Source organism: Labrys miyagiensis (genome assembly GCF_030160835.1).
Classification (GTDB): domain Bacteria; phylum Pseudomonadota; class Alphaproteobacteria; order Rhizobiales; family Labraceae; genus Labrys; species Labrys miyagiensis.
On the sequence record NZ_BSPC01000022.1, the window covers coordinates 113009 to 169468 of the forward strand.

At 64.0% G+C, this 56460-nt stretch carries 52 protein-coding genes (2 of these 52 only partly in view); 23 read left to right on the top strand and 29 right to left on the bottom strand.

Annotation, left to right across the window (positions count from 1 at the left end):
- Positions 1 to 17, bottom strand: partial view of a PRC-barrel domain-containing protein gene (locus QQL24_RS11885; RefSeq protein WP_284312265.1) — the 5' portion only. The gene continues 337 nt to the left of window position 1, outside the view; the window shows 17 of its 354 coding nt (coding positions 1-17); its start codon is at positions 15 to 17; its stop codon lies beyond the left edge, outside the window.
- A gap of 201 nt (positions 18 to 218) precedes the next feature.
- A complete protein-coding gene (locus QQL24_RS11890) occupies positions 219 to 506 on the bottom strand; it encodes a hypothetical protein (RefSeq protein WP_284312267.1) in 288 nt (95 codons plus the stop codon).
- A gap of 493 nt (positions 507 to 999) precedes the next feature.
- On the opposite strand from QQL24_RS11890, the gene QQL24_RS11895 reads away from it, so the two are divergent.
- The 3 genes from QQL24_RS11895 to QQL24_RS11905 are packed head-to-tail and all read left to right on the top strand — an operon-like array spanning position 1000 to position 4130.
- Positions 1000 to 2091: a Gfo/Idh/MocA family protein gene (locus QQL24_RS11895; RefSeq protein WP_284312269.1), complete on the top strand. Its 1092-nt coding sequence runs from the start codon at positions 1000 to 1002 to the stop codon at positions 2089 to 2091.
- A gap of 12 nt (positions 2092 to 2103) precedes the next feature.
- Positions 2104 to 2994 carry a glucosamine kinase nucleotide-binding domain-containing protein gene (locus tag QQL24_RS11900; RefSeq protein ID WP_284312270.1) on the top strand — a complete coding sequence of 297 codons (891 nt, stop codon included), beginning with the start codon at positions 2104 to 2106 and terminating at the stop codon, positions 2992 to 2994.
- Between the two features lie 17 nt (positions 2995 to 3011).
- Positions 3012 to 4130, top strand: a complete 1119-nt coding sequence (locus tag QQL24_RS11905; protein ID WP_284312271.1) for an N-acetylglucosamine-6-phosphate deacetylase — start codon at positions 3012 to 3014, stop codon at positions 4128 to 4130.
- A gap of 121 nt (positions 4131 to 4251) precedes the next feature.
- Here the strand turns inward: QQL24_RS11905 and QQL24_RS11910 are convergent, their stop codons facing one another.
- The 4 genes from QQL24_RS11910 to QQL24_RS11925 form a co-directional block, all read right to left on the bottom strand.
- Positions 4252 to 5328, bottom strand: a complete 1077-nt coding sequence (locus QQL24_RS11910; protein WP_284312272.1) for a Gfo/Idh/MocA family protein — start codon at positions 5326 to 5328, stop codon at positions 4252 to 4254.
- Positions 5329 to 5393: 65 nt separating this feature from the next.
- Positions 5394 to 6329, bottom strand: a complete 936-nt coding sequence (locus tag QQL24_RS11915; RefSeq protein WP_284312274.1) for a MurR/RpiR family transcriptional regulator — start codon at positions 6327 to 6329, stop codon at positions 5394 to 5396.
- Positions 6330 to 6340: 11 nt separating this feature from the next.
- Complete coding sequence (locus tag QQL24_RS11920) at positions 6341 to 7831, bottom strand: mannitol dehydrogenase family protein (RefSeq protein ID WP_284312275.1); 1491 nt, start codon at positions 7829 to 7831, stop codon at positions 6341 to 6343.
- A gap of 9 nt (positions 7832 to 7840) precedes the next feature.
- Positions 7841 to 8626, bottom strand: coding sequence for an SDR family oxidoreductase (locus QQL24_RS11925; RefSeq protein WP_284312276.1), 786 nt, complete (start codon positions 8624 to 8626; stop codon positions 7841 to 7843).
- 487 nt (positions 8627 to 9113) lie between these two features.
- On the opposite strand from QQL24_RS11925, the gene QQL24_RS11930 reads away from it, so the two are divergent.
- From QQL24_RS11930 to QQL24_RS11965, 8 genes are all read left to right on the top strand, one after another.
- Complete coding sequence (locus QQL24_RS11930; protein WP_284312277.1) at positions 9114 to 10172, top strand: sugar phosphate isomerase/epimerase family protein; 1059 nt, start codon at positions 9114 to 9116, stop codon at positions 10170 to 10172.
- Between the two features lie 4 nt (positions 10173 to 10176).
- Positions 10177 to 11361, top strand: a complete 1185-nt coding sequence (locus QQL24_RS11935) for a Gfo/Idh/MocA family protein (protein ID WP_284312278.1) — start codon at positions 10177 to 10179, stop codon at positions 11359 to 11361.
- Between the two features lie 56 nt (positions 11362 to 11417).
- Complete coding sequence (locus QQL24_RS11940; RefSeq protein ID WP_284312279.1) at positions 11418 to 12446, top strand: ABC transporter substrate-binding protein; 1029 nt, start codon at positions 11418 to 11420, stop codon at positions 12444 to 12446.
- 293 nt (positions 12447 to 12739) lie between these two features.
- On the top strand, positions 12740 to 14242 hold the full coding sequence (locus QQL24_RS11945) for a sugar ABC transporter ATP-binding protein (RefSeq protein WP_284312280.1): 1503 nt from the start codon (positions 12740 to 12742) through the stop codon (positions 14240 to 14242).
- Entirely contained in the window at positions 14239 to 15222 is a 984-nt protein-coding gene (locus tag QQL24_RS11950) for an ABC transporter permease (RefSeq protein ID WP_284312281.1), read from the top strand. Before QQL24_RS11945 ends, QQL24_RS11950 begins: the two co-directional genes overlap by 4 nt.
- A complete protein-coding gene (locus QQL24_RS11955) occupies positions 15219 to 16160 on the top strand; it encodes an ABC transporter permease (RefSeq protein WP_284312282.1) in 942 nt (313 codons plus the stop codon). The genes QQL24_RS11950 and QQL24_RS11955 overlap by 4 nt, the downstream gene beginning before the upstream one ends.
- Positions 16161 to 16183: 23 nt before the next feature.
- The gene (locus QQL24_RS11960) at positions 16184 to 16699 is read left to right on the top strand and encodes an SAM-dependent methyltransferase (RefSeq protein WP_284312283.1); all 516 of its coding nucleotides are present in this window, start codon (positions 16184 to 16186) and stop codon (positions 16697 to 16699) included.
- Complete coding sequence (locus QQL24_RS11965) at positions 16696 to 17109, top strand: NUDIX hydrolase (RefSeq protein ID WP_284312284.1); 414 nt, start codon at positions 16696 to 16698, stop codon at positions 17107 to 17109. Before QQL24_RS11960 ends, QQL24_RS11965 begins: the two co-directional genes overlap by 4 nt.
- Before the next feature lie 103 nt (positions 17110 to 17212).
- Here QQL24_RS11965 and QQL24_RS11970 read toward each other — a convergent pair whose 3' ends face one another.
- A complete protein-coding gene (locus tag QQL24_RS11970) occupies positions 17213 to 17953 on the bottom strand; it encodes a carbonic anhydrase (RefSeq protein ID WP_284312285.1) in 741 nt (246 codons plus the stop codon).
- Between the two features lie 522 nt (positions 17954 to 18475).
- Positions 18476 to 19387, bottom strand: a complete 912-nt coding sequence (locus QQL24_RS11975) for a LysR family transcriptional regulator (protein ID WP_284312286.1) — start codon at positions 19385 to 19387, stop codon at positions 18476 to 18478.
- Positions 19388 to 19563: 176 nt separating this feature from the next.
- Here QQL24_RS11975 and QQL24_RS11980 point away from each other — a divergent pair, with 176 nt between their 5' ends.
- Positions 19564 to 20343, top strand: coding sequence for a class I SAM-dependent methyltransferase (locus QQL24_RS11980; RefSeq protein WP_284312288.1), 780 nt, complete (start codon positions 19564 to 19566; stop codon positions 20341 to 20343).
- Between the two features lie 42 nt (positions 20344 to 20385).
- Here the strand turns inward: QQL24_RS11980 and QQL24_RS11985 are convergent, their stop codons facing one another.
- Positions 20386 to 20823, bottom strand: a complete 438-nt coding sequence (locus tag QQL24_RS11985; protein WP_284312289.1) for a hypothetical protein — start codon at positions 20821 to 20823, stop codon at positions 20386 to 20388.
- Positions 20824 to 20934: 111 nt separating this feature from the next.
- On the opposite strand from QQL24_RS11985, the gene QQL24_RS11990 reads away from it, so the two are divergent.
- From QQL24_RS11990 to gmd, 4 genes are all read left to right on the top strand, one after another.
- A complete protein-coding gene (locus QQL24_RS11990) occupies positions 20935 to 21771 on the top strand; it encodes an aldo/keto reductase (protein WP_284312291.1) in 837 nt (278 codons plus the stop codon).
- Positions 21772 to 21915: 144 nt separating this feature from the next.
- Complete coding sequence (locus QQL24_RS11995) at positions 21916 to 22665, top strand: bestrophin-like domain (protein WP_488803360.1); 750 nt, start codon at positions 21916 to 21918, stop codon at positions 22663 to 22665.
- Positions 22666 to 23016: 351 nt separating this feature from the next.
- The gene (locus QQL24_RS12000) at positions 23017 to 24228 is read left to right on the top strand and encodes a glycosyltransferase family 4 protein (protein WP_284312294.1); all 1212 of its coding nucleotides are present in this window, start codon (positions 23017 to 23019) and stop codon (positions 24226 to 24228) included.
- Complete coding sequence (gmd, locus tag QQL24_RS12005) at positions 24158 to 25198, top strand: GDP-mannose 4,6-dehydratase (protein ID WP_284312296.1); 1041 nt, start codon at positions 24158 to 24160, stop codon at positions 25196 to 25198. The genes QQL24_RS12000 and gmd overlap by 71 nt, the downstream gene beginning before the upstream one ends.
- Before the next feature lie 97 nt (positions 25199 to 25295).
- Here the strand turns inward: gmd and QQL24_RS12010 are convergent, their stop codons facing one another.
- The 3 genes from QQL24_RS12010 to QQL24_RS12020 form a co-directional block, all read right to left on the bottom strand.
- On the bottom strand, positions 25296 to 26276 hold the full coding sequence (locus QQL24_RS12010; RefSeq protein WP_284312298.1) for a LysR family transcriptional regulator: 981 nt from the start codon (positions 26274 to 26276) through the stop codon (positions 25296 to 25298).
- Between the two features lie 184 nt (positions 26277 to 26460).
- The gene (locus QQL24_RS12015; protein ID WP_284312299.1) at positions 26461 to 26739 is read right to left on the bottom strand and encodes a GNAT family N-acetyltransferase; all 279 of its coding nucleotides are present in this window, start codon (positions 26737 to 26739) and stop codon (positions 26461 to 26463) included.
- Positions 26740 to 26960: 221 nt separating this feature from the next.
- A complete protein-coding gene (locus tag QQL24_RS12020) occupies positions 26961 to 28298 on the bottom strand; it encodes an autotransporter outer membrane beta-barrel domain-containing protein (protein ID WP_284312301.1) in 1338 nt (445 codons plus the stop codon).
- A gap of 635 nt (positions 28299 to 28933) precedes the next feature.
- Here QQL24_RS12020 and QQL24_RS12030 point away from each other — a divergent pair.
- Complete coding sequence (locus QQL24_RS12030) at positions 28934 to 29128, top strand: hypothetical protein (RefSeq protein ID WP_284312369.1); 195 nt, start codon at positions 28934 to 28936, stop codon at positions 29126 to 29128.
- On the opposite strand, the gene QQL24_RS12035 is transcribed toward QQL24_RS12030, so the two are convergent.
- The 7 genes from QQL24_RS12035 to QQL24_RS12065 all read right to left on the bottom strand — a co-directional run bounded on the left by QQL24_RS12035 (position 29115) and on the right by QQL24_RS12065 (position 37232).
- The gene (locus QQL24_RS12035) at positions 29115 to 30098 is read right to left on the bottom strand and encodes an isoaspartyl peptidase/L-asparaginase family protein (protein ID WP_284312303.1); all 984 of its coding nucleotides are present in this window, start codon (positions 30096 to 30098) and stop codon (positions 29115 to 29117) included. The two genes, QQL24_RS12030 and QQL24_RS12035, sit on opposite strands and share 14 nt — an antisense overlap.
- 23 nt (positions 30099 to 30121) lie before the next feature.
- Positions 30122 to 31651 (bottom strand): carboxypeptidase M32, encoded by a 1530-nt coding sequence (locus QQL24_RS12040; protein WP_284312304.1) that lies wholly within the window; start codon positions 31649 to 31651, stop codon positions 30122 to 30124.
- A 46-nt stretch (positions 31652 to 31697) separates the two neighbouring features.
- A complete protein-coding gene (locus QQL24_RS12045; RefSeq protein ID WP_284312305.1) occupies positions 31698 to 32711 on the bottom strand; it encodes an ABC transporter ATP-binding protein in 1014 nt (337 codons plus the stop codon).
- On the bottom strand, positions 32704 to 33726 hold the full coding sequence (locus tag QQL24_RS12050) for an ABC transporter ATP-binding protein (RefSeq protein ID WP_284312306.1): 1023 nt from the start codon (positions 33724 to 33726) through the stop codon (positions 32704 to 32706). Before QQL24_RS12050 ends, QQL24_RS12045 begins: the two co-directional genes overlap by 8 nt.
- Positions 33723 to 34568 carry an ABC transporter permease gene (locus QQL24_RS12055; protein ID WP_284312307.1) on the bottom strand — a complete coding sequence of 282 codons (846 nt, stop codon included), beginning with the start codon at positions 34566 to 34568 and terminating at the stop codon, positions 33723 to 33725. Before QQL24_RS12055 ends, QQL24_RS12050 begins: the two co-directional genes overlap by 4 nt.
- Complete coding sequence (locus tag QQL24_RS12060; RefSeq protein ID WP_284312308.1) at positions 34565 to 35500, bottom strand: ABC transporter permease; 936 nt, start codon at positions 35498 to 35500, stop codon at positions 34565 to 34567. Before QQL24_RS12060 ends, QQL24_RS12055 begins: the two co-directional genes overlap by 4 nt.
- Positions 35501 to 35624: 124 nt before the next feature.
- Positions 35625 to 37232: an ABC transporter substrate-binding protein gene (locus tag QQL24_RS12065; RefSeq protein WP_284312310.1), complete on the bottom strand. Its 1608-nt coding sequence runs from the start codon at positions 37230 to 37232 to the stop codon at positions 35625 to 35627.
- A gap of 146 nt (positions 37233 to 37378) precedes the next feature.
- Here QQL24_RS12065 and QQL24_RS12070 point away from each other — a divergent pair, with 146 nt between their 5' ends.
- From QQL24_RS12070 to QQL24_RS12085, 4 genes are read left to right on the top strand one after another with little or no spacing between them, the layout of a single operon-like run.
- Positions 37379 to 38374, top strand: coding sequence for a GntR family transcriptional regulator (locus QQL24_RS12070; RefSeq protein WP_284312312.1), 996 nt, complete (start codon positions 37379 to 37381; stop codon positions 38372 to 38374).
- Positions 38361 to 39062 carry a creatininase family protein gene (locus QQL24_RS12075; RefSeq protein ID WP_284312313.1) on the top strand — a complete coding sequence of 234 codons (702 nt, stop codon included), beginning with the start codon at positions 38361 to 38363 and terminating at the stop codon, positions 39060 to 39062. The genes QQL24_RS12070 and QQL24_RS12075 overlap by 14 nt, the downstream gene beginning before the upstream one ends.
- Positions 39059 to 40090, top strand: coding sequence for a ketopantoate reductase family protein (locus tag QQL24_RS12080; protein ID WP_284312314.1), 1032 nt, complete (start codon positions 39059 to 39061; stop codon positions 40088 to 40090). Before QQL24_RS12075 ends, QQL24_RS12080 begins: the two co-directional genes overlap by 4 nt.
- Entirely contained in the window at positions 40087 to 40845 is a 759-nt protein-coding gene (locus QQL24_RS12085) for an SDR family NAD(P)-dependent oxidoreductase (RefSeq protein ID WP_284312315.1), read from the top strand. Before QQL24_RS12080 ends, QQL24_RS12085 begins: the two co-directional genes overlap by 4 nt.
- Before the next feature lie 194 nt (positions 40846 to 41039).
- Here QQL24_RS12085 and QQL24_RS12090 read toward each other — a convergent pair whose 3' ends face one another.
- Positions 41040 to 41714, bottom strand: coding sequence for an HD domain-containing protein (locus tag QQL24_RS12090; RefSeq protein WP_284312316.1), 675 nt, complete (start codon positions 41712 to 41714; stop codon positions 41040 to 41042).
- Positions 41715 to 41731: 17 nt separating this feature from the next.
- Entirely contained in the window at positions 41732 to 42451 is a 720-nt protein-coding gene (locus QQL24_RS12095; RefSeq protein WP_284312317.1) for a DJ-1/PfpI family protein, read from the bottom strand.
- Positions 42452 to 42525: 74 nt separating this feature from the next.
- Here QQL24_RS12095 and QQL24_RS12100 point away from each other — a divergent pair, with 74 nt between their 5' ends.
- Positions 42526 to 43458 (top strand): GlxA family transcriptional regulator, encoded by a 933-nt coding sequence (locus QQL24_RS12100; RefSeq protein WP_284312318.1) that lies wholly within the window; start codon positions 42526 to 42528, stop codon positions 43456 to 43458.
- A gap of 135 nt (positions 43459 to 43593) precedes the next feature.
- Here QQL24_RS12100 and QQL24_RS12105 read toward each other — a convergent pair whose 3' ends face one another.
- Positions 43594 to 43992: an acyl-CoA thioesterase gene (locus tag QQL24_RS12105; RefSeq protein WP_284312321.1), complete on the bottom strand. Its 399-nt coding sequence runs from the start codon at positions 43990 to 43992 to the stop codon at positions 43594 to 43596.
- 153 nt (positions 43993 to 44145) lie between these two features.
- Between QQL24_RS12105 and QQL24_RS12110 the strand changes: the two genes are divergently transcribed.
- The gene (locus QQL24_RS12110) at positions 44146 to 44943 is read left to right on the top strand and encodes an enoyl-CoA hydratase (protein WP_284312322.1); all 798 of its coding nucleotides are present in this window, start codon (positions 44146 to 44148) and stop codon (positions 44941 to 44943) included.
- Positions 44944 to 44983: 40 nt separating this feature from the next.
- On the opposite strand, the gene QQL24_RS12115 is transcribed toward QQL24_RS12110, so the two are convergent.
- The 7 genes from QQL24_RS12115 to QQL24_RS12145 all read right to left on the bottom strand — a co-directional run.
- A complete protein-coding gene (locus tag QQL24_RS12115; RefSeq protein WP_284312323.1) occupies positions 44984 to 45367 on the bottom strand; it encodes an AraC family ligand binding domain-containing protein in 384 nt (127 codons plus the stop codon).
- Positions 45368 to 45390: 23 nt separating this feature from the next.
- Positions 45391 to 45600 (bottom strand): cold-shock protein, encoded by a 210-nt coding sequence (locus QQL24_RS12120; protein WP_284312324.1) that lies wholly within the window; start codon positions 45598 to 45600, stop codon positions 45391 to 45393.
- Positions 45601 to 46115: 515 nt separating this feature from the next.
- Entirely contained in the window at positions 46116 to 48185 is a 2070-nt protein-coding gene (locus tag QQL24_RS12125) for an SWIM zinc finger family protein (protein WP_284312325.1), read from the bottom strand.
- A gap of 5 nt (positions 48186 to 48190) precedes the next feature.
- Positions 48191 to 49357 carry a VWA domain-containing protein gene (locus tag QQL24_RS12130; protein WP_284312326.1) on the bottom strand — a complete coding sequence of 389 codons (1167 nt, stop codon included), beginning with the start codon at positions 49355 to 49357 and terminating at the stop codon, positions 48191 to 48193.
- Positions 49354 to 51780 carry a DUF5682 family protein gene (locus tag QQL24_RS12135; protein WP_284312327.1) on the bottom strand — a complete coding sequence of 809 codons (2427 nt, stop codon included), beginning with the start codon at positions 51778 to 51780 and terminating at the stop codon, positions 49354 to 49356. Before QQL24_RS12135 ends, QQL24_RS12130 begins: the two co-directional genes overlap by 4 nt.
- 10 nt (positions 51781 to 51790) lie before the next feature.
- Positions 51791 to 52876, bottom strand: a complete 1086-nt coding sequence (locus QQL24_RS12140; RefSeq protein WP_284312328.1) for an ATP-binding protein — start codon at positions 52874 to 52876, stop codon at positions 51791 to 51793.
- A 17-nt stretch (positions 52877 to 52893) separates the two neighbouring features.
- Positions 52894 to 56460 carry the 3' portion of a DUF4132 domain-containing protein gene (locus tag QQL24_RS12145; RefSeq protein ID WP_284312329.1) on the bottom strand. 285 nt of this gene lie beyond the right edge of the window, so only the last 3567 of its 3852 coding nucleotides appear in the window; its start codon lies off the right edge, out of view; its stop codon occupies positions 52894 to 52896.

A 56460-nucleotide genomic window follows, 5' to 3' on the forward strand; every position in this document is an offset into this window, starting at 1 on the left:
CCGGATGTCGTCGGCATTTGAAAGCTCCCTGGGCATGTTGCGAATGCAATCCCAACGTGCCGGAAGGAGCGAATGTTCCGATTTCTATGGGGAAGAAGTGGAATTCCAGCATCCTCGAGGCGCTGTCATCACCAGCGGAGAAGGGATGCGGCATTATCCAGGGCGGCCTGGAGGCCGGCCTGCCGCAAAAGGGCAGTTGCGGTCAGGAGGAACCGGTTTCAGTGCTTGGTCTGAGTCTTGGCAAACCGGCACTCATTGCGAAGGGCGGCTTCGTCGAGGCGCATCATCGCATCTGTAATGACGCGGCGTGCGGAAAATGGAATGCGGCCGCGCATGGCCAGGAAATCGCCGGCGCGCCGGTGGTCGGTGTCCGGCAGAGCTTCGAGCTGCATCAGGGCATCCGCCCAGCGCAGACAGGCTCTCACCTTGCCGGCCGATTGCCGGTTGCTTAGATTCAGGATCGCTTCGTGCGTAGCAAATTCATATTCCAGGGCCGCCTCGATCACCGGATCCTGTCGATCTTTCATTGTTGCCTACTCACCGTGACATTCCGTGAAAGGTAAAATGCTCTCACATAATTTAGTCAAACGTTTTAAGAAAAACACACCGGCAAATTTGCCAGGTGTCGTCAACATGGGTGCAAGCCGTCATCAATTGGATATAAACGATATCATCGCCAAGTCATAGCGTTACGTTTTAGGGACAAACGCGAGTTGTCCGGATGGTAAAACAGTATCCTGCAGTATGACTAACCAAGGGTAATGCCTCTCTCGGAGGATGAGTAGGAAGAAATAGAGGCGGGTAGGCCTCCCACCATTGGTCCGGGGGTAGCACAAAGGAGGATGGTGGTGTCTGGGTACCCTATTTCGACGACCCCTACTATCGCTTGACGGCTGACGGTTTGGGCTTACGCTCCTTCCCAATAGGCACAAATTAATATTGCGCGGCGAGCCAAAAAGTTTCGAAAGGCCTGCGCCGTCGGATTTCCTGGGGGATTGCATGGCGCCTTTGCGGGTTCTTCTGGTCGGGCTTGGTCACATGGGAATGGCGCATGGGCGCGCCTATGACAGCCTGGGGGGCTATGAGATCGCAGGGCTCTGCGCCCGCGGCATCCACAGCCGTACGGACCTTCCGGACCATTGGGGCGCGATCCCCCGCTTCGCCGATTATTATGAGGCGCTTGACGCGGTGAAGCCTGACGTCGTTTCCATCAACACCTGGCCCGACACCCATGCCGCCTTCGCCGTAGCGGCCTTTGAGGCTGGTGCCCACGTTTTTATCGAAAAGCCCCTGGCCGAGACGGCAGAGGACGCCGAGCGCGTCCTGGCCGCGGCGCGCAAGTACGGCAGGAAGCTGGTGGTCGGCTATTCGATGCGCCACAATCCGATCTGGAAGCGCGTGGTGGAACTGGCGCAAGGCCTCGGCAAGCCGCTGGTGATGCGCATGAACCTCAACCAACAGTCGATCGGCCCGTCCTGGACCTGGCATAAGAACCTGCTCTCGGCCCTGTCGCCGATCGTCGATTGCGGCGTGCACTACGTCGACGCCATGTGCCAGATGACCCTGGCCAAGCCGGTGCGCGTCAGCGGCATGGGCGCGCGGCTCTCCGACGAGATCGCGCCCGACCAGTATAATTACGGCCAGCTTCAGGTCTTCTTCGACGATGGCTCGATCGGCTGGTACGAGGCGGCCTGGGGCCCTTCGATCAGCGAGACCGCCTTCATGGTCAAGGATATCATGGGGCCGAAGGGCAGCATCAGCGTCATTCCGCCCTCCCACGAGCTCGGGACACCGAAGGGCGCGACCTGGACCTTTTCCTCCGACATCCACACCCATGGCCGCATGGAATCGGTGCTGCTGCATCATTCGGCGCTCAATCCCGACCAGTCGACGGTGGCGGGCGACGAGATCATCCCGGTGGTCGACAAGCCCGACCATGACCAGATCTGCCGGCTGGAGCAGATCTATCTGCTCGACGCGATCAACGGCAAGGTCGACCTCGACGAACATATGGAGGCGGCGGTCAACAGCCTGAAGATCGTGCTGGCGGCGGATCTCAGCATCAAGGAAAAGCGCGTGGTCGAACTGTAAGGCCGCTGGGATATGGCCATCGAGCGCTATTTCTGTGTCGATGCCGGCGCCACCCGCAGCCGCGGTCGTCTTTGCGATGCCGGTGGCCGCGAGCTTGCCTATGCCGAGGCCGGCCCCGCCAATGCCAGCTATGACCGCGAGCAGGCTGTCGCCAGCATCCTCGACCTCTGGCATCAGCTGAATGCCGGAACGGGGCTGGACGCCGAAGATCGGGCGGACACGGCCTTCGCCATCGGTGGTGCAGGGCTCTATGTCGAGAAACCGCGCGAGGCCTTCCTCGCCCGCTGTCCGGCCTTCGGCGCCACCATCGCCATGAGCGACGGCTATGCCGCTCTGATCGGCGCGGGCGGAGGCCGACCCTGCGCGCTGCTCACCATCGGTACCGGCGTTGCCGGCCATCGCCTGTTCGAGGACGGCACCTCGATCCAGCGCGACGCCTGGGGCTGGATCGTCGGGGATCGTGGCAGCGGCTCCTGGCTGGGGAGAGAGGCCGTGCGCCACGCCCTGGAAGTCCGCGATGGCATCGCCCCGTCCTCGGCGCTCTCCTGCGCAGTGATGGAGCATGTCGGCGGCGCGCGGGGTATCCTCGATGGCGCCTTTGCTGGCCTGAATGCCCATCGCCTTGCGAGCTTTGCTCCGCTGGTGTTGGAGGGAGCCGGTACGGGCTGCCCGGTTGCCGCGGAGATCCTGTCGCGCGGGCTTGTCTATCTCGCGGCCCTCGTCGGCACCCTGCGTTGCGGAGATGTGCCGCTCTATCTCAATGGCGGTCTGGCCGGCGTGCTCCAGGCAGGACTGGTGGCGCACATCGGCCGGCCGGTGCAGGCAGCGGAGGGTGATCCCCTTCAGGGCTGCCTGCTCGTGGCGCAGGGTAGGGCGCCGGTCGAACGCATGATCCTCGAATAGCCTGGAAGGAGCCCGATATGGCCGTGTCGTCCGAGGCCGTGCTGGCTGGCAGCATCCTGACGCCCTCCGGCTGGGTGAAGGGCCGCCTCCTCTTCGAGGGCCGGCGCATCCTGCGCGCCGAGGGGGAGGCGCTGGCGCCAACCGAGGCGCCGAAGCCGCCTCATGTGATTCCCGGTTTCATCGATCTCCACGTGCATGGCGGCGATGGCCATGACTATAGCGGCGGCGAGGAGGCCATCCGTCACTTCATCCGCTTCCACGCCGCCAGCGGTACGGTGGCAATTGCCCCGACCACGGCGACGGCGCCGGTCGAGGTGCTGGATCGGGCGCTGGCCGATATCGAGAGGGTGCGCAACAGCCGGCAGGCCGGCGAGCCGACCGTGCTCGGCGCCCATCTGGAGGGCCCCTTCATCAATCCGGACAAGCTCGGGGCGCAGATGAATGTGCCGCTTGCCGGCAATGTCGCCCTGGCGCTGCGCTGGGCCGATCGCTCCAGGCTGGTGGTGGCGACGGTGGCGCCGGAAATTCCCGGTGGCGTCGAGGTGGTGGAGGCGCTGACGGCGCGCGGCTGCCGGGTGCAGATCGGTCACAGCCTCGCCAGCGCCAGCGAGACGGCGACCGCCTTCGGGCGCGGCATGGCGGGCTTCACCCATCTCTTCAACGCCATGTCGGGCGTCGATCATCGCGAGCCGGGCGTTGCCGCCTACGCGCTGGCTCGGGGGCGCTATGCCGAGATGATCTGCGACCTTCATCACGTGCATCCGACCGTCCTGCTCGCCGCCTGGCGCGCCATCCCGCGCCTCTACGCCATCACCGACGCCACCACCTTCGCCGGCCGGCCGGATGGCGAGTACCGCACCGACAGCCGCACGGTGATCAAGAAAGGCCTGCGCATCACGCTGGCCAATGGCACGACCCTGGCCGGCAGCGCCATCACCATGCTGGATGCCTTCCGCAACCTGGTATCGCTGGGCCTCTCTCTGGCCGAAGCCTCGGAACTCTGCGCCACAAGGCAGGCGGAGTATCTCGCCCTTGCCGATCTCGGTCGCATCGTGCCGGGCGCGCTGGCGAGCGTGGTGGTTCTGGAAGAGGGGCTGGCGCTCGGGTCGGTGTGGGTAGAGGGGGAAGAGATCTAGCGGGGGATGCGGAGTGGCTGGGACCGCGGACGTCCTCGTCCGCCTCTTGGAAATAATGCGTTCTACGATAAAGGAAGAGCGGACGGGGACGTCCGCGGTCCCAGCCACGGCGCCTTCCGGGCTATGGTAACAGCACCAGCGTCCGCTTCTCCCGGGCCGAATGCACGGCGGTGTCGATGATGCGCTGGGCGGTGCGGCAGAGCGCTGGATCCAGCGGTCCTTCGATGGGCAGCTTCTCCGCCTTGCAGTGGAGCACATATTGCACCGGCGAGCGGTAGGGCGCCTTGAGCTCATCGACGGGAAGCGTGTGGATCTCTGGATGCCCGCGCGTCTGCAGGCTGACATGGCTGTCATAGTCGTAGCAGGACATCGTGCCGTCCGTGCCGACGATGACGAAGCCGCATTTGGGCTGGGGCTGCGTGGTCCAGGGATCGGTGAAGGTGCCCCAGCGCGTCTCGAGCTTGGAGAGGCCTCGCCGGTAGCGGCAGATGGTGATGGAGTGCTCGTCGACCTCCAGGCCCGCCGGCTGGTCGACCACGGCCGTGACCTCGATCGGCGCCTCGCCATTCATGAACCAGGTGCCGAGCGTGGCGCCATAGCCGATATAATCGAGCAGGCTGCCCCCGCCCGAGGCCTGCTTGTACCACCAGGACTGCGGCTTGAGGCGGTTCACCTCCTCTTCGGAGACCTCGACCTTGTCGGCCAGGTGATAAAGGGGCCCGCGATTGCCGCCATAGTGATGCACCTCGATCGGAGCACCGATCACGCCCTCGTCGAGCAGCCGCTTGGCAGTGACGAGCGCCGGTGACCAGCGCAGCGGCCAGTTGATCGCCAGCTTCGTACCCGCCTTGGCGACGGCGGCGAGGATGCGATCGGCATCGGCGAGCGAGGCGGCGAAGGGCTTTTCGATCATCATGTCGACGCCGAGCCTGGCCACGATCTCGGCGACGTTGGCATGGCGGGCCGTGGCGGCGCAGATGATAGCGAGATCCGGCTTCGTCGCCTCGAGGCAGGCGCGGATGTCCGTGAAGACCCGCTCAGGCGGAATGGCGAAAGTCTCGATGGCGGAGGCCATGCGGGCCGGATCGGCATCGCAGATACCGGCGATCTCGGCATGGGGATGTTCATGCACCTCCCGCAGGAGGTCGCCCATATGCATATGCTCGAAACTGAGGCCGACGACGCGCCAGGTCTGCATTTCCGTTCCTCCCATTGTCTGTTGCCGCGCGTCTTCGATGAACCTGCGGTCGATTGGGCCGGGGTTCAGACGTTCTTGCGGCCTTGTTTGCGGGGTGCTGCCGTCGATGACTTGCCGCTGCTGGATTCGTCTTCTTCCCCGGCGCCGCGCAATTGTGCCACGCGCAGCACCAGCGCCATGGCGACCGAGAGCGTGGCGGCAAGCGATTTGAAGCCGGAGAAATCCTCCTCCACCACCTCGACATAGGCCTTCGACAGGGGAACGAGTGGGCTGAAGGCGCTGTCGGTGATCGAGAGGATGGGTACGCCGCGCTGTCCGGCCGAGGCGGCAAGTTCGGGCGTGATCGAATTATAGGGCGTGAAGCTGATTGCCAGCACGGCGTCCGCGCGTGTCGCAAGCCGCATATGCTCGAAGGCGGCCGAGCCGACATTGTCGACCATGATGTTGCGGATATCGAGCTTGGACAGCGCCAGCGAAACATAGCTCGACACCGAGAAGGCGCGCTTGGAGCCGACGATATAGACGAGCTTCGCGGCCGCCAGCGAAGCCGCCATGGCCTCGAAGGCCTGGAGGTCGAGGCGCTCCGTCACTCTGGAGAGTGACACGGTGGAAGACTTGACGAAGCCGTCCACCAGCGTCGCCGCTTCGGCGCTCGCCTGGCCATCGGACGGTGAGGCGCCCTTCGCGTCCCGCTGGCCGCTGCGGATATAGGCCTTGAAGATGTCCTGCAGGTCGGAAAAGCCGGAATAGCCGAAGGTCTGGGCGAAACGCACCAGGGTCGAGGGCTGCACGCCGACCTGTTCGGCGAGGCTGGTGACGGTGCCGAGGGCCACCACGGTCGGGTGTTGCCAGAGATAGATCGCCACCTGCCGGAGCTTGTTGGGCAGGCGCACCGTTCCGGAAGAGAGGACGGCGCGCAGCTCCTCATAGCTCTCCGGCCGGGAATAGCCGAAGGCCGCGCGATCCTCGTCCTTGTTCACCACCGGAATGATTTCAGCCATCGACACTCCAGTCACACATATTCGACTAGGCATTCACGCAAATATCCCTGAGGATCGCCCGTCAGCAGGCCGCGCAGATGCATGGCGATGGCGGGCACTGCCGTCGAATCCCTGAGATCGCGGCCGAACACCGCCTCGATACCGATCAGCGCCCGCGCCAGTCCATCGAAATCATCGCCGGTCTGCTCGCCGATGGCGATGACCTCTGCCGCCATCGGATCGTCGGGCTGCCAACGGTTGCCGAAGCGCCGGGCGCCGCAGAGCACATAGGCGAGCCAGCTTGTGACTGCCAGCGCCAGCAGGCCGGGGGCGTGGCGGGCGGCGAGGCGCTCGCGCAGGGGATTGACCAGGCGCTGCACGATCTTCTGCGAGCCATCCGTGCCGATCTGGTGGCAGCGGTGCCGGATCGCGCTGTTGGCGATGCGCGAGAGCGAAGTGTCGATATAGGGGGCGATCCGCATGCCAGGTGCATGGGGCAGGGTGCCCGCGGTTTCCCTCTCCAGCATGCGGCGAACGAGCGGAGCCAGCACCGGATCATCCGCAGCCTGGAAACTGAAGGCATGGCCCAGAAGGGCGCCGAGATGGGAGAGTGTCGATTGTGCGGCGTTGAGCACGCGCATCTTGATCAGCTCATAGGGCGTGACGTCGGCTACGAATTGCGCACCGGCGAGATCCCAGGGTGGGCGGTCGGCGGCGAAGTGGTCATCTATCACCCATTGGCGGAACGGTTCGCCGACAACGGCCGCCTCGTCCCGGGCCCCGATGGTCTCGCTGGCGGAAACAAGATCCTCGGCCGTGGGGGCAGGAGCGATGCGGTCAACCATCGTAGAGGGAAAGGCGACATTCGTCTCGATCCAGGCTGCCAATGGCGACGACTGGGCGGCAATGAAGGCAGTGAGGACGGAACGCAGCAAGGCACCGTTACCGGGAACATTATCGCAGCTGATCAGGGTCAGGCCGCCAGCGCCGGTGCGGCGCCGCCGTTCCAGCGCCAAGGCGAGCAGCCCGAGGGCACTGGCCGGCGGCGAGGCGCCGTCGCGGTCGCAGATGACGTCAGGACGGGACCAGTCGAGCGCGCCGGAGGAGGGGATGTGGCAATAGCCCTTTTCCGTCAGCGTCATGGTCACGACCTTGATCTGCGGCGCCGCGAGGGCAGAGATCGCGGCCTCGCCATCGGTGGGATCCCTGATGTCGATGACCTTTCTGATTGCACCGATCACCCGCGTCTGTGCGCTCGCGCCCTCGCGCAAGGTGCGGCTGTAGAGTCCATCCTGCGGTGCCAGGATATCCGTCAGCAACGGCGGCCTCAGATTGATGCCGACGACACCCCAGGAGCCGAAGCGGGCCTCCAGCATGTCGTCGGTGAACTCGCCCTGGTGGCAGCGATGGAAGGCGCCGACGCCGATATGGGCCATGCCAATGGCAAGCTTCGTGCGGTCATAATGCGGGCGGCGCGATCCCGGCGAGAGCTTGGCGAGAGTGTCTTGCGACAGTCGCTGCATGTCCCAGTCCTACTCCCGGACACCGATCACGAAGCCCTGCTCCTGGTCGATCAGCGAGCCCGTCATCGGCGCGGAGGCATCGCTCAGCAGGAAGAGCGCCAGGCGCGCGACATCCTCGGGCAGGAGGAGGCTGCCGGAGGGCTGTGCCGCATTGGCCCTGGCGAGCCAGTCTTCGCCGAGGCCGAGGGTCACGGCCTGCATCTGCCGCTCGGCTGGGGTATCCGCCCAGCCGACGTTGATGCCGTTGATGCGGATGCGATCGAAGCGGTGGGAGAAGGCGGCATTCTTGGTCAGTAAAGCGAGCGCCGCCTTGGTGGAAGCGTAGATGGCGAGGTCCGGCGTGCCGCCATGGGCGTTCATGCTGAGGATGTTGACGATGGAGCCCGGCGCCCGACGCTTGGCGAGGTGGTTGATCACGCCCTGCATGAGGAAGAGCGGCGTGCGGACATTCACGGCGTAGAGCCGGTCGAAGAAATCCGGCGAGGCGGCCGCCACCGTGCCGCGATTGGTATCGGCGGCGGCATTGACCAGCAGGTCGATACGCTCAAACCGCGCGAAGGCGGCCTTCAGCACATCGGACGGCGCTTCCGCGCCGCCGAGTTCGGCCGGGATGAAATGAGCGGGGACGCCGAGAGAGCTGATCTCGCGCGCAGCGTCGGCGCCGCGATCGGGGTTGCGGCCGACCAGCGCAATACCGGCCGCTCCGGACTTCGCCACCGCCACGGCAATGGCGCGCCCGATACCCTGCGTACCCCCGGTGATCAGGGCCACCTTGTCCTTGAGCTGCGTTTCCATCTTAAGCCCGCCTGGCTTGTTGTTGCGAATGATTTTGAGCCAGATATTCCAAATGTCAAATAAGGGAAATTTTGTTCTAAATTGACTGTGATCGGCTTTTACGGCTGCCAAGTAGCGCAATGCCATTCCACCGCAGCGAATGGTCCGAAGTGTCGTGGATCGCGTTGTGGTACCGGCCATACGGAGGGCCGAATTCAAGCTGACAAAGGCGCGAACTGATGTGCGTCATTCCGGCTGCAGCGAAGCGGAAGGCCGGAATCGATGAACACAGCCCTCACAAGACTGTGGTCATGGATTCCGGGTCTTCCTTTGGTCGCCCGGAATGACGCGATCCGTCCCAGATAACTCGAATTTGCGGTTTCGGCTGGCCATGTTGCTAAATTGACAAATAGAAATTTATTGCGATTATCAAATCAATCGCCGAAATTTTCCCGGCACAGAAGAAGGGTGTGGGACGTCAACCCGCGCTGTCCATCGGGAGGAAACTATGCGGACCATCAAGGGGCCGGGGCTGTTTCTCGCCCAGTTTGCCCAGGATACGGCGCCTCACAACACGCTCGAAGGCATTGCCCGCTGGGCCAAGGGCTATGGCTACAAGGCCATCCAGATCCCGAGCTGGGATCAGCGCTTCTTCGATCTCGACAAGGCCTATGACAGCCAGACCTATTGCGACGAGATCAAGGGCAAGCTCGCCGATATCGGTATCGCGATCAGCGAGCTCTCCACACATTTCCAGGGCCAGATGGTCTCCGTCCACCCGGCCTATGACGCGATGTTTGACGGGCAGTGCCCGGCCCATCTGCGCGGCAATCCCGAAAAGCGTCGCCATTGGGCGGCCGACCAGGTGAAGAAGGCGGCGAAGGTTTCGCGCCGCTTCGGGCTGACCGAGCACGTGACCTTCACCGGATCGCTGGCCTGGCCCTATTTCTATCCCTATCCGCAGCGCCCGGCCGGCCTGATCGAGGAATGCTTCGCCGAGCAGGCAAGGCGCTGGAAGCCGATCCTCGACCTTTATGACGAGAATGGCGTTGACCTCTGCTACGAGATCCATCCCACCGAGGATGTCTTCGATGGCGACACCTTCGACATGTTTCTCGATGCGGTGGGCGGACATCCCCGCTGCCACATCAATTACGATGCCAGCCATTTCATCAAGCAGCAGCTCGACTATCTCGGCTTCATCGATGCTTACAGCGACCGCATCAAGATGTTCCATGTTAAGGATGCCGAGTTCAATCCCACACCCAAGCAGGGTGTCTATGGCGGCTACAAGGGCTGGCTGGACCGGGCCGGGCGCGACCGCTCGCTCGGCGACGGTCAGGTGAACTTCAAGGCGATCTTCTCCAAGCTCGCCGCCTATGATTTCGCCGGCTGGGCCGTCTATGAGTGGGAATGCTGCCTTCAGCACCCCGAGGTGGCGGCGCGCAAGGGGGCCCAGTTCATCGCTGACCACATCATCGAGGTGACGGATCGCGTCTTCGACGATTTCGCCGCCACGGGCGGCGACCGCGCTACCAATCTCAAGCTTCTCGGCGTGGGAGGCTGATGCGATGGTCTATGCCACGCAGGACGGCGGCGGGGGCAGGAAACTGCGCGTGGGCATGGTCGGCGGTGGCCGCAATGCCTTCATCGGCGCCGTGCACCGCATGGCGCTGCGCCTCGACGACCTCATCGTGCTGACAGCGGGGGCTCTTTCCGCCGACCCCGAGAACGCTCGCCTGTCCGGCGCCGATCTCGGCTTTGCGCCCGATCGCGCCTATTCGGACTATCGCGAGATGGCGGTGCGCGAGGCGGCCCGGCCTGATGGCATCCAGGCGGTGATCATCGTCACGCCCAATCATCTCCACTATCCGGTGGCCAGGGCCTTTCTGGAAGCTGGCATCGACGTGATCTGCGACAAGCCGCTCTCGACGACGCTGGAGCAGGCGAGGGAGTTGGTGGCACTTACGCAGGAGAAGAAGCTCGTCTTCGCGGTCACGCTGAACAACACCGGCTATCCCATGGTCCGCCAGGCGCGCGAGATGATCCAGGCTGGCGAGCTTGGCGATCTCCGCGTCGTGCATGCCACCTATATCCAGGACTGGCTGACCAATCCCATCGATGCCGACGGCCAGAAGCAGGCCGAATGGCGCACCGATCCCACCCGTGCCGGTTCCTCCGCCTGCCTCGCCGATATCGGCGTGCATGCCCATAACCTGGCGCTCTTCGTCACCTCGCTGGAACTCGACAAGGTTTCAGCCGATCTCACCACCTTCGTGCCGGGGCGGCGGCTCGACGACAACGCCCATGTGCTGCTGCGTTTCGCCGGCGGTGCACGCGGCGTATTGGCAGCAAGCCAGGTGGCAGTGGGCAATCTCAACGGCCTCAGCCTCAAGGTCTTCGGCACCAGGGCCGGCATCGAATGGGTGGGCGAGACGCCGGAATTCCTGCGTTTCACGCCATATGGCGAGCCCACACGCGTGCTGCAGCGCGGCGGCCCGGGCAGTTCCGGGGAGGCGCGGCGTGGCTCGCGCATGCCGGCGGGCCATCCCGAGGGTTATGTCGAGGGGTTTGCCAATCTCTATCGCGACGCAGCCGAATTGATTGTCGCGAGGCGCTCCGGGCGCACGCCGAGTGCGGCTGCTCTCGCGGCCACGCCCGGCGTCGTCGACGGTGCGCGTGGTGTCGCTTTCATCGAGGCGGCGGTGGAATCGAGCCGTAATGATGGTGCCTGGACTTCCGCGCGGCTGATTTGAGTGCAACTATGTGATGTCGGAGCGGTCGAGAAACCGCCAGTGACTGGGAGGGAACCATGAAACGCAACTATGGTCTGGCCGGCGCAAGCCTGATTGCGGCCTTGCTGGCCGTCAGCGGTGCACATGCCGCCGACAAGAAATTCGTCGTCGGCGTCTCCAACACGCTGATCGGCAATGGCTGGCGCGAAGAGATGATCTGCTCGATCAAGGCGCAGGCCGAGGCCTCGGGCGTGGTGTCGAAGGTCGTCGTCGCCAACCGCAATGGCGGCCCCTCCGAACAGATCGCCGATATCCGCAACCTGATCTCCGCCGGCGCCAACGCCATCATCATCAACCCGTCGGACCGCGATGCGCTGAACCCGATCATCAAGCAGGCTGCGGCCAAGGGCATCGTGGTGGTGGCCGTCGACCAGTCCGTCTCCGCGCCGGAAGCCTATACGCTTAGCAACGACCAGGTCGCCTATGGCAAGGTCGGCGCCAAATGGCTGTTCGACAAGCTTGGCGGCAAAGGCAATGTGCTCGAGATGCGCGGCATCGACGGCGTACCGGCCGATGCCGACCGGCATCAGGGCTTCACCGAGGCCCTGAAGGACTATCCGGATATCAAGGTGACCTCGGTATTCACCGGCTGGGCTCTCAACAAGACGGCGCAGACCACCAAGGAATTGCTGGCCTCGGGCAAGCAGATCGACGGCATCTGGACATCGGGCCTCGATAAGCCCGTCGTCGATGCCTATCAGACGGCTGGCAAGCCTTTCGTGCCGGTGGTCGGCGCCGACAATAACGGCTTCCTCGGCCAGTTGATCGCTCTCAAGGACAAGGGCCTGTCGGGCGTGGCCGTCAGCAATCCCCCGGCCGTGGGCGGCGCGGGCCTCGCCTTGGCTCTCGATATCCTGCAGAAGACGAAAGATCATCCGCATGTGGTGAAGGTCACGCCGACGGTATGGGACAATACCGACGCCGGCCTCGATACGCTGAAGAAGAACTACAATCCCAAGCTCGACCCCTTCTACAGCGTCGCCGTTTCGGTGCCCGGCTACACGACCTATACGATGGACCAGATCATCGGCTGCAAGGGGCCGTAGGGCTGGCTAGGAATGTCCGTCAATAAGGCGCGGGAAGCCTCCCCCACGAAGCTGGGGGAGGTGGCATTGCGAAGCAATGACGGAGGGGGTGTGGTCAGGATTGAGTGCGAGAAGCAGGTTGTTCGCTTGCGGTTCCCACGTCATTTCCTGACCACACCCCCTCCGACCTCGCTGACGCTCGGCCACCTCCCCCAGCTTCGTGGGGGAGGCTTCCCGCGCCTCGAATTCCAGGCCTTCACGCTACACTCAACCACATCCACCGGCACTTTCGCCGGCTTTCCTGAGCGGGATTGATGGCGGGCGACGATAATCTCCTCCTGCGTATCCATGGCGTGGCCAAGCGGTTCAATTCGGTGGTCGCCTTGCGCTCGGCCGATCTGGAGGTGCAGGCGGGAGAAGTCCACGCCCTGATGGGCGCCAATGGCGCCGGCAAGAGCACGCTGGTGAAGATCATCACCGGCGTCTACCCCGCCGATGGGGGCGAGATCACTCTCGCCGGCAAGCCCAGTGTCTTCCGCTCGCCCGCCGAGGCGCGCAGGGCCGGCATCGTCTCCGTCTACCAGGATCCGGCTATCGTGCCGGATCTCACGGTGGCGCAGAACATGCGCCTGGCCCGCGTGCCGCTCGAGGCGGTGAAGGCTGCGATGCGCACCCTCGGCATCGATCACATCGACCTCTCGCGCACGGCGCGCGATATCGACTTCGCGCTGCTGCGCCTGATCGACCTTTCCCGCGCACTTGCCTCCAACCCCTCGATCCTGCTGCTCGACGAGATCACCGCTGCTCTGCCGGCGGACCTGTCGGAGCGGGTGTTCCAGGTGGTGCGCGATTGGCGGCGCGGTGGCAAGAGCGTCATCTTCATCTCTCATCGCATGGCCGAGGTCGCCGCGCTCTGCGATCGCGCCACCGTGCTGCGCGACGGCGTGACGGTGGGCGTGACGCCGACAGCCGGGGCCGAGGCCAAGATCGTCAACATGATGCTGGGCACGGATGTCGCCAAGGCCGCTGCGGCTGTCGAGCGGCGCGCGGCCAACATCGCGACAGGCGGGCCGCCGGCCCTGGAGGTTCGCAACCTTAACTACGGCCATGCCGTGCGCGATGTCTCCTTCAGCGTCGCGCCGGGCGAGGTGCTGGGTGTCGCCGCCCTGGAGGGGCAGGGGCAGGAGGAGCTGTTCGACTGTATCGCCGGAGTGCGGCGGGCCGATGCCGGCGAGGTGCGGGCGCATGGCGAGCTGCTGCGCCTGCGCCATCCGGCCGATGCCATCCGGGCCGGACTGGTGCTGGTTCCGGCCAACCGACTGCAGGCCCTGCTGCACCAGCGTTCCGTTCGCGAAAATATCGCCCTTTCGGCCTTCGGCGCCCTGAGGAGTTGGGGCGCCATCGCCATGGGGGCGGAGCGTCACCGGGTCGACGATGCGATACAACGCCTGCAGATCGATACCCGCGCCGCACCCGAAGTGCGCCGTCTCAGCGGCGGCAACCAGCAGAAAGTGGTGATCGCCCGCTGGATCGCCTCGGGCTTCCGCACTCTGCTCTGCTTCGATCCGACGCGCGGCATCGATGTCGGCACCAAGCAGCAGATCTATGCGCTGCTGCGCGAGGTGGCGGGGCAGGGGGCTTCGGTGCTGCTGTTCACCTCCGAGCTTCCGGAGATCCGGCTCGCCTGTGATCGGGCCATCGTGTTGTTCGGTGGCCGTATCTCCGGCGAGATGCCGGCGGAAAAGGCCGACGAGGCCCGGCTGCTCCATGCCGCGCATGGGCTCCCGCCGGCCGAGACGGCGGAGGTGCGGGCGTGAGCGAGACAACGGCGATACCGCGCAAATCCGGGGAGGGCTTGTTTCGCAAGCTCCGCGCCTTCGGCATGCCGCTCGTCTTCACTGCTGCCATCGTCGCGACGGCCGCCATCCACCCCGATTTCGGCTCCTTCGATATCCAATCGCTCGCCCTCGGCGCCTTGCCGCTGGCGTTGGCCGCGGCGGCGCAGGCGATCGTGGTGATCAGCGGTGGCATCGACCTTTCCGTCGGCTCGCTGATCGCGGTCTCCAATGTGCTCTCGGCCAGCCTGATGCAGACGGCCTCCTTCCGCCAGGCCCTGCTCCTCTCCATATTCATCCTGATCGTCGGCGCCGTGCAGGGCGCGCTCAACGGCATCGTCACCGCCATCTCCCGTATTCCCGATGTGGTGGTAACCCTGACGACCGGCTTCATCTGGGGCGGCGTGGCCCTGCTGATCCTGGAACGTCCCGGCGGTGGCGCACCGCTCGAATTCCTCAACATCGCGGCCGGCGCCGATCTCTCCGAATGGGTGCCGAACGCCCTGATCGTCATGGTGCTGGTCACCGCGGCGATCTGGCTGCCCATCCGCTACAGCCGCATCGGCCTGCTTATCTATGCGGCCGGCAGCGATCCTGTCGCCGCTTTCCGCAGCGGCGTCAATGTCAAGGTTGCGCGCACCCTGGCCTATACCTTTGGCGGCATCGCCTGCGCCGCCGGCGGCATCACGCTCACCATGACCACCGGCATCGGCGCGCCGCTCTCCGGCACCTATTACACGCTGAGCAGCGTCGCCGCCGCGGTGATCGGGGGCGTCAGCCTCACCGGCGGGCGCGGCGGCATGGTGGGGCCTGTGATCGCCGCGCTGCTGCTGACGCTGATCCCGATGGACCTGATCTTCCTCTCGATCGATCCCAATTACGGCCAGGTCATCCAGGGTACGCTGATCGTGCTGGTGGTGATGATCGGCGGCTTCATCACCTTCATGCAGGCGCGCAAATGACGGCTGTCCTGCAGTTCCTGCGCAACCAGACCATCTTCGCGCTGATCTTCATCCTGGCGCTGTTCGTCGCCGGCATCGAGATCGCGCGTCCCGGCACGGTGACACCACTGTGGATCTCCAACATCCTGCTCTTCGCCGCGCCGCTCGCCATCCTCGGCGCCGGGCAGACGCTGGTGATGCTGACGGGGGGTATCGACCTCTCGGTGGCAGCGGTGGCGACGGGGGCGGCCTATCTGCTCGCCACCAATGCCAGCTCGGGCGATGCGACGGCGCTTGTCGTCGCCCTCAGCCTCGGCATCGTGGTGGGCGTGGTCAACGGCATCGGCGTCGCTGTCCTGCGCGTGCAGCCTTTGATCATGACGCTCGGCACCGGGTTGATGACCGGTGGCGTGATGATCGTCTACAGCCAGCAGATGATGGCGAGCCAGCCGCATGTGCCGGAGTTCATCCAGACGCTCGGGGCCGGCAAGCTGTTCGGCCTCGTGCCCGTCAATCTCTTCCTCTGGCTCATCGTCGCCGGGCTGATGCTGTTCGGCCTGCACCGCACCGGTTTCGGGCGTCTGCTCTATGCCATCGGCGACAACCGCGAGGCGTGCCATCTCGCCGGCATCCGCGTCTGGCGGGTGCTCTTCGTCGATTATCTGCTCTGCTCGATCCTTGCCGCCATTGCCGGCCTGGTGCTGGTGGGCGGCACCAATGCCTCCGATCTCAGCCTCGCCGATTCCTATCTGCTGCCGTCGGTCGCCTGCGTGATCATCGGCGGCACCTCGATCTTCGGCGGCAGGGGCGGCTATGCCGGCACCATCGTCGGGGCGCTGATCCTCACCGTGCTCACCAGCATCCTCACCCTGATGGACGTGCATGAACCGATCAAGCAGGTGCTCTATGGCGCCATCATCCTGCTGCTCGCCGCCGCCTATGCCCGGTTGACGGAATAGAGCGCGGTAGGGTTAGCTGCATCATGGTCAGGGAAAACGAAATCCGCGACGGCGAGGTTGCCGTCGAGCCGCCGGCCGCGCGAGATGCGGGACTGCAGTTCATCGGGCGCATCTCGACGCCCTGGACGCACCGCCGGCTCTGCCCGCGACAGGGACGGCAGGACGGCCCGATCTGCCGCATCGAGCTGTTCGAGCCCTGGGTCGCCGCACTCGAAGGCATCGAGCGCTATCCGCAGCTGGAAATCCTCTATTGGCTCGACATGTCGCGCCGCGACCTCGTGCTGCAGAGCCCGGCCAATGACGGCTCGGTGCGTGGCACCTTCGCGCTGCGTTCGCCGGCACGCCCCAACCCGATCGGTACCTCGATCGTGCTGCAGGTGGCACGGAAAGGGGCCATGCTGCTGGTGCGCGGGCTCGACTGCCTTGACGGCACGCCTCTGCTCGACATCAAGCCGGACCGGCGCGATTTCGTGCCCATCGCGCCGCCCCAATCGGGCGATTTCGAGGTCGGCGACGCCGGGACGGGCGAGGCCGGATGAAGACGATCCTGATTGCCGCGGCGCTGGTCCTGCGCGGCAGCGATGAAACGCTGCTGGTACGCAAGCGCGGAAGCACCGCCTTCATGCAACCGGGCGGCAAGATCGAGGATGGCGAGAGCCCAGCCGCGGCGCTGGTGCGCGAGCTGAAGGAAGAGATTGGCCTGACGGTCGAGGCGGACGAGCTTGCCTTCTTCGGCCGCTTCGAGGCCATGGCGGCCAACGAGGCCGGGCAGAGGGTCAGGGCGGAGGTCTTCCTCGCGCAGGCTGGCGCCACCGACACCAGGCCCACTGCGGAGATCGAGGAAGTGCGCTGGATATCGATCTCGGCGCCGGGGACCATAGCCATGGCACCACTCACCGAACACCAGATCCTGCCCGCCTATCGCCGCCTGCGGGCGGAGGCCTCGTAGGGCCTGACCGAAAAATCGCGAGAGGCCAGACGTGCGCTCGCAATGACGGCGTTTCTGCCGTCTTTTTAGCTTCGTCACACTTTTTGAGTCAGGCTTGAAGACTTCACTCCACCATCTCCACCTTCCCGTCGGCGAGATGGTAGATGCCTCCGACGACTTTCAGCTTTCCGTCCGAGACCGCGCCCTGGAGGATCGGCGTCGCCGATTTTAGCGCCGCGACAGTGTCGATGACGTTCTGGCGGATGGCATTGGCGAGCGGATCGCCGCTCTGCTGGGCGCTTTCCTTGACGGCCGGGGCGAGGGCGTTGACCAGGGATGGGAGATGGCCGGGCAGGGTCGAATTGTCCTTGAGCGATTTGATGGTGGCCTCGATCGCCCCGCAGCTCTCGTGGCCCAGCACCAGGATCAGCGGCGCGCCGAGAATGGCCACGGCATATTCGAAGCTCGCGATCGATTCGGCGTTCGCGAAGTTGCCGGCCACGCGGCAGACGAAGAGATCGCCCCTGCCGCTGTCGAAAGCATATTCAGGTGCGATGCGGGAATCGGCGCAGCTCAGGATACCTGCATAGGGGTTCTGGCCAGCCGTCAGGGCCTCGCGCTCATGCTTGAAATCATGCCTCCTCGACACGCCCGCGACATAGCGTTGGTTTCCTTTGTGGAGGAACTCCAGCGCCTGATCCGGTGAGACGACGTTCTGCGGCTTGGGCGGAGCCTTCGCTTCCTTGGCGGACAGGGCTCCAGAAAAGCCGGCGCTGGCGGTGGCCGCCGCCAGAAGATGAAGGACATGGCGCCTGGATAAGCCGTGTGAAAGCCCGGATCCGGTAGTTCTGCAGATGTCGCACATTCTGAAACCTCTGTGTTCTCAGGACAATGAACGCTCTGGAATATTGGAGATCTCTAGTTTGACGTTGCGCAACACATCGGCAAAGATCAAGGCCACCGCTCGCTTCGCAGCATCAATAAAAGGCGGGATTGGAGGTTCTGGATTTTGAGTCTCTATTTTCGATATCTATAACAGAAAGAATAGACAGGCATCCACTGCTTTGTTTCTTAGCCGTCATCAAAGTTGTGGCAGGGATGAGGAGGGCGCTGGTGGCCAAAAGCACATCATGCGGGACAACGCTCGCATTGCTTCCAAAAAGCACCGGCGCGCGAGTCGCCTCGCGCGCCGGCTTGTGGGCAACCGGACCGGTGAGCGAAACCTCTCACCGATGGTCCGGCGGATGATCCAGGCCTTTCATCAAGGCTGGCACGTTCAGGCGGTCAACACCGCCTTCTCTGAACCAGCGCGAATTCCCTGGATCATGGTGTAGTCAGACACTGGATCACCTCCTTTCGTTGGTTTCGGACATCACAAGATTGGCGGCTAAGGTTGTGTTTGTAAAGCCACCCCCGGCGGCGGACTGGATCTGACCGTGAAATCAATGGCTTCCTGGCGCAGCCAGGCGCAGAACAGCGAGGATTTGCGGTGACGGCGCGCCCGGCGAAGCGCCACGTAATGCTGTCCGCTGTCGAGGAATCCAAGGGGTGCCGCGAGTCGGCCGAGACGGATATCGTCGCAGACATAGGGCCAAGGCGCGACGCACACGCCGAGCGCGGCCCCGGCCGCCTCCAGCATGAAATAGAAATGCTCGTAATCGACGCGCGTGCCGGTTTTGATCGCGACACCCGAACGCGCGACCCAATCCTCCCACGCGCGCGGGCGCGTGCGCGTGTGCAACACGGGCAGGCTCGCCAGATCCGCTGCCTTCTCCGCAGCGAAGACTGGGGCCAGGACGGGGCCAGTCTGCTCGGCAAAAAGCGGCACCACCTGCGCTCCTTCCGGCCAGGGCGGACTGCCGACGCGGAGGGCGACGTCGAAAGCGTCGCGTGCAAAGTCGACCGGGCGATGCGAGGCGGTCAGCCGGACTTCGATATCGGGATAGGCAGCCTGGAAGCGGTAGAGCCGAGGGATCAGCCAGCGCATGGTGAAGGTGCCAGGGCAGGAAACATCGAGCACCCCCTCCTGCGAGTCGGCCACGGCACGCACGGAAAGGTCCAACTGGTCGAAGCCGGTGCTGAGGCCGGACAGCAGCATGGTCCCGGCCTCCGTCAGCCGCAGCGCGTTCCGCGGTCCGTCGAACAGCGGCACGCCGAGCATCTCTTCCAGATGCCGGATCTGCCGGCTGATGGCGCTATGGGTGACATTCAATTCCTCGGCGGCCAGCGTCATGCGCCCGAGCCGCCCGGCGGCTTCGAAGGCTCGGAGGGCATTGAGGGAGGGCAGGCGTCGGTTCATGTGAGTTTTTCGCACAAGGATTGTTAGATCATATCGATTTTCACGGAGCGCACCATGGCTCTATCTGAACCATATGGTGAACGCATCGGTAGCCGGAGACAGGAGATCGGCATTTCGATGTCGAATTTGCATTTTCACTGGGCTGCGGCCGTCGTCAGATATAGCAGGAGCACATTGTGCAGAAAAGACACAAGGACGGCAGTGCTGGCGATGCCAATTACGGCATCATCGGCATGGATTATCGTAGATATCGCCAGCCCGATCCTCATATCGCCCGCTTCATCCACGCCGCGCTCGGCGATGCCGCCAGCGTGCTGAATGTCGGGGCGGGGGCCGGCTCCTACGAACCGCCAGATCGGCAGGTGACGGCCGTGGAGCCCTCCGCCTCGATGCGAGCGCAGCGTCCTGCTCATCTGCCGGCCGCGATCGACGCCGTGGCGGAACGCCTGCCTTTCGCCGATGGCAGCTTCGAGGCCAGCATGGCCACCTTCACCGTGCATCAATGGGCCGATCTCGCCGCCGGCCTTGCCGAGATGCGGCGGGTGACGCGCGGGCCGGTAGTGATCCTGAGCTGCGATCCCAATGCACTCGAACGGTTCTGGCTGCACGCCTACGCACCGGAAGCCATCGCCGTGGAGGCGCGGCGTTATCCCTCGATGCAGGCCATCATCGAAGGGCTCGGCGGCAGCAGGGCCGACATCCTGCCGGTGCCCATCCCGCTCGATTGTGTCGATGGCTTCGGCGAAGCCTATTACGGGCGCCCGGAACGGCTGCTCGACCCCGGCGCCCGACTCGCCAATTCAGCCTGGAGCTTTGTCGAACCGTCGGTCGGCGAGCGCTTCGTGGCCGATCTCAGCCACGACCTCGCCGACGGAAGCTGGGATGCCAGCTACGGCCATCTGCGGGCGCAGCCCTTCTTCGAAGGCTCCCTGCGCCTGATCGTGGGTCGGCCCTGAGAAGCGCGGCGGACCAGATGCTTCAAGTCCGCTCGGCGTCGTCTAACGCACGCTGCCGTCCCGGCCCGTCCACATGCTTTCGGCTTCGGGATCGGGTGAGTGCTCGTTGCCGTGCTGGGTGAAGTCGTCCCAGCCTTCGGCCTCGCTGAGCTCGTCGGCGTCGTCGTTGATATCAGCCTTGTCGATCAGGATGGCGCCGTCGCGCTCCAGCACGGCGTTGATCTCAGCCTCGTTCTGTACGGTCGGATCGAGGCGCAGCCAGAGGAACGCGCTGCCCTGGCTGAGTGCATGCATATAGGTGGAGGCCGTCTCGCTCGACAGGCCATGCTGGTCGAGGATATGGCTAACCTCTTGCGCGGCCCTGTCCCCACCTTCCACAATGGAGATCTGGTTCTGCGCGACGCCGGCCGCCTCCAGGTCGGCCTTGGCTTTCGTAGCGGTGTCGGGGCGATCGAAGAGGGCGTGGATGAGTGCTGACATGATCGTCTCCAGAACGGTGCGTTTCCGGATAGGGAGCGGGCAGGCGCTGCCCGCCGCTACGGACAACGCGCAGGGCGGCGAATGGTTCAATGGGTGCGGGCGGAGGAAGGCATGACGTCTATTCCAACCACGAAGCTGCCGGATGGTTCCTTCATGCCGGTCTTCGGGCTCGGCACCTGGGGCATGGGAGAAAGCCGCGCCAGCTTCGAGGAGGAAGCGAGGGCGCTGCGTGCGGGCCTGGACCTCGGTATCACCCTCATCGACACGGCCGAGATGTATGGCAGCGGCGGGGCCGAGCGAGTGGTGGCCAGCGCGATCGCCGGGCGGCGGGACGAGGCCTATCTCGTCAGCAAGGTGCTGCCCTCCAATGCCGGGCATCGCCAAGCCTTGCGCGCCTGCGAGGAGAGCCTCAAGCGCCTCGGGACCGACCGCCTCGACCTTTACCTTCTGCATTGGCGTGGCGGCGTGCCGCTCGCCGAGACGGTGCGTGCCTTCGAGGATTTGCGCAAGGCCGGCAAGATCCTGCGCTGGGGCGTGTCGAATTTCGATGTCGAGGATATCCTCGAACTCGAGACCATCAGCAAGGCCTGCGCCACCAACCAGGTGCTCTACAATCTGGTGCGCCGAGGCATCGAATATGATCTCATGCCCCTGAGCCGCGAGCGGTCCATGCCGATCATGGCCTATTCACCGATCGAGCAGGGGCGTCTCGCCGCTGACAGGACGCTGGCCGACATCGCTGCGGCCCATAGTGCGACACCGGCGCAGATCGCGCTCGCCTGGGTGCTGGACAGGCCCGGGGTCGTCGTCATTCCCAAGTCCAGCCGGCCGTCGCACGTCTCGGAGAACCTGATGTCGCTTTACATCCGCCTGACCAGCGCCGATCGTGCCGCGCTCGATGCCGCCTTCCCGCCGCCGCGCCGGAAACGCTCTCTCGAGATGATCTGACGGCACGCACTTAGTGGCCAGCCTCGTATTCTGAATTGTCGGATCTTTGTCGAATGATATGATTTCGTCCTGGGCCATGGGGCCGGCGGGGAGCGCATCATTCAACAGCCTCTTTCTGGACTGCTCGTTTTCGCGCTGCTCTGCCTGAGTGCAGTCGCCGGCTTTGCCCTGCGCAAGCGCCTGTCCGAGGCGCATCTGTCGAACGAGAGCCTGGAATCGCTGCGCCTCGTCACAGGCCTGCTGGTGACCTTCCTGGCTCTGGTGATGAGCCTGCAGCTTACTTCGGTGAAGACGTCGTTCGACAACGCCTATCACGACCGTGGCCTCGACGCGGCTCAGCTTGCCTATCTCGATCAGTGCCTGCGCAATTATGGTCCCGAGACGGCGCAGGCCCGCAGCCAGCTCCATTCCTACACCGCCGGCGTGATTGCCAGTACCTGGCCGGATGAGCCACCGCCGGCCGGCGTCGACTATCCCGATCCCAAGACCATGAATATGGTCGGAGAAAATCCCACCCTTGCCGGGCTGCTGAACCAGGTGGGACTGGAGATCGCCAGGCTCGCCCCTGCCGACGCCCTGCACCAGAACCTCGCTGCAAGCTGCCGGCAGGCCTATGAGAACGCGCAGAGCCGGCGCTGGACCGTGATCGAGGACGCCCATAACTCGGTGTCGCCGCTGTTCTCGCAGATCCTGACCTTCTGGCTGATGCTGGTCTTTCTCAGCTTCGGGCTGCAGGCGCCGCGCAAATTGCTCCCTGTGATCGTCATGGGCATCGGCGTCGTCGCGGTTGCGAGCGCCATGTTCGTGATTGCCGATCTCGATCTGCCCTATGGCGGCCTTTTCGGTATTCCAAGTACTGCCATGCGAAATGCGCTTGCCGATATGCTGCGTTAGGTGAAAATGACCATATTCATCATATAGATGAGTCAACTTCGAGTTGATATTGCTCGACGAAATATATAAGAAGGACTGAACCGGACCTCTATTTCTGGGAAAGCTATATCTCGCCCTCCCGTACCGTGCAGCCAATTCGGCCTTTCGAACTTCCTTGTTTCGGATATTTGTTTCCTAGAGGAAGGTTATTATTTTAATTGATGAAAGGCTTCATTCGAAAGTATTAATAACTACGGCTAATTTATTACGGCACAGAACTTTTAAAATAGCCGTTGAAGTGCGACAGTAGCACTGTACCGCGTGGCGCCATGCGTTACTTTGCAGATTTGTCTCAGCGCCATTGGAGTTCCAATGCGGATAGCTTTTGTGCATGAGTGGCTGGTGACCTATGCAGGCTCCGAGAAGGTTCTGTCAGAGATGCTGAAGGATTTTCCGCAGGCGGATCTGTTCTGCCTGGTGGATTTCAGCGAAGGGCGCTACAAGCAACATTTCATGGGGAAGAGCTTCAAGACGAGCTTCCTCCAGAGATTCAAGGCGTTCGCGAAGGTCTACAGATATTTCTTTCCGCTGATGACGATCGCGGTCGAGCAATTCGATCTGTCCGGCTATGACATGGTTATCTCCAACAGCCACGCTGTTGCAAAGGGCGTGATCACCGGGCCCGACCAGCTTCACATCTGCTACTGCTACACGCCGATGCGCTACGCCTGGGATCTCCAGCACCAATATCTCAGGGAACAGGGCTTCGACGGGCGGCCGAGCGGCGTGGTGGCCCGCGCCTTGCTGCACAGGGCCAGGATCTGGGACACGCGCACGGCCAATGGCGTCGATCATTTCATCGCCTGCTCGCAATATATCGGGCGGCGGATCTGGAAGGCCTATCGGCGCAATTCCGAGGTCGTCTATCCAGGTGTCGACACCGACTATTTCCAGATTGGCGGCACCAAGGGCGATTACTATTTCACCTCGTCCCGCATGGTGCCCTACAAGAAGATCCCGCTGATCGTCGAAGCCTTCAAGCAGATGCCCGACAAGAAGCTCGTCGTGATCGGCGACGGTCCGCAATACAAGGATGCCCTGCGCAAGGCCGGCCCCAATGTGTCGGTGCTTGGGTATCAGCCCAATGACGTGCTGCTCAAGCATATGCAGGAGGCCAAGGCCTTCATCTTCGCGGCGGAAGAGGACTTCGGCATCACGCCGCTGGAGGCGCAGGCTTGTGGTACGCCGGTGCTCGCCTTCGGCCGTGGCGGCGCTTCTGAAACCGTGGTCGACGGCGTGACGGGCTTCCATTTCTGGGAGCAGACCACGGATGCCATCTGCGCGGCTGTCCGCAAGTTCGAGAACACCACTGTCGAATTCGATCCAGCGACGATCCGCCGACATGCGGAGCGTTTCTCGATTCCCCGCTTCCGTCAGGAATTCAAGGCATTCGTGATGGCGAAGTGGCAGGCGCACAACCGTTCCAGCGAAAGCGTGCAAGAAAGGACGACGAATGAAGCAGGCCTTCGTGACGGGGATAACGGGGCAGGACGGAGCATACCTGACCGCGCACCTGCTGAGTAAAGGGTATCGCGTCTTTGGCGGCCACCGCAGGACGAGTTCGCAGAATTTCTGGCGCCTGGCGCAACTCAAGGTGGCCGATCACCAGAACTTCTCGCTGATCGAGCATGATCTTACCGATCTGGGTTCGAACATCCGCGCGATCACCACGATCGAGCCGGACGAGATCTACAATCTCGCCGGGCAGAGCTTCGTGGCCGTCTCCTTCAAGGAGCCGACGCTGACGGCGCAGATCTCGGCGGTCGGCGCGTTGCAACTCCTGGAGGCGGTGCGCATCGTCAACCCGAAGATCCGCGTCTACCAGGCCTCCTCTGCCGAGATGTACGGCAAGGTGCAGGCGATTCCGCAAACCGAGGACACCCCGTTCTATCCCAGGAGCCCCTATGCGGTGGCCAAGCTGTTCGGGCATTGGTCGGCGGTGAATTATCGGGAGTCCTACGGTATCTTCGCGAGCTCGGGCATCCTGTTCAACCATGAATCGCCTCTGCGCGGGCCGGAATTCGTGACGCGCAAGATCAGCATCGGCGCAGCCCGCATCCGTCTCGGCCTGCAGCCAAGCATCACGCTGGGCAATCTCGACGCCAGGCGCGATTGGGGCTTCGCCGGCGAGTTCGTCGACGGCATGTGGCGCATGCTGCAGGCGGAGGAGCCCAACACCTTTGTGCTCGCCACCGGCGTGACCACCAAGGTGCGCGACTTCGCCACCCAGGCCTTCGCGGCCGCCGACATCCATCTCGATTGGGTGGGCAGCGGCGACGATGAAGTGGGCCGTTGCCGGGAAACGGGGCGCACGATCGTCCAGATCGATCCAGCCTTGCGTCGTCCCTCCGAGGTGGACATGCTGCTCGGCAGTCCCGCCAAGGCAGGACGCATCCTCGACTGGACGCCGCGGACGACAGTGGGCGAACTCGCGAGCATGATGGTGCAGGCCGATCTCGTGCGCGAAAAGGCGCTGGCCAGCATCGCGCATTGAGGGCCTCTCATGACAGCGGCTCTCGTTGGCGGGTAGATCACAGTGCTGCTCCGTGCCGATGAGCCAAAGGCCGGAGCCGTTGATAGCGGCAGGCTCTTCAGGCGGCCGGTTTAGGGAGAAATTCGTTCGCCCTCAGCGGGTTCCTGACCTCGTCGAGCGGCGCCAGCAGGTGCAGGACCGTGTTGCGCAGCCAGATATGCTCGCGATTGGCGCTTTCGCGCTTGTGCCAGTAAAGGAAGAGCTGGGTCATCGGCACGTCGAAGGGCAGGCGATGGATCTGCAAGCCAAGGCGGCCCGCGACCGACAGGGCGAAGCGCACCGGCAGCACGCCCAGGAGATCGGACTGTGCCACGATGCGGCCGACGCCGTAGAAGCCGGGAATGGAGACGGCGACATGCCGTCGGCGGCCGAGACCGGCGAGAACGGTATCCTCGGGACGTTCATAGTCGTCCGTCACCGAAAAGATCGCATGGGCGAGGGTGCAGAACAGGCCAAGCGGCATGACATCGCCCCAGCCGATGCCGGCTTCCTTGATGTCCGGATGATTGTCGCGCGCCACCGCCACGAAGGAAGCCTGGAAGGCCGCGGCCCTCTCGATCCAGTCGGGCTGGGGCAGGGACACCGACAGGGCCAGGTCGAAGCGGCCGGCGGAGACGGGGTCGAAGAGGTTATCGGCATCGGCCGGCAACAGCTTGAGGCGGACATTGGGCGCCACCCGCCGCACCGTGTCGGTGAGCTTGGGCATCAGCATCTCATTGAAGAAATCGGAACCCGCGATCGTGAAGGAGCGCGCGCAGGTGACAGGATCGAAAGGCGTGCCTCCGGAGAGGGCGTATTCGAGACTCACCAGAGCGGAACGTACCGGGTTCTCGAGCGAGCGGGCAAAGGGCGTGGGCACCAGCACGTTGCCCTCGCGGACAAAGAGGGGATCGCCGAGCGCCTCGCGCAGGCGGCGCAGAGCGGCGCTCACGGCGGGCTGGCTCAAACCGACAATCTCGGCCACCCGTGTGGTGTTGCGCTCGGCTAGCATGCCGTCCAGCACGCGGAGCAGATTGAGATCGAAAGTCCGCAAATTCATGCGGCTTATACCTTATACGCGGGCAATCAATCTCATTTATGCCGGATGAGCGTTCCTTGTCACGCAGCTTTTCGGGCCAAAACGTTTAAAATCGAAAAACATTAGCGAAGGACGGCGTGACCGTTCGCAGCGGTGATGCCTCGCGGCTTCAAGAGGGCTTCTTTCCTGTGCTGGCGAGATCGGCTCAACCAACCACCAGGTCATCGACATCCGGATGACGGCTCGCCCATTTGGCCAGGAACGGACATCTGACGATGGCCTTGCGGCCGCTGGCGCGGATCAGGTCGAAGACGCCCTGCGCCAGCCTGGAACCGATACCCTGGCCCGAAAGGGCTTGTGGCACCTCGGTGTGCACGAGCACCAGAGCCTCGCCCTCCTGGCGGTAGTAGACAACCGCCAACTCGTCATCCACAGCCATTTCGAAGCGGTTCTGCGCCGGGTTGTCGACGACGGTTTCGCTCATGGAGGCTGTCTCCGTGATGAAGAAGGAGTTCGGGCGAGGCTACAATACCGGGCCCATTTTCCAGATCGGGCCGGGCCATGAGGCCGGTGGTCAATGGGCTCGGTGACACCTTGATGCCGGTCACCCTACTATAACTCCCGTCCGAGCCGGGACTCCAGGGCCACGCTTCCACTATCTCAGTGGAAGCGTGGATTGTCGATCTTGGGTAGGCGCGGCCTAGACTACCAATTCATCCTTAGCCCGACCGTGCCGCTGACCTTGTAGTTATTGCCGAAGTCCTTGAAGCTGGTATCGTACTCCCCCTGGCCGTAGACGGAGTAGCGGCTGCCCCAATTATAGGTTGCCCCGACGCCGACTCCGCCCCAAACTGCGTTGTCCCGCTTCCTGTCCAATTCCTCGATAAATGTCAGACCGGGGTAGTGCTCGGCCATCGTGAGCTTGCGCTCGTCCTCGGCGACATAATAGAGGTTGGCAATGCCGTTCAAGCTCAGTCTTGAGATAGAGCCGTCGGCATTTTTCCAGCTCAACTGCTTTTCGACACCCAATCCCACGCGCGACGTCAGGCTTGCATTGCCGCTGCCGGAGAAACTGTCGGGAAGCCGGCTGTAAGATTCCAGGAGGCCAAAATCGTCATAGTCGGCCCTGGAATAGACCACCTGCGCCTGCGGAATGAGGAAGAGCCCGTCTCCGATTTCGAAGCGCTTCCCGGCTTCCAGGCCGAGGCTATAGCCAAACCCCTTAAGGCCGTGCAGGGAGTAGCCGGGGTCGTAGTTCCGAAATCCCTGGTAGAGTTTATAGCTGCTGACATCCATGTCGGAGTCATACCAGGTCACCTGCCCCTGGGCGTCGGCATAAAAGCCGTCCTGGCCATACCAGGTCAACGTTCCGCCAGCGCCGTAACCTTGCGTTTCGACTCTCGTATGGGCGAGAGTAGAGGGAAAACCAACATAGCTTGAAACAGAGGTTGAATCGGAAGATGTCCAGGCCCTGCCATAGGTCAGGTTGACGCCGCCAATCAGCTTTCCAGCGTCGTTCTCGATGAGAACGTGATCGAACCCCATCTGGAACTGCCACGTGCGGGCATCCGTGCTGGACGTTGTGGGGTCGGTCCTCCGCGGCGGACTTCCGGGAACATGATCGAAGTGGCTGTACGTCGAATCGAAGGCGCCGAATGAGGCTGTCGTCCGTGCCCAGAGGCCGCCGCCATCGATGAAAGGCTGGCTCGTGGAGTCCAGATAGACCTGTCCTTGCGTCCGTGTCACCGCGCATCTGAAGTTCTGCGCCGGATCCTTGCAAAACACCGTCTCAGGATCGCTCGGATCGTTGCTCCAGTAACGCGTGCCCACCCGTTGCTCAAGCGTCGGCAAAGTGTTGAGGGCATTCATGCCGTCCGGAAAGGGGGCGAAGCTATAGGGGCCGTTCGAGCCCCGCACTGCGGCAAGCGCAGGCCCTGTCGGTACTGAGATCGTTGCCAGCACCGTCGCACAGCCCAACGCGGCAGCCAGGAAACTGGCGGCGCGCCCACCCAACAGACTTTCCGTAATTGTGGCCTTTTTCATTCTATATGCCCCCTTACCATCGGTGCCCATGAAGCGCAGCGATTGCCTTGATTGAATTTGTTGAGGCTTAAAACATGAATGTGCTTAAGGCGCAATTTCACCTACGTAATGTCTCTCCATTACGTGGTGATGCACTGTATCAAAGGCGTATACTTTGGAGGTATGAGAGAATGACGCTAGGGTAACAAAAATGGCAGAATGTCTCATTTCAGCTATCTAATGTTCAATTTTTGTCGCAAATCTCCGCAGGATGTGACAAATCGCACGCGCCGTGCAGATATCGGAAGATTTCCGCGAATGACGTGATAACGCGCGTGGCGACGCCGGCCGATGGCACTCGATCACGGTGCACGCTTGGCTGAAGCGGGCGAATTGCCATGGTCTGCACCGAGAAGGTCACTCTGATAATCAGGTAGAACGCGCTGCGAGAAAGTCTAGAATTCCAGCCCGAAAGGTTGGATTTGCGGCAAGTTATGCCCGATTGAGGCGCCGTTACGTAGCCCTAGTCGGCGATGGCGGCGTGTGGCGTGACCTCGGGTCCGATGGCGAGCAATGTGGTGATGTGCGGGGGCATCCGCTTTCTCGCCGCCGGTCAAGTCGAAGGCGATCAGGGCTCCTGAGGCGTCTGGCTTGGCATGGATTTTCGTGTTGAACCCGCCGCGCGAGCGGCCGAGCGCCTGATCTTCCCGCCCCCTTTTGCGCAGGCTGCCGAGACAGGGGCGCGGACAATGGCGGAATCGAACATCTGGATGAGATGGGCCGGCGAACTCATGCCGGCCAACACCTCGAAGAAGCCTTCGAACACGCCTGCCTCGCTCAGGCGGTCGTAGCGCTTCCAGACGCTGTTCCAAGCCGCTCGATGAAATAGACCTCGTGGTGGCTGGCGACGAAGAGATCGCCGGAGATGGTCACCCAGCCGCGGAACATGCCGTCGGTGTTGTAGGGGGCGGTGACGGTGCCATGGGCGTCGACGCCCACCAAGCCGGTGCCGATGCCATAGGGCTTCAGGTCCCGCAGGATCACCCTGGCGGCGGCATTTTCCAGTGTCTCGCCGAGATAGGCGACGCGGCTGGCAATCTCGTGGCCGACGACGTGACGGATGAAGAACTCGCCCTGGCCAGTTCCGGAGACGGCACAGACGCCATCGCGCGCATAGGTGCCGGCGCCGATGATCGGGCTGTCGCCGACGCGGCCCACGGGCTTGTTGGTATAGCCGCCGGTCGAGGTCGCGGCGGCTAGGTGGCCGGCGGCGTCGAGGGCGACGGCGCCCACGGTGCCGTGCTTCTCGGCTTCGCTCGCCGCCTTGATCGTGCCGGCCCTCTCATGCGCCTGCATGGCCGCGAGGGCCTTCTGCCGGCGCGGCGTGGTGAAATAGGACGGCTCCACCATGGCGAGGCCGCGTGCTTGCGCATAGTCATCCGCCGCCGGCCCGACCAGCATCACCAGATTGCCGGAGTCCAACACGGCGCGCGCCGCCTGTACGGGATTGCGGATGCGGCGCGTCGCGGCGATGGCGCCGGCTGCGAGCGTCTGCCCGTCCATGATGGAGGCATCGAGTTCGTGCCCGCCGGCCGCGTTGAGGGCGGCCCCGTGCCCGGCATTGAAATGCGGCGAGTCCTCCATCACCTCGACCGCCGCCTGTACCGCATCGAGCGCGCGTCCGCCCTTTTTCAGCACCGCCCAGCCGCTGCGCAGCGCCTTGGCCAGATCGGCGCGTGCGTCGATCCATTCCGCCTCGCTGAGGTCGACTTTCGCCATGACACCGCAGCCGCCATGGATGGCGATCGCAAAGTTGGACATCTCATTCTCCGTGAATTTCCGCATCAGGCCAGCAGACGCACCTTTTCGGCCAGGGCGTCGATATAGGCGGTGGGATCGAGGCTCGAGCCGGTGGCATCCCGCAGGATCTCGTCGGGTGTGCGGCTGCGGCCATGGCGATGCACATGCTCGCCGAGCCAGAGACGCAACGGGGCGTAATTGCCACCTTCCAGGCCCTTGGCGATGGTGGGCAGCCGGCTCGCGGCTTCGAAGAGTTGCGCCGCCATGACATTGCCCAGCGTATAGGTCGGGAAGGAGCCGATCATGCCGGAGGACCAGTGCACGTCCTGCAGCAGGCCCTGGCTGTCGTCGGGCACGATCAGGCCGAGGAAGTCGCGGATCTTCTGGTTCCAGAGCGAGGGAAGCTCGCCCACCTCGATCTCGCCGGCGATCAGCGCCGCCTCGATCTCGGTGCGCAGGATGATGTGCAGGTCATAGGTCAGTTCATCCGCCTCGACCCGGATGAAGCTCGGCCGCACCGCATTCACGGCGCGCCAGAATTCCATGGCATCGACATCGACGAGCTGTTCGGGAAAAGCTTCCTGGAGTGAGTGGAAATGCAACTCCCAGAAGCGCTGCGACCGGCCGACCCGGTTTTCCCACAGCCGCGACTGCGATTCATGCATGCCGAAACTGGCGCCGCCGACGGCATAGAGGTTGACGATGTCGGTGGTGAAGGCCGAACGCGTGAATTTCGCCAGCACTCCCTGCTCATACATGCCGTGCCCGGCCTCGTGCCAGATGGCGAACAGGCCGCCCGGCAACCAGTCCTCGCGGAAGCGGCCGGTGATGCGCACATCCTCGCGGGTGAAGGAGACTTCGAAGGGATGCACGGTATCGTCGAGCCGCCCGCGCGCGAAATCGAAGCCCATCCTGGCGGCAATGTCCCGCGCATAGGCCTTCTGCGTTTCGACGGGAAAGGAGCGTTCCAGGATGTCGAGCCGAGGCTGGTCGCTCCGGCCGAACACCGTATCGATCAGCGGCAGCAGGGCATCCTTGAGGCGGGCGTAGAGCGGCTCCAAGGTCGCCAGCGTCATGCCCGGTTCGTATTGGCCGATCAGGGCGTCATAGGGATGGCGCTCGAAGCCGATCGCTTGGGCGATGGCCCGCTGGAGTCCGACAGTTTCGGCCAACAGGGGCGCGAAGGAAGCAAAGTCATTGTTGGCGCGAGCCCGGATCCAGCTTTCGTGCGCCCTTGTCCTGAGGGCGGCCGCCTCGGTGATCAGGGCCTCGGGAATGCGGCGCAGCGTCTCGATCGTGTCCTTGGTCAGGAGCAGTGCCCGGCGTTGTTCGTCCGTGCCACCAGCCTCCACCTCGTCCAGCCCGGCCTCGATGGCGCCGCGCATAGCCTCGCCGGTGGCCATCTCGCGCGCCAGGCCCGAGAGCGTGGCGATTTGCTGGCCACGGGTCGTGGCACCGGAAGCGGGCATCTTGGTCCGCGCATCCCAGTTGAGAATGTTGATGGCGCAAAGAATATCGTTGAGGCGCCCGATTTCCTGTTCGAAACGGGCCAGTCCCGTTGTCCCTGCGTTCATTTGGTTCCACCCACAGATTGAGACGGTTTGTCCAGTCGATGGCCGGTCACACGCCGGCCTTGCTGAAATCCTCCAGATGACAGGCCGCCAATTGCCTGGCGCCATGTGCCTTCAGGATCGGATGTTCCTCCCTGCAGCGGTCGAAGACATAGGGGCAGCGTGGATGGAAGCGGCACCCCGAAGGCAGCGAGAGCGGGCTGGGCAACTCACCCTTGGCGCTGGCCACGCGCGTGCGCCTGGTGGGATCGAGATCGGGCGCCGCGTCGAGAAGCGTGCGGGTATAGGGGTGACGCGGGGCGGTGAACAGTGCCTCCGTCTCGCCGATCTCGACGATTTCGCCCAGATACATCACGGCGACGCGGTCGGAGATATGGCGCACGAGGCGCAGATCATGGGCGACGAAGATCACGGTCAGCTTGAAACGTTGCTGCAGGTCGAGAAGCAGGTTCACGACCTGCGCCTGGACTGAAACGTCCAGGGCGGAGACGAGTTCGTCCGCGACCAGGATCTCAGGCTCGACGGCCAGCGCCCGGGCAATGCCGATGCGCTGACGCTGGCCGCCCGAGAATTCGTGCGGGCGCTTGTCGGCGGCGTCCTGGGGCAGGCGTACGAGGTCGAGCAGTTCGGCGATGCGGCCGGGAATCTCCGCCTTGGAGCGCATCTTGTGGACGCTGAGCGCCTCGGTCAGTACCTGGCGCACGCTCATCTGCGGATTGAGCGAGCCATAGGGATCCTGGAAGATCATCTGGACGCGGCGGTTGTAAGCCCGCCGCGCCCCGCCCTTGAGCCCGGCGACATCGCGGCCCTCGAACATCACGCGCCCATCATTGGCCTCGATCAAGCCCACGATAGTGCGGGCGAGGGTGGACTTGCCGCAGCCGGATTCGCCGACCACGCCGAGAGTCTCGCCGCGCGGGATCTCCAGCCGCACGCCGTTGAGCGCATGGATCGCGCGCGCGGGCTGGCCGGTGAGGCGGTCGAGCAACGTCCGCTTGATGTCGAAGCGTACCACGACATCTTCGATCGACAGGAAGGGGGTCGGGACGGATCCGTCACTCATGCAGGCCTCCCCCCGCGGCCGCCACGGCCTCGTGACGGAAGCATGCGACGAGACGTTCTGCCCCGATGGTCGTCAGCGGCGGTTTGTCGAGCGAACAGCGCTCGACCCGGAAGCTGCAGCGCGGATGGAAGGCGCAGCCTTGCGGCATGGCGGCGAGGGAGGGCGGCGTGCCCTCGATCGACATCAGCGGCTTGCGCTCGTCGCCGCCCTGCGGCACCGAGCCGAGCAGGCCGCGCGTATAGGGATGGTGCGGCTGGCGGAAGACGTCGAGCACCGCGCCGCTCTCGACGATGTTGCCGGCATACATCACCGCCACCCGGTCGCAGGTCTGGGCGACGACACCGAGATCGTGGGTGACGAAGATCACGCTCATGCCGAGCCGCTCGCGCAGGCCGAGGATCAATTTCAGGATCTGGTCCTGGATGGTGACGTCGAGCGCGGTCGTCGGTTCGTCCGCGAAGAGAAGGCGCGGCTCGGCGGCCAGCGCGATGGCGATCATGACGCGCTGGCGCATGCCGCCCGAGAACTGGTGCGGATAATCGTCGAGACGGCTGGAGGCCGCGGGAATGCCGACAAGATCCAGGAGTTCGATGGCCCGCTCGCGGCGCTGGCGCTTGTCGAGCGTGCCATGGGCGACAAGGGATTCATCGATCTGGCGATGCACGGTGAGTACCGGATTGAGAGCCGTCATCGGTTCCTGGAAGATCATGGCGATCTCCCGACCGCGCATGGCTCGCAGCGTCGCGGGCGAGGCGCCGATCAGTTCCTGCTCGCCCCAGCTCACGGAGCCGGTGGTGCGGGCGTTCGAAGGCAGGAGATGCAGCATCGAGCGCAGGGTCACGCTCTTGCCGGACCCGGATTCGCCGACGAGGCCGAGCACCTCGCCCGGCCTGACCTCGAAGCTGATGTCGTTGAGCGCCGACAGAGTTCCCTGCGAGGTGGCGAAGGTGGTGGTGAGGTTGCGCACCGTGAGCGTCTTCGCCGGATGCGCACCGAGGCTGACAGGCGCGTTCATCGGTTCGGCCTCAACAATTCCGCCAGGCCGTCGCCCAGCAGGCTGAAGCCGAAGCCGGTGGTGACGATGGCGATGCCGGGGAAGATCGAGATCCACCAGGCCGTCGCCATGTAGTTCTTGCCGCCGGCGATCAGCACGCCCCATTCGGAGGTGGGCGGCTGGGCGCCGAGGCCGAGATAGCCCAGGCTCGAACCCAAGAGGATGGCGAGCGCCATATCCGTCATCCAATAGACGATGGCGGTGGCGATCACATTGGGCATGATGTGGCGGATGATGATGCGGGCATTGCTGTAGCCCATCACCCGGCCGGCAGCGGCATAGTCGAGGCGCTTCTGCAACTTGACCTCGGCGGCAACGAGGCGGGCATAGAACACCCAATAGACGATGCCGACGGCGATATACATGTTGCCGAGACCCGGCCCGAGCACGGCGACGATTGCGATCACCAATACGAGCAGAGGGAAGGTGACCACGGCGTCGACGATGCGCCCGAACACCGCCTCCGCCCAACCGCCATAATAGCCGACCAGCGCGCCGACCGTCGTACCGAACACGAAGGGGAACAGCGTTGTGAATAGCGCGATCTGCATGTCGATCGTGTAGGCGTGGATGGTGCGCGAGAGCATGTCGCGGCCGAAATTGTCGGTACCGAAGGGATGTGCCCAGGAGGGCGGCTTGAGGATCGCCTTGTAGTCGATCTTGTTGGGATCGTAAGGCGCAAACAGATGGGGTGCGAGTGCCAGAAGCAAGCTGATCAGCAGAATGATGCAGCCGAAAAGCAGCGCGGGGGGGAGGCGCAGCGAGCGGCGCCTGACGCGCGGTGAATCGTAGGGGATGGTCATCGCGCCACCCGGGGATCGAGGGCGGCCTGGACCAGATCCGTCGCCAGGAAGATCAGCGAGACGAGCACGGCCAGCACGATGGTAAGACCCTGCACCACCGGATAGTCGCGCGCATAGATGCTGTCGATCATCAGCCGCCCGATGCCGGGGATGGCAAAGACCGTCTCGGTGATCACGGCGCTGCCGACCACCGTGCCGATGTGAAGGCCAAGCAGCGTCACGGTGGAGATGAGGGCGTTTCGCAGTACATGCCGGGACAGGATGATACGGGTCGCCAGACCCTTGGATCGGGCAAAGTTCACATAGTCGGCGCCGAGCACGCCGATGATGGCGGCCCTGAGATTGCGCATCAGGATGGCCGAGAGGCTGAAAGCGATGGTGAGCGCTGGCAGGAAGAGGTGGTAGAGTCGTTGCCCGAAATCATCGCCATACCCGCCCACGGGAAACCAGCGCAGGTTGGCGGCAAAGATCGTGAGCAGGACGAGGCCGATGTAGAAAACCGGCATGGACAGGCCGATCTGGAAGGCCTCGCGGATCGCAAGGTCTGCGGCCCGGTCCTGCGAGAGCGCGGCGATGAAGGCGAGCGGCACGGCGAGGATCACCGCAAAGAGGGCCGATAGTCCCGTCAGCATCAGCGTGATGGGCAGGCGCTCGGCGATCACCTGCGCCACCGGCAGATGCAGGGCGAACGAGGTGCCCAGGTCGCCGGTAACGATGCGCTTGACGAAATAGAGGAACTGGATGGGCAGGGGCTGGTCGAGACCTAGCTCCGCATTGATGCGGGCGACGTCGGCATCGGTGGCGCGGTCGCCGATCATGGCGCTGGCGGGGTCGCCCGGAAGGAGGCGCACGATCACGAAGGTGACCAGCAGGATCACGATCAGCGTCGGAATGATCAGCAGGAGGCGGCGCAGGATATAGAAGAACCCCACTCGTCATTCCCTTCCTTCAGGCCACCCTGGAATCCAAAAGGCGGCTCGCCTGCCGGCGCGCCGCTTCTCGGATCCTTCGGCGGGAAACCCGAACCAACATGCCCCAAACTTGCTTCTTCTGGACTTACTTCTCGATATGGGCGCCGACGAAGATGTTGTTGCCGAGCGGGATCTGAACGAAGCCTTTGACGGTGGGCTTGAGCGTCACCGGGTAGGGGGTCTCATAGAGCGGAACGATGGGCCCGCTGGTGTTGTAGATCTCCTGGATCTTGGCATAGTCGTCGCCACGCTTCTTGGGGTCGAGCTCCTGCTGGGACTGCTCGAACAGCGTATCGGCCTCGTCATTCTTCCAGCCCGAGTGCAGGGCATCGATAGTCTTGGAATAGACGAAGTAGGAGGCGATCTCGTTGGGATCGGCGATGTCGTCCGTCCAGGCGGCAAGGCGCATCGAGAAGTCGCCGGCGCGGTATTTCGCGGTACGGGTGGCGTTGTCGACCTGCTGGATGTCGAGGGTGACGCCGATCTGCCCCCACATCTGCTGCAGCGCCGTGGCGATGCCGATCTCGTCCTCATTGCCGGCCAGCACATAGATGCTGGTCTTGAAGCCATTCTCGAAGCCGGCGTCCTTCATCAGCTGCTTGGCCTTGTCGAGATCGACGGGGAAGAGCGGCGTGGTGCCGGCATGATAGGGCGTCGCCGAGGACATGAAGGAGGTCATCGGCGTGCCGACGCCGTGGGTGACGATGCCGATGATGCCATCCTTGTCGGTGGCATAGTTGAGCGCCTGGCGGACCTTCTCATTGGAGAGCGGATTGTCGCTGCCGTCCTTCAGCTTAGGACGCACCATGAGGGTGACATATTCGACGCGGGTGGAGGGGAACAGCACCATGTTGACGCTGCTGTCCGCCTTCAGTTCGTCCACGCGGGCGTAGGGGATGAACTCGGCGCCGTCGAGTTCGCCGGACTTGAGCTTGAGAATGCGGGTGGCGTCATCGGGAATGACCTCGAAATGCACGCCGTCGAGATAGGGCAGGGCTTTGCCGTCGGCGCCCTGGCGCCAGTAATAGGGATTGCGTACCAGCTGCATGTCGGCGTTGCGCTGCCAGGATTTCAGGATGAAGGCGCCGGACCCAATCGGATGCTCGGCGAAGGCCTTGGCCTTGTCGGCATCGGTGGCGCCGGGCGAAGCCTCGAACGCCTTCATCGGCAGGATCGAGGTGTTGAACACCGTCAGGGCCGAGAGGATGGCCGGATCCGTATTCTTCAGCTTGAGCACGACGGTCTTGGGATCCTGGATCACGACATCGTCGATCGAACCGACCATGAAGTTCCAGATGCCGTTCTTCGGATTGGCGGCGCGCTTGAGCGACCATTGCACGTCCTCTGCGGTGATGGGCGAGCCATCCGAGAACTTGGTGCCCTCGCGCAAAGTGAGCGTGACGCTCTTGCCATCCGGCGCGACCTGCCAGGCGGTGGCGAGGCCGGGCTGTACGCCCTTACCGTCGTCGGTGGGCAACAGCAGGGTGTCGTAGAGGTTCGAGAGAATCCAGATGTCGACATTGGCGTCGTTGAGCACCGGATCGAGGAAAAGGCTGTCGGCATAGCGCCCGTATGTGAGCGTGCCGCCGCGCGTGATGGTGTCGGCGGCGCGGGCTCCCGACGTGGCGATGACGCCTGTCAGGCACGCGGTTAACAACAGGCTCGTTGCAATGTGCTTGAAGGACATTCTCATCACGGTACCCCAGGGTGGCGATAGAGTGTTCTAGTTAACTAGTACGGTAAAGGGGTGCCTTGCCTCTTGTCAAGCAAGATCGTTAAGGATTTGGTTGCGATATGGCACAAAGCGTTCTAACAAGATAGTACAGTATGGTGACGCAGATGGACTATCGCTTGGATCGGGATTTGCCCATACCGCTGGGAACCCAGTTGCGGGGGCTGATCGAATTCGGGATTGCAACGGCGGGCCTGTTGCCGGGAGAGCGCCTGCCTTCCGTGCGCGAAATGGCGGACCTGGCCGGCGTGGCGCCGATGACGGTGGCGCAGGTCTATCGGGACCTGAAGAGCAAGGGTCTGATCCAGTCCTTTGCCGGCTCGGGCACCTTCATCGCCGATACCGGCACACGCACCTCCTCCTATGACCAGCAGGTCGTCGACCTGCATAGGCGCATCGATGCGCTGATCGACGAGGGCCTCGCCATGGGCCTGCGCTCCAGCGATCTCGCCGGCATGATCAGCGCGCGCTTTAACGAGCGTCAGGCGCGGGGGCGGCGCAAGCACATCGTCATGGCCGGCAACTTCCAGGCCGCCACCGCCGCCTATGCGCGCACCATCGCGGAGGTGCTGGGTGCGGGTGTGACTGTCGAGGCCGTCACCATCGATGCCATCGCTCGCCAGCCCGTGGTGCAGCAGAAGGCGGCGGCCGCCGACATCGTGGTGACCTTCCTCCACCGCCAGCGCGAGGTAGCGGCGCTGCTGCCCGGCAGCACGGTCACGGCGATCAGCTTCCTGCCGTCCGAGGAGACACGCCGGTCCCTCGCTTCGCTCGACCCGCTGACTCGGGTGGGCGTCGTCTCGATCTTTCCCGAATTCACGCCCCTGATGAAGGCCGGCGTGCAGCGCTTCGCCCCGCATGTGCCTTCGATCGCCATCACGCTGCGCGACGCGCCCGATCTCGATCAGTTGCTGAGCAATAGCGACGTGCTCGTCTATGCCACCGGCGCCGAGGAACTGGTGACGCGCCTTCGCCCCGGCATACCCGCCTTCGAATACCGCCATTCACCCCATCCCGGTGACATCAAGCGCGTGCTCGGCCCGTTGATCGAGGGGACCGACATCACGGCGCAAACGAAAAAGAGGGAACATGAAGATCAGTGAGATGAATTGGGCCCAGGTCGAGGCGTATCTCAAGACCGACGACCGCGCCATCTTGCCGCTGGGCTGCACCGAGCAGCACTCGAAACTCAGCCTCTCGGTCGACTCCATCCTGGCAGAGAAGGTCTCGGTGGATGCGGCCGAACCCCTCGGAATCCCGGTATTTCCGGTACTTCCCTATGGTATTACACCCTATTTTCTCGCCTATCCCGGGACGATCAGCCTCAAGGTCGAGACCTATGCGCTGATCCTGCGCGACATCCTGACCTGCATGAAGCGCCATGGATTTCGCAAAGTTTTGATCGTCAACGGTCATGGCGGCAACCAGCCGGCGCAGAGCGTGGCAGCCGAATGGCAGGCCGACAACCAGGAGGTCGCGGTCAAATTCCACAATTGGTGGAACGCGCCGAAGACGTTTGCCAAAGTGCAGGAGATCGATCCGGTCGCCTCGCACGCCTCCTGGATGGAGAACTTCCCCTGGACTCGCCTCAAGGGCGAGGTGCAGCCGACCCAGCAAAAGCCGATGATCGATCTCTCGCGCCTGCGCTGGCTGGGGCCGGACGGCGCGCGCGCTTATCTCGGCGACGGCAATTTCGGCGGCTATTACGAAAGGCCCGACGAAGAGATGCTGGCGCTGTGGGACGTCGGCGTCGCCGAAACCCGCGCTCTGCTGGAAGGCCCCTGGGCATGAGCGGGCCCATCCTGGTCTGGGGCGCGGGCGCGATCGGCGGCACCATCGGCGCGGCCCTGATCCGCGCCGGCGAGGAGGTGCTCTTCGTCGACCGTGACGCCGCCCATGTCGATGCCATCAACCGCAACGGCCTCGCCATCACCGGCGCGATCGATCCCCATGGCGTCGAGGCCCACGCCTTCCTCCCCGAAGAGGTTACGGGCGTCCATGACGAGATCCTGCTCGCGGTGAAGGCGCATCACACCGAGGAAGCAACTAAAGCGCTGTTGCCGCATCTCGCCATCGACGGCTATGTCGCCTCGATCCAGAACGGACTGAACGAGCGCATCATCGCCGCCATCGTCGGGCCTGAGCGCACCATCGGCTCCTTCGTCAATTTCGGCGCCGACTATATCGAGCCTGGCGTCATCCATTTCGGCGGGCGAGGGGCCGTGGTGGTGGGCGAGATCGACGGCGCCCTGACGCCGCGTATCGAAAGTTTGCACCGCCAGTTCCTCACCTTCGACCGCAACGCCATCCTCACCCGCAACATCTGGGGCTATCTGTGGTCGAAGCTCGTGGTCGGCGCGCTGCTCTTTGCCACCGCCGTCACCAATGACAGCATCGCCGACGTGCTCGCCATGCAGCGCTACCGGCCGACGCTGACGGCGCTCGCCCATGAGGTTCTGGCTGTCGCGGCGGCGGAAGGCGTGAAGCTCGAGCCGTTCGATGGCTTCGATCCCAGGGCCTTCATGCCCGGCGTCGATCCGGCGGCCACCGAACGCTCCTATGACGAGATGGTGGCGCATAATCGCCGCTCGGCCAAATCCCATTCGGGAATCTGGCGCGACCTCGCCGTGCGCAAGCGCAAGACCGAGGTCGACCAGCAGATCGGACCGGTGGTCGAGATCGGCCGCAAGCACGGCATCGCCACGCCGGTGACGCAGGCCCTCATCGGCCTGATCCATGCCACCGAGGAAGGGCGGCGTTCGCTCGAACTGGCCGGTCTCGACGATCTCGCAAGGGCCGCGGGGAAGGTGCCGGCATGATCGCGAATTTCTCAGGCCGCACAGCCCTCGTCACCGGTGCGGCGCATGGGTTCGGCCGGGCGATCGCTCTCGCTTTCGCCGCCCGTGGCGCCCATGTCGTCGCTGCCGATATCTTCGTCGAAGGTCTTCAGGAAACTGCTGGACTGCTTGGTGACAAGGGGCAGGTTGTCACGCTCGACGTCAGCGATCCCGCGGGCGTGACGGCGACGATGACCCTGCTGGAGAGACAGGGCAGGGCGATCGATATCCTCGTCAACAATGCCGGCGGCGTCCGGGGGCAGGTCGGCCGCCCCATCGAGGAGATCGAGCCGGCGGACTGGCACGCCATCGTGGACGTCAATCTCACCGGCGCCTTCCTGATGGCGCAGGCTGTGGCGCCGGGCATGAAGGCGCGCCGGTATGGGCGTATCGTCAACATCTCCAGCGGCGCCGGGCTCGGCATCAGCCTCACCGGCATCCAGGCCTATGCCAGCGCCAAGGCGGGCCAGATCGGCCTGACGCGCCAGCTCGCGCACGAGCTGGGGGCGTGGAACATCACCGTCAACAATGTGGCGCCCGGTTTCGTCCGCTCCAATCCCTCGACCGAGCGGCAATGGGACGCCATGGGCGAGGCGGCGCAGGAGCGGCTGGTGCAGTCCATCGCGCTGAAGAGGCTCGGCAGCCCGGACGATATCGCCAACGCCGTGCTGTTCTTTGCCTCCGACGCGGCAGGGTGGATTTCCGGGCAGGTGTTGAGTGTGGATGGAGGGAAGTAGGTCCTGGGAGCGCGGGCCCCCGGCCTTCCGGGTGCACGAGCATCCTGCCCGTTCTTGGAAACGAACGCGGTCTTTATCAACCAAAGACAGCCACCGTTGATTTGATGGTAAGGTTGCGTTGTTTAGCGTACTGCTGATGCGATGCCCTCAACTTTGTTTGCGGCAACAATCTTTTGTAGTCGTTTTCTGCAGTTCTATTCTGAGAAAGAAGATTTTTCCAGGAAATCAACCGCTGACATGCGCGTATATCCAGGGACGTACTTCAGGCCAAAATCCGACAGAAAATTATCTTTCGTTGTGTTCGGGTGATTCCTGACGATATTGCATAGACATGTCGTAAGTTGCTTCTTCATGTCGAGACGAGGATAGGTGGACAAAACCGCTTTCTTTTCGCCATCGGTGAATTGTTGATAGCCAGCACCACCGTAGTCGCACGCGATACCATGTTGGCTACAGGTCACGTCGGCGCTTTTGAAATGTCCAATTGACGGGCTGGTGTGAAGCGCGATCGCATCCCAAACAGTCTCAGCGCGACGCTCCCCCATATTGTGGGCGAGCGCAAAAGCGCGGCCTGCATCCGCACCCACCACCTCAAAGCGACGATCGGGAGCGCCGCCGCGCGCAAGGCCAAGATCATGCAGCAGCACCGAGACGCCAACGACCTCGGCGTCGGGCTTGAGAGCACAGCGCTCTGTCAGCCTCGCGCCGTAGAGCCACGAGCGCACAACGTGATTAAAGAGCCAGTCCGGTGATTCAGCCTGGGCCTCCGCGTAGGCGTCCTGGACAGGGCGGCTATCGGCCAAAGTCACACCCAACGTGCGGCCAACTGCCAGCGCGTCCTTGAAATCGGGCTGTTCGCTTCCGCTCATTTTTCGCTCCTTGGGCGTCACAGACTGAGATGGTTGGTCAGCTTTGAGGGCTCAGACATGCGGGAGGCCACCCATGTCTCGAGACGTGCGCGCCGTTGAGCACGAGCCGGCGCTGTGCGTGCGTTTACCGTCTCCAGGATTTCAGCCGGAGCTGTGTCTGGGCGCCCCGAGTTGAACGGCGGCTGCGGCGCGTACTCCAGCCCAAGCTGAACCATCTGTGCTACGTGCTGGCCGCGCAACTCTGCGATAAGAGCCAATACAAGATCGATGCCTGCCGTGACACCGCCTCCAGACAGGATATTGCCGTCGCGCACGATGCGGCCTTCATCGACGATGGCGCCAAACACCGGAAGCAATTCACGCCATGCCCAATGGCAGGCCGCGCGGCGACCGGTGAGGAACCCTGCAGCGCCCAGGATCAGCGACCCGGAGCAAACTGAAGTGAGATAGCGAGCGGTCCCACCAAGCCGGACGATTTCCTTCATATAGAGTTCGTTCTCGATAGCAGGGATACAGCCGCTACCGCCGGGCACCAGAAGCACATCGCAGGAGGTGATGGTAGCCAAGTCTTCCAGTTCCGAGAACACGAGCCGGTCCGCGGTGATGGGTCGGCCGCCTGGCGACGTCACCCGAACGTCGAGATCCGGCGTCCGCGAGAGAAACTGATGTGGGCCCGTGAAGTCGAGCTGGGTCACTCCGTCATAGGCGGCAATTACAACGCTGATTGGTTCGGACATCGCTTTTTCTCCTCACGGGCAAGCTAACGTCGCCATCATTTGTCCTAAAGGCCAAACTTCCCTATGATACGGCCATGATCACGGTTGGCTTCTTCGTATCTCCGGGCTTTCAGATGCTCGACCTGGCCGGTCCGGCGGGCGCCTTCGAAGCGGCGAGTGGCAATGGAGGTCCTTCCTATCGGATCCACGTCCTGTCAGCCGATGCTGGCGGTGTGTCGAACAGCCTCGACATGGAGACTGTTACTGCCTCACTCGACGATGCCGTGCTCGATACGCTGGTCGTGATCGGTGGACGAATTGGTCCGTCGATATCAGCTACCACGCTGAGCCGGCTTGTGGAGGCCTCTGCCAGGTGCCGGCGCGTGGCGAGCGTTTGCACGGGTGCTTTTACCCTCGCGGCGGCTGGGCTGTTGGATGGGCGGCGGGCCACGACGCATTGGCGATACGCGGCTCGCCTTCAGCGTGAATACCCTTCCATCAAAGTTGAAGCAGATCGCATTTTTTGCCGAGACGGCAACGTCTGGACGTCGGCAGGCATTACGGCCGGTATCGACCTTGCGTTGGCTTTGATCGAGGAGGACCACGGTTTTGATCTCGCCAAGGGTGTGGCGCAGCATCTCGTCGTCTATCACCGTCGCCACGGAGGGCAGTCGCAGTTCGCTGCTTCGCTCGACTTGGCCCCCAAAAATGATCGGATAGCCGCCGCCCTGGGCTACGCACGCGACCACATCGCCGAGTCTCTCAGCGTCGAACGGTTGGCAGACGCGGCTGGCATGAGCCTTCGGCAGTTCAGCCGCGCATTCAGGGCGCAGACCGGCACCACACCCGCGCGCGTAATCGAACGGATCCGCGCCGACCTGGGCAGAGGCCGCTTGGAGGCTACCGCCGAATCCGTTGAACGCATCGCGGAGGCTGTCGGCTTCGGTGATGCTGAAAACATGAGAAAGGCGTTCATCCGAATTTACGGACAGCCGCCTCAATCGATCCGACGTGCAATTCGCAGCTAGAGCCGCCTACCCGCGTGTCGTAATAGCGACCAGATCATCGTGAGGGCATTGCGGGTCTTTGGTTGATAAAGGCCACGATCGCCCTACGACGAAGGAAGAACGGGCAAGATGCCCGTGCACCCGGAACGGAGTTCCTCAATCCGGAAGCGGCCGCGGCCGCCGGTTCTCGTCGATCGCCACGAAGGTGAAGGTCGCTTCCGTCACCAGGCCGGACTCATCCGATTCCCGCGCCCGGCGGAAAGCCCGCACATGGATGACCATCGACGTCCGCCCGAGTTTGAGGATGTCGGCGAAGAAGCTCACCTCGTCGCCGACCAGCACCGGGCGGTGGAAGCTCATACGGTCGACCGCGACCGTGGCGCAGCGCCCCCGCGCGCGCCGGGCGGCGGCGTTTCCGGCGGCAAGATCCATATTGGCCATCAGCCAGCCGCCGAAGATGTCGCCGGATGGGTTGGTATCGGCGGGCATGGCAATGACGCGGACGTCCGGGGCCTGGTCCGAGGTCAGCATCTGTTCGGGCGTCTGTGCGGTCATGCCTTTTCCATTGCGGCAGGTGTGGGGAGGACAGTAAGCGGCATCCGGCCGACGAGCTCAATCCTCCGCGTGCACTTACCCGCAGGAACTGCTTTAATGCGGGCCTGATCGCGGCTGCCGGAGCGGCTGCCCCGCCTCGTGGGAGGTCCGGACATGAATGTCAGCTTCTCCGCCCTCGATGCGCCGCTGCTGCGCGAAGATCGCGATGGCGTGGTCACGCTCCGCCTCAACCGGCCGCATCAATACAATGCTCTCTCGCAGGCCGTTCTGGACGCCCTGCAGCATGAGTTCGACAGCCTCGCGAAGGACGAAACCTTGCGCTGCGTGGTGCTGGCCGCGGCCGGCAAGGCCTTCTGCGCCGGACATGATCTGCGCGAGATGCACGGCAACCGCCGGCTCGACTATTATCAGGCACTGTTCGCCCAGTGCAGCCGGGTGATGCAATCGATCCAGGCGCTGCCGGTGCCTGTCGTCGCGCGCGTCCACGGTATCGCCACGGCCGCCGGTTGCCAGCTGGTGGCGAGCTGCGATCTCGCCATCGCCTCCGATGCCGCGCGCTTCGCCGTCTCCGGCATCAATGTCGGGCTGTTCTGCTCGACGCCCTCCGTCGCCCTGTCGCGCAACGTCTCGACCAAGCGGGCCTTCGACATGCTGGTTACGGGACGCTTCATCGACGCCGCGACGGCCGCCGACTGGGGTCTCATCAATCAGGCGGTGCCCGCCGAAGAGCTCGACGCCGCGGTCACAGCGAAAGTCGAGGAAATTCGCGCAAAAAGCCCCACGGCCGTGCGCCACGGCAAGACGATGTTCCACCGCCAGCGAGAAATGAAGCTCGCCGAGGCCTATGCCTATGCCGGCGATGTCATGGCCCGCAACATGATGGAAGAGGATGCCGACGAAGGCATCCGGGCATTCCTCGAGAAACGCCCGGCCGGCTGGAAGCCTTTGTAGCGATATCGGAGCCAGCTTCCAGCTCCGCTCTGCTGCCTACCTAAGCCGCCGCAGCTGTGGTCGCCTCCATGCGAAGCGAGGAGGCGACATAGACGAGATCGCAATCTTCGTCCGCTCGGATCGTTCCCGTCGTGCCGGCAGGCAGGTAGACGACTTGGCCGGGCTCCGCGTGCAGGACGGTGTCGCGAATATGGATGCTGCAGCTTCCACGGGTGACCACCAGCACCTCGTCATTGGAGAAGCGGAAATTACTGTTCGCACCGCGGCGGGCACGGGTAAAGCCGATGGCGCCCAACTGAGCCTGCGGGTTCTCGTCATCGGTCAGGACGTCGGCAAGCGAGAAGCCGGCCCATCCCATCCAGTCCTGGGCATCGTCAATGCAGAATTTCCGGGCGTCGTTGCCGGTTTCCTTGCGCTCTTGCATGGCGTTCTCCCGTGGCCGTTCGATCAGTGTATCTGCAGGCGGTCCGCCGCGACCTTGCCGGAACGGTGATCTTCCAAGAGCTCGTAGCTGATTTTCTGGCCTTCCTGCAGGTCGTGAAGGCCGGAGCGAGCCACGGCGCTGATATGAACGAAGACATCCCTTGAGCCGTCGTCAGGCTGAATGAAGCCATAGCCTTTCTGGGGATTGAACCACTTAACGATACCTGTGCTCATGAAGAACCTTTCCGAGAGCAAGTCGGTTGGTCCTGTCGCAGATGCGGCAGGGTCTAAAATATCGAAATTGGCCGGGAGTTCTGGCGGAACGCCGCGGTAATGCGGACTTGAATGCGCCAGCCAAATCGAAGTTTAATGATGTGAGGCTACCTGTGGCCAGTCAAGTATTTAATTTCACCGAATTATGTGTAAATCGATTAAATCAGTAAGGTCTTTTGTAAAGATTTGTCAGAACATTTGTTCTAATTTGTAACTATTTACTCACATGAATGTATTGTTCGTTGGTCTGAGGAATTACCCGCTCAGGGGCGGTCAGAAACCGGGGTAACGGCGGTGATTCATTGAGAAAGTGAGAGTCGGCGCTTTGTCGCCCGCGGCAACCAACCAACTCTCCCGAAAGGACGCCGAAGACCCGCGACGCGTTGGACGCGGTTTGTGTATATTGATACCGCCGCTTCGAGAATGAACCATGGACTCTCGATAGACAAATGCTTGGTCTCACGGGATCCTGAAAGTCACCACACCGGCAGACGGCAGGTCAACCCCTGCAGCGTGAAGAGCCCGTGGGCAGCGGTCAAGGCGGCGGCGGGGGCGACCTCGTCGGTGCTCCCGACGGTGCGGGTAAAAAGCTGCATCAGAGGCGCGAGCGAGGCGAGCTCGTAAGTCTGGGCGAGGGGCTGCAGCAGCCTCTCCCGGGCTGCGCGCTGCAGACCTGCTTCGGCACAGGAGATGAGGGCGTCGACACCGGCCTCCAGGAGCTGCGACGTCTGCCGGGCGGAGGTATCGACGGGTGGCGGCGGAGCGAACTGGGCTGATGCCCGGCGGAGGCTGGTCATGATGCGCGAGACGAAGCCGGTTTCGAGCGGCTTCATGCGGTCGGGAAAGTCGAGCAGCGAAGTCGTCTCGCCCCAGAGCGACATCGGCTCCAGCACGATCCGGCCCTGTTCGGCACGGGCGAGCGCCACGATAGCAAAAGGCTTCCGGTCGCCCTCGTCGCCCACCGCTGCTTCCAGCGCGGCGATGCGGTGTGCGCCAAGTCCACGCCCCTCGTCGTCATGGCCGAGGGTGAGCGCGATCCATGCACCCACGCGGTCCATCAGCGGCCAGCGCAGGGTCTGCGTCAGGTCGTCGAAGCTGACCGGCGCAAGCCGGTGCGGCATCAGGATCACCGGCCGCGACGGCGGCGGCCTGTCGAGCGAGGGTGCGAAGGCGCGGGCAAGCGTGTCGGCCAGGATGGTCCAGGACTGGTGGGCGAGATCAGCCAGCACGCCGTGACGATCATCCGCCCAGGCGCCAACCGCCTCCTGTGTCGGCCTGAAAGGCTCCGGCTGTCCGGTACGGCTGCTCTGAGACAAGGAGAGTCGCCCGCTATCGGATGCCTGCGCGCCCGACAGCCTGAAACGCGCGATGGAGAGCCGTGACAGGGTGTGGCCCCACACGGGCTCCGTGCCATAGGCCGAGCGCGGATCGAAGCGGGTGTCATGCGTGGTGCTGCGAGCGAGCGTGGCGGTGAAGCGCCGCCCGGTTGCCGGCTCGATGAAATGACTGGTGACGCCAACCGCGCCGGCGATCGTCTCGAATACGCTGGCGCCGAGTCCGATCAGGTCGACATCGCCGATGGGTTCGTAATCGGCGCGCACAGCACCCGCGAGCTTGCGCAGGCGCTGGCCGTCCATGGTCTGTGACAGGGCGTAGGCGAGGGCGTGGCCGAAGGCGATCTCGCGCAAGAGATCGACTGGATCGTGGTTGACATTGCGGGTGCGGCGCTGCTCCAGGCCCTCGGCTATGCGGCGAAGGCAGGCGGAAAGGCGAGGCATAGCCTCGGCGCGGCCCGAGATCGCCAGGAGCATCAATCGCTCTTCGAGGCCGCGTGAGGGAACGGAGAAGCCCTGGGCATAGGCCCGGCGCAGGGTGTCCAGGATCGCAGCGAGCAGGGCGGCGTCGGGCGTGAAGGCTTCCTCGTCGGCGACGGGAGTCGCTTCTGCAAATTCGACGGCCGGCAGGCCGAAATGGCTGCGCGCGGCCAGCACCGCGGCGGCGTGGCTGGCCGGGCGCCGGCGTTCAGGCAGGCCGGAGGCGATGGCGGCGAAATCGCCCTGCGCGGGGATCGCGACCTCGGCCCCCTCCTTGACCGATGTCAGCGTGACCTTGAGGGAGGAACGGCTCGGCTCTACCGCCGTGGTTTCAGCGAGGGCCAGCAGCCGGAAGGCTTCTCGCAGCGCTGTTTTGCCGACCGCGCCCTGCAGGGCCGCAAGGTCGAAGGCGGCAAGACGCGCCAGCCAGTCCGTCTCCGGTTCGTCTGCCATGGCTACGGGCACCGCGGCCTGGTTGCGAAGCGCCAATACGACGGCGAGCTTGTGGCGGCAGAGCGTCGCCGCCGGGCAGGTGCAGCGCGCCTTTGCGAGTCCCTTGTCGTCGAGGCGAACGGTGGCGCCTTCCACGCTGCCCACTATTCCCGTCGAGCCGAGGCTGTCGAAGGCCACATTGGCCGCATCGGCGGCGGCGCGTCGCATCAGGCCCCTGGAGCTCATCGTCTCCAGCATGGCATCGTCAATGCGGGCATAAAGGGCGAGGAGATCGGACATCGGCTTCAATCCATGATGCCCGCGAGCCATTCGGCGAAGCGGTCGGGCGTCATTGCCGCGATATGCATGCCGAGGCCTGCCAGTTTTTCAGCGGCCGAACGGTTGAAGACGGCGCTGCCGGAACTGTCGAGCGCCGCCAGGCCGATCAGGGTGACCCGCGCCTCCGCCAGGCGGCGAACGCAGCACAGGAGATCGCTCATCGAGCCGCCTTCCTCGAAATCGCTGATCAGTGCCACCACGGTGCGGCCGGGATTGACCACAAGGCCTTCGCAATAGGTCATGGCCCGCGCGATATCGGTGCCGCCGCCGAGTTGCACGGAGAGCAGGATGTCGACGGGATCGGACAGCTTGTCGGAGAGGTCGACGATCGAGGTGTCGAAAGCAACGAAGCGCACATCGACGGTGGGCAGGCCGGCCAGGATGGAAGCCATCACCGTGGCGTGGATCAGCGAATTGAGCATCGAGCCGCTCTGGTCGACGCACAGGATGATCGTCCAGGGCATGCGCCGTTTCTGGCGGGCGACGAAGCGAAGGCGCGCGGCGATGATGGCCTGGTGTTCCGGGCTGTAATGCTTGAGGTTCTCACGAATGGTGCGACGCAGATCGAGGTTGGCGGCCGAGCGCAATTTGCCTTCGCGGAAGCGGTCGCGGCGTCCCGACAAGGCGCGTTCCAACTCGGCCTTGAGCTTGCGCTTGAGCTCTTCCACCACAGTGTCGACGACCTGGCGGATGGCCTCGACCAGATTGCGATCCGCCTTGCCCTTGAAGGCGAGCAGGACCTTCATCAGGTCGAGATTGGGCTCGAGCTGTTTCAGGGCGGCTGGATCGGAGAACAGGCTGGCAAGGCCGAGATCGTTGAGGGCGTGGCCCTGAATGGTCTCGAATACCGAGGCCGGGAACAGGCGGCGGCTGTCATGCAGCCAGTCCGGCACGGTGATCTGGCTGGGATCAAGCGAACCCTTGCGCCCGCCGCCGAAGCGCAGGCCGCGCTTGCGCCCGCGTTCGGCATAGATGCGCTCCAGCAGCTGGTCGCGGCGCAGATCCTCGCCCGAGAGGCCGTTGCTGCCGAGGCGGTTCTCGGCGTAGCGCCCCAGCGCCATGCGCCAACGCAGCAGGCGCTGGGTCTCTTCGGGGGAGAGGGACTTCTCCGGCGGTTTGTCCGTGATGGTCATGCCGCCGGCTCCAGCCATGCCGAAAGGCCGTCTTGCAGCCACTGATCGCGCAGCCTTTCGCCGAGGGCAAGATGCTCCGACAGCGCCTGCGCGTCCGGCGCCTGCAGCAGCAAGGCGAGGTCGTCATGGCCGATACCATGCGCTGAGGCGACGGTGGCGGCGACCTTGTCGGTTTCCTGCGGGCTCAGTTCGGCGAAGGCCATGCGCAACTGCGGCAGCAGCAAGAGGAAGCCCTGGTCATCGATCGAGCCGAACAGCGTGTCGATGGCCGTGATGACGTTGCCGTTGTTGATGAACAGATGCGGAGCCAGGGCCATGACCCCCGACAGCGTGCGGATGGCCTCTCCGGGCTTCTCGAAGGCACCGGCCAAGGCGGCGACCAGGCGCCGGCCCGCTTCGCCGGCATCGATTAACCCGATCACGGTGGACAGGGCAATGACGGCACCGTTGAGGGCAGGATCGAGCTGCATGTAGAGCAGTTCCCTCAGCGAGTCGCGCAGCGGCTGGGCCGCAAAGTCCGGATCGGGATCGGCCATCGCCTCGGCGAGAGCGGCGAGGCAGGCGATGGCATGGCCGACATGGTCGGCGTCAACGGCGATGAGATCTGGCAGCAATTCGGTGATCCGGCGCACCAGCCGGTCGAGTACCGACGGCAGCAGCGTGGCGAAGGCCTCCTCGTGGCCCTCGGACTGGTAGCGCCGAGCCCGGCTCTCCAGAGCTTTGCCGATGACGAGCGCGCGGGCGAGGCGCAGGAGATCGCTGTCGGCCCGCGCCGCTGTCTCGACGGCGGCGGCGAGTCTGTCGGCCGCGCGGCCGAGGCCGGCATCGAAAGCGATGCTCAACAGGTTGAGAGCGGCCTCCGCATTGTTGCACTGGCCTTCTTTTTCGAGATGGTCGAGGCGCCGCAGCAGCAGGGCCGCCGCCGCGTCGGCCACCGTATCGGCATCGGCGGTGCGGTCGATCAAAGCCGCCTCGACGGCCGGCGACCAGGCATAGCTCCAGCTTTCCAGAAGCATGTCGGCCCGGAAGCCATGCACCATATCCGGACCCTTGAGACGATCGGCGAAGGAAGGCGCGATCAGGCGCATGGCGTGCAGGAAGCGGCTGGCCTGGCGATGGCGCGGCTTGCGGTAGATGTCGAGTTCGCGGTTCTTGGGCAGGGCGTCTTCGAGCGACAAGCCATTGGCGCGCGCCTCGCGCCGTGCCCGCTCGATCAGGGGCGGCAGGCGGCTGCCGGGCGGCAGGTCGCCCAGCCGCTCGCCCTGGAGATAATGCGTGAAGGCCGCAAGCAGGGGATGACTGCCAAGCTCGATCTCCTCCTTGATCGCGGCAGATTGCACCGCGTCGAACAGTTCCGTGCGTCCTGGTTCGGCAAGGCCGCGCAGTTCGGCGAGGCGTCTTGCCGTCTCGACCATCGTGCGCAGCGTCGGGAAGGAGAACACCAGGGCCGGCTCGTGCCTGGAAAGATGGGCGCGAAAGCCAACCAGCATCTCTTCGGCGAGATTGCCCGCAGCGTCGGCATCCCCGGTCAGCCGCTCCCACAGCCGCTCATAGAAGCCGGGCAGAGGGAGGCCGGCGCCATAGCCGTTGAGGCGGTCGAGGGCGCGGAAATCGTAGCGGATCAGCCAGGCATTCGAGGCGGGAGAGGCGGTCTTGCCGATAGGCGCCGTCTCGCCATGGCCGCCGATCAGCGCCGGGGTATGAAAGCCGCCCGTGACGACGGCGATTGGCCCTGTAGTGTTGGCGATGGCATCGGCGAGGCAGGCGCGCATCATAGTCTCGCGCGCCAGCGTACCGTCCCCCTCGAGTTCGTCGGGCTCGGAAGCCGCGCGCAGGGCCGAGCAATAGGCCCCGACGCTGGTGAAGAAGCGCCGCCAGTCGGTGCCGCGCGCCCGCGCCTCGAACAGGCCGTCCCACAAAGCGAGGCCGTCGCGAAAGCCGGCCCGTTCGCACAGGGCCTCGATATAGGCGCCGCGGTCGAACACGCTCTCGCGCATCGGCAGCAAAGGCGCGCCCTCCTTGTCCTGAGGGCCCGACAGCATGGCACGATGGCGCGAGGGCAGGTCGATGAAGCGGATGGCGGCGCCGAGAGCCGCAGCTTCCTGAATCGCCACGAATTCGGGCGAGTGGCGGCAGATCGGATAATAGGTGGTGCCCGCCCGTGTCCCCTCGGCCTTCTCCACGCTATCAGGCAAGGCCACCATCGCCACGGGTGGCACCACGCCGGGTGCGAGCAGCTCGGCGATCAGCGGCTCGAAATCCGCCGGCCCCTCGATCAGCACCGCAGCCGGGCGGGTCTCACGCAGGGCGTTGCGCAGATGCAGGGCACAGGCCGGCGAGTGATGGCGGATTGGAAAGAAATACAGCCTGCGCTCGGCGTCGAACAGGCGCAGGGCCGTAGCGGCCGGATCGAGTGCACTCATGCCGCAGGCCTCAGCTTCCGCCCTTCAAGGCGTTGACCGAGCCCATGAAATCGGACCAGACCCGGCTGCGACGCGCGCGTTCCTTGACGATATGATCGAGATAGGCGCGCACTTTCTTCACGTCCTCCGCATTATCCTTGACGATCACGCCCTGGAGCTGGCGGCCGATATGGGCGCCGCCCACCGTGCCGTCTCCGAGATAGGCGGCCTCCAGCGCAGCGGCATGGGCGATGTTCACCGCCTCGGCTGTCGACATCACCGCCGACGGCTTGGAGAGCGGTACGTGGTCGCGCGTCTGGCCGCGGCGCAGGTCCTGGAAGGTGGTGACCAGGAGATCGGTGACCTCGTCGGGGAAGGTTACCGAGATCGCGGCCTGTCCCAGGCGCTTGTCGAGCTCCTGGCGGATCAATTCCATTTCGAGGTTGGGGTCGGCCAGCGGCACCACCGTCTCGAAGTTGAAGCGGCGTTTGAGTGCGCTCGACATCTCATGCACGCCGCGGTCGCGTAGATTGGCGGTGCCGATGATCGAGAAGCCCGGGGCGGCATAGACGCTGGCGGCCTCGCCGAGCTCGGGCACCGCCATCACCTTCTCCGAAAGGATGGAGATGAGCACGTCCTGGATCTCGGGCGGGCAGCGCGTCAACTCCTCGATACGCACGATGCGACCGAGGCGCATGGCTTCCATCACCGGGGAGGGCACCAGAGCGCGCTGGCTTGGCCCTTCGGCGATCAGCAGCGCGTAGTTCCAGCCATAGCGCACATGATCTTCCGTGACGCCCGTCGATCCTTGCACCACCAGCATGGAAGTGCCGCTGATCGCCGCGGCAAGGAGCTCGGACAGCATGGATTTGGCGGTGCCAGGCTCGCCGACCAACATCAGTCCCTGCTCGCTCATCAGGGCGACGAGGGCGCGTTCGACCAATGCGTCGTCGCCGAAGAACTTGCGGCGGATGGAGAAGCGGCTGTCGCCCAGGATGAAGCTGCGCACGGCCTTGGCGGAGAGTGCCCAGCCCGGCGGCTTGCGACCCTGGTCGGCAGCCTTCAGGGCGGCAAGTTCTTCGGCAAAGCGGACTTCGGCGCTGGGACGAAGCCGCAATGAGTCCTGTTGTTGCATTACCAGCCCACTTTCTTCTGCCAATCAGCCGCGAAACCGTTGCCGGCACCAGCGATCTGATGAAAATCGTTCCAGACTTCGCTCAGCAGGACCGGCGGTACTTCGTTGAGCGGGATATCGCGTCCCCAGCCGCTGCGTCGGCCCTTGCGATTGCGTACGAACTTGGCGTCGACCAGCGCCACGGCGCGATTTTCCTCGGGCAACGGCGAGCCCGTGAACTCGATCGCAGCGGTGATCCCGATGGTGCCGAAGGATTTGAGATATTGCGTGAACCAGCCGCCATCTTCGGCCTGGGAGCGTTCATAGCCAAGCTTGTTGGCGGCGCCGCGCAGCTTGAAAGCCTCGATAAGGCAGCCCTGCCGGTCGTCGATCGAAGTGCCCTTGCCGCCGGCCAGCAGCGGGCGGTCGAACTGGTTGAACAGCGGCTCGACCTTGTAATCGGCGAGATGCTCCTTCCAGGCGGCGCTGTCCTCCTCCGAGAGCAGCGAGCGATGGGCGAGCTGGATAGTGGCGAAGGCGGTTGGATCGACCGTGCCGTCGGTGTTGTCGGTCAGCGACAGATCCTCCAGCGGGCGGAAGGCGGCGAGGATCTTGCCCTTCTCGTCGAGGCCGAGCCAGACCAGGCGCTGCACCAGGCGGCCGACGATGGGATGTTCGAGCAGATAGCGCTGCCAGTCGGCCACCGGCCAGCGCCGGCTGACGCAGAGCGCTTCATAGAGCCGCTTGGCCTGGAATTCGTGGACCTGTTTCAGCTCCTTCCTGGCGTTGGAGAGAGCCTTCTTGGCCTCGGCGGCGCTCTCCTTGTCCGGGCCCTCCTTCACCTGCGGCAGATTCTGCACGATCTTGCCGTCGGGATTGTAGAGCGTCAGCGTGTCCTCGGCGTCAAGTTTCGCCTGATAGACGCGGCTGCCGATTTCGAGGTCGAGAATGCCGTTTTCGTCCAGACCGGCGGTGGGGATGGTGCGGTCGGCGAGTTCATCCGCCGTCCAGCCGCGGTCGTCGGAGATGCGCTCGACCAGCTCGCCGGCCAGAACCTGGACCGCATTGGTGCGGTGGCGGCGGGCGATCGAGAGCAGCATCTGCAAGGTGGCCGAGGATGGATTGCCGCTGAGATAGTCGGTCAGCGCCTTCACCTGCGCGGTGCGCTTGTAGTGGTCGCGCATATAGGCGCGCACGAGTTGGACCGCATGCGTGCCTTCCACCCGCGCGGCCAGGCCGAGGATGCCGCGATCGGCGTGGGCGTTGTTCAGATAGATCGACAGCTGGCTGGCCCGCAGATCCGCGAAGGCCTTTTCATAGGTGTAGGAGCGATAATAGTCGCTGTTCCAGCGCTTGGCGTATTCCTGGAATTGCTCGTAGCGCTTCTGGGCGTTGGCCTTGGCATAGGCGTTGGCTGCCTCCTCGGAGCAGTGAGCCGCGTCGTAGCGCAGGAAGCTGCCGAGGAGATAGCGGCCGAAGGCCTCGGCGCTGGCCGGCGCGAGCTGGTCCAGCCAAAGCGAGAAGAGATCGTTGCCGCCGGGCTGGGCTAGCTTGGCGGCGAGGGTGATCCACCAGCGCGGCACCTCGGCCGGCACCGCGCCGCCCTTGGCCCAGCTGAGGGCGGGCAGGGCGTCGAGCGCCAGCCAGGCAACGTCCTTGGCCTTCCTGGCCTTGAGCCCGTCGGCGGCTTCCTTGGTCAGGATCTTGGGGGTGACATAGAAGGAGATGTCGACATTGAGCTGGCGCAGGGCCCGCAGCAAGGCGGCGCGCACCAGTTCCGACTTCTCCTTGGCAAGCCTCTCCTTGATCGGCTCGATGGTGGTCTCGGCGCCTATGGAGCCGAGCATCTGGGCAACGCCGGCGCGAACATCCTGCTTGCCGTCGGAGAGGAAGGGCAGAAGCCGCTTCTCGATGCCCTCGATGCCGAGCAGCAGCGCCCGCGCCGGCTGATTGAGCGCCTTCTTGGTCGAGAGCGCATGGGTCAGCACGGTGTTGAAATAGCGCGCCGGCAATTTGGGAAAAAGCCGCAGGCGGGCAAGCGCCGCCTCCACCTGCGGTTCGCGGAAAAGGGTGGAGGCGGCCTGGCCGATGGCCTGGTCCAGCACGTCGAAATGGCCTGCGAGATAGGGCCAGACCAGATCGGCGCCAAGGTCTTCCGACAGGTTGCTGGTGAGCACCTGGAGGGCCAGCGCATTGGCCTCCAGGAGTTCGGGCATCAGCGTGGTCAGGCTGCGCAGGTCGAGGCCATTGGTGAGGCGCGCATGCATGGCCGCGGTGACGGCGCTCCAGCCGGACAGGATGTTGCCGGCAGCCCAACCCGGGTTGTTGGTCCTGAAATTGATCGCCTGCAGCGTCATGGCGCGCGACAAGTGCCAGAGCGTCATCGCCGGGTCGTTGAAGGGGGCGGCCGCCGCGGCTGCGTCGCCATGGGGCGAGAAGGCGCTGGAGATGTCGATCCGGGTTGATTTGTGGCCTTCGATGGGATGATCGGCCATCAAGGCAGCACAATAGCGGTCGGCAACAGCGTAATCGACGGGCTTTGGCGGTGTCGGCGTCCGGTTTTGCCACCAGTTCTTGCGCTGGTCGGCAGTTGCCTGCTCGTAGCGTTCGCGCTGATGCTCATATTGCTTGAGCTTCTGGGTGTATTCCTGATCGAGCAGCTTGCGGTAGCCGGCGATCACGCTGTCCGGGAGAGGCGTGCTGGCAGGCGGGGGGACGAGAGGCGGTGTCAGCACTTCGCTGCCGTCGGCGGCGAGATAGCCGGCTGCGCCGTCTTCACCCAACGAGCGCGGAGCCTGTATCATGCCGCCATCGGCGACGACCACAGCCGAGCCAAGGCCGAGTTCGATGACCTTGCGAACCGATTTCGCCGTCTCTTTTTCGAGGTGGGCTTCCAGCAAGGAGCGCGCCCGATCGCCGAGGACGAGCGGCAGGATCTGTGCTGCCTGGGCGCGGGCGGTGGGGTTGCCCTCATCCAGTGTCTTCGCGGCGCTTGCCGCCAGCGTTTCGGAGGGAGAGGCCAGCAGGGCGTTCTGGGCAGATTCACGCACCGCTTTGCTCGTCGACGTCAGATATTGCTGGTAGATGAAGTCGAAATACTCATCCCTCACCAGATCGAACTGCTTCAGGATATCGATGACGGCGGCCTGCGCCGGACGCTCATATTTGGCGAAGGATTCGATGACCGCTGGTCTCTCGGCAAGGAGACCGGTCTTGAAGTCATAGCGTGAGGCGATTTTGAAATTCTGGAAGTAGTAACGATTGACCTTTTCAAGGACGAGAAGGTCGACTGCGAAGACCGTCGCGCTGTCGCCGGGATCGCGCCAGTTCAAGGCGGTGGTAAGGTTGGTCGGCATCTGCGCGGGCGAGGATGAGTAGGATTGGCCGTTGCCGAACAGGCCGCGCAGCCAGAACGGACTCGGACCCGTATGCGCGAAGACGCCCCAGCGGCTGCCTTTGTTCGATAGTGTGAGAACTTCAAGATAGCGCCGGATCCAGATTGCGTCAGGGCCATGCTTGCGGCCGAGAACGCTGTCGCGCGCCTTTACCGCTGCCTCATTGGTCTTCTGGAGGCCCGGCGTCGCCTG

What these genes read in the sequence shown, in the direction of transcription:
- QQL24_RS12110 (WP_284312322.1), top strand. Translation starts at nt 44,146, where the DNA reads ATGAATGTCAGCTTCTCCGCCCTCGATGCGCCGCTGCTGCGCGAAGAT.
- QQL24_RS12090 (WP_284312316.1), bottom strand. Translation starts at nt 41,714, where the DNA reads ATGAGCGGAAGCGAACAGCCCGATTTCAAGGACGCGCTGGCAGTTGGC.
- QQL24_RS12010 (WP_284312298.1), bottom strand. Translation starts at nt 26,276, where the DNA reads ATGAATTTGCGGACTTTCGATCTCAATCTGCTCCGCGTGCTGGACGGC.
- QQL24_RS12095 (WP_284312317.1), bottom strand. Translation starts at nt 42,451, where the DNA reads ATGTCCGAACCAATCAGCGTTGTAATTGCCGCCTATGACGGAGTGACC.
- QQL24_RS12070 (WP_284312312.1), top strand. Translation starts at nt 37,379, where the DNA reads ATGGACTATCGCTTGGATCGGGATTTGCCCATACCGCTGGGAACCCAG.
- QQL24_RS12115 (WP_284312323.1), bottom strand. Translation starts at nt 45,367, where the DNA reads ATGCAAGAGCGCAAGGAAACCGGCAACGACGCCCGGAAATTCTGCATT.
- QQL24_RS11915 (WP_284312274.1), bottom strand. Translation starts at nt 6,329, where the DNA reads ATGGCTGAAATCATTCCGGTGGTGAACAAGGACGAGGATCGCGCGGCC.
- gmd (WP_284312296.1), top strand. Translation starts at nt 24,158, where the DNA reads ATGAAGCAGGCCTTCGTGACGGGGATAACGGGGCAGGACGGAGCATAC.
- QQL24_RS11935 (WP_284312278.1), top strand. Translation starts at nt 10,177, where the DNA reads ATGGTCTATGCCACGCAGGACGGCGGCGGGGGCAGGAAACTGCGCGTG.
- QQL24_RS11985 (WP_284312289.1), bottom strand. Translation starts at nt 20,823, where the DNA reads ATGTCAGCACTCATCCACGCCCTCTTCGATCGCCCCGACACCGCTACG.
- QQL24_RS12085 (WP_284312315.1), top strand. Translation starts at nt 40,087, where the DNA reads ATGATCGCGAATTTCTCAGGCCGCACAGCCCTCGTCACCGGTGCGGCG.
- QQL24_RS12130 (WP_284312326.1), bottom strand. Translation starts at nt 49,357, where the DNA reads ATGACCATCACGGACAAACCGCCGGAGAAGTCCCTCTCCCCCGAAGAG.
- QQL24_RS12105 (WP_284312321.1), bottom strand. Translation starts at nt 43,992, where the DNA reads ATGACCGCACAGACGCCCGAACAGATGCTGACCTCGGACCAGGCCCCG.
- QQL24_RS11965 (WP_284312284.1), top strand. Translation starts at nt 16,696, where the DNA reads ATGAAGACGATCCTGATTGCCGCGGCGCTGGTCCTGCGCGGCAGCGAT.
- QQL24_RS12050 (WP_284312306.1), bottom strand. Translation starts at nt 33,726, where the DNA reads ATGAACGCGCCTGTCAGCCTCGGTGCGCATCCGGCGAAGACGCTCACG.
- QQL24_RS12015 (WP_284312299.1), bottom strand. Translation starts at nt 26,739, where the DNA reads ATGAGCGAAACCGTCGTCGACAACCCGGCGCAGAACCGCTTCGAAATG.
- QQL24_RS12020 (WP_284312301.1), bottom strand. Translation starts at nt 28,298, where the DNA reads ATGAAAAAGGCCACAATTACGGAAAGTCTGTTGGGTGGGCGCGCCGCC.
- QQL24_RS12075 (WP_284312313.1), top strand. Translation starts at nt 38,361, where the DNA reads ATGAAGATCAGTGAGATGAATTGGGCCCAGGTCGAGGCGTATCTCAAG.
- QQL24_RS11945 (WP_284312280.1), top strand. Translation starts at nt 12,740, where the DNA reads ATGGCGGGCGACGATAATCTCCTCCTGCGTATCCATGGCGTGGCCAAG.
- QQL24_RS11895 (WP_284312269.1), top strand. Translation starts at nt 1,000, where the DNA reads ATGGCGCCTTTGCGGGTTCTTCTGGTCGGGCTTGGTCACATGGGAATG.
- QQL24_RS12055 (WP_284312307.1), bottom strand. Translation starts at nt 34,568, where the DNA reads ATGACCATCCCCTACGATTCACCGCGCGTCAGGCGCCGCTCGCTGCGC.
- QQL24_RS11900 (WP_284312270.1), top strand. Translation starts at nt 2,104, where the DNA reads ATGGCCATCGAGCGCTATTTCTGTGTCGATGCCGGCGCCACCCGCAGC.
- QQL24_RS12045 (WP_284312305.1), bottom strand. Translation starts at nt 32,711, where the DNA reads ATGAGTGACGGATCCGTCCCGACCCCCTTCCTGTCGATCGAAGATGTC.
- QQL24_RS11920 (WP_284312275.1), bottom strand. Translation starts at nt 7,831, where the DNA reads ATGCAGCGACTGTCGCAAGACACTCTCGCCAAGCTCTCGCCGGGATCG.
- QQL24_RS12100 (WP_284312318.1), top strand. Translation starts at nt 42,526, where the DNA reads ATGATCACGGTTGGCTTCTTCGTATCTCCGGGCTTTCAGATGCTCGAC.
- QQL24_RS11990 (WP_284312291.1), top strand. Translation starts at nt 20,935, where the DNA reads ATGACGTCTATTCCAACCACGAAGCTGCCGGATGGTTCCTTCATGCCG.
- QQL24_RS11925 (WP_284312276.1), bottom strand. Translation starts at nt 8,626, where the DNA reads ATGGAAACGCAGCTCAAGGACAAGGTGGCCCTGATCACCGGGGGTACG.
- QQL24_RS11930 (WP_284312277.1), top strand. Translation starts at nt 9,114, where the DNA reads ATGCGGACCATCAAGGGGCCGGGGCTGTTTCTCGCCCAGTTTGCCCAG.
- QQL24_RS11970 (WP_284312285.1), bottom strand. Translation starts at nt 17,953, where the DNA reads ATGTGCGACATCTGCAGAACTACCGGATCCGGGCTTTCACACGGCTTA.
- QQL24_RS12040 (WP_284312304.1), bottom strand. Translation starts at nt 31,651, where the DNA reads ATGAACGCAGGGACAACGGGACTGGCCCGTTTCGAACAGGAAATCGGG.
- QQL24_RS12000 (WP_284312294.1), top strand. Translation starts at nt 23,017, where the DNA reads ATGCGGATAGCTTTTGTGCATGAGTGGCTGGTGACCTATGCAGGCTCC.
- QQL24_RS12135 (WP_284312327.1), bottom strand. Translation starts at nt 51,780, where the DNA reads ATGAGTGCACTCGATCCGGCCGCTACGGCCCTGCGCCTGTTCGACGCC.
- QQL24_RS11955 (WP_284312282.1), top strand. Translation starts at nt 15,219, where the DNA reads ATGACGGCTGTCCTGCAGTTCCTGCGCAACCAGACCATCTTCGCGCTG.
- QQL24_RS11905 (WP_284312271.1), top strand. Translation starts at nt 3,012, where the DNA reads ATGGCCGTGTCGTCCGAGGCCGTGCTGGCTGGCAGCATCCTGACGCCC.
- QQL24_RS12065 (WP_284312310.1), bottom strand. Translation starts at nt 37,232, where the DNA reads ATGAGAATGTCCTTCAAGCACATTGCAACGAGCCTGTTGTTAACCGCG.
- QQL24_RS12035 (WP_284312303.1), bottom strand. Translation starts at nt 30,098, where the DNA reads ATGTCCAACTTTGCGATCGCCATCCATGGCGGCTGCGGTGTCATGGCG.
- QQL24_RS11910 (WP_284312272.1), bottom strand. Translation starts at nt 5,328, where the DNA reads ATGCAGACCTGGCGCGTCGTCGGCCTCAGTTTCGAGCATATGCATATG.
- QQL24_RS12030 (WP_284312369.1), top strand. Translation starts at nt 28,934, where the DNA reads ATGGATTTTCGTGTTGAACCCGCCGCGCGAGCGGCCGAGCGCCTGATC.
- QQL24_RS11940 (WP_284312279.1), top strand. Translation starts at nt 11,418, where the DNA reads ATGAAACGCAACTATGGTCTGGCCGGCGCAAGCCTGATTGCGGCCTTG.
- QQL24_RS11975 (WP_284312286.1), bottom strand. Translation starts at nt 19,387, where the DNA reads ATGAACCGACGCCTGCCCTCCCTCAATGCCCTCCGAGCCTTCGAAGCC.
- QQL24_RS12125 (WP_284312325.1), bottom strand. Translation starts at nt 48,185, where the DNA reads ATGTCCGATCTCCTCGCCCTTTATGCCCGCATTGACGATGCCATGCTG.
- QQL24_RS12080 (WP_284312314.1), top strand. Translation starts at nt 39,059, where the DNA reads ATGAGCGGGCCCATCCTGGTCTGGGGCGCGGGCGCGATCGGCGGCACC.
- QQL24_RS12120 (WP_284312324.1), bottom strand. Translation starts at nt 45,600, where the DNA reads ATGAGCACAGGTATCGTTAAGTGGTTCAATCCCCAGAAAGGCTATGGC.
- QQL24_RS11960 (WP_284312283.1), top strand. Translation starts at nt 16,184, where the DNA reads ATGGTCAGGGAAAACGAAATCCGCGACGGCGAGGTTGCCGTCGAGCCG.